Here is a 57,004-nt window from a genome sequence, read left to right as displayed (position 1 = left end):
GATGTGTCACTGGTGACAAACCGGGGGCAAGGCACTTTCTCGCAGGTTTTCGATTTTGTCGAAATAGACGGCTTCATGGAGTCCACGAAGGCTATCCTGGAACCGCACAGCTTTGATGTTCGTCTGACGCTGGGCCATCGCGGCCATGTTCATGACTACGACCTGACATTCCATGAGCACCATCACGATCGTTCGGCGCTGGCAGGAGCAGATGCATCATCAAAGGAGTACCAGGATGCGCATGAAAAAGCGCACGCCAACGACATTGCAAAACATTTTGCCAACCGGAATGTGACCACGGGTCAGATAATCCTCTTTGGTCTGACGGGCGGACTCATCCCGTGCCCCGCGGCCATCACCGTGCTTCTGCTTTGCATCCAGGTGAAAGAATTTTCGCTCGGTGCGGCGCTGGTTTTATGCTTCAGCGTCGGTCTGGCGATCACCCTGGTCACGGTCGGCGCTGCTGCGGCATACAGCGTGCGGCAGGCGACCAAACGCTGGGGTGGCCTTGATACGCTGGCGCGACGTGCTCCCTATTTTTCCTGCGTGTTGATTGCTCTGGTGGGGATTTATATGGGTTATCACGGCTGGACCGGCATCATGCAGTAACTCGCTGAAGACTCTCTCCAGACCCGCTTTGCAATTTGACCTGAGCATGTGCGTGCTGAGGTCGAATATTTCGTCTAACTTCCATTGAGCGCTAAAGCTTCACCTTCAGGCATGAAGTTGCCGTCTGAACAGCTACCATCAACATCCAGCTTAAATTAGGGATAAGCATAAATGCGGATGAGTTTTACAATGGTGTATTTTCAACTGTATGATGTTAATCGGAAAAAGAATTCAACCGTAAGGAAACAATATGCCAGATTTTTCTTTGATATTTTTTGGTGCAATAATATTAAGCCTGCTGATTTACGTGATCATAAACTTAATAAAATCGCCGAATAAAAAAGACTCCATTTTAAATATTTTAATCTGGTTGGCTCTTGCTTTCTCTATTGCCTATATCTCTTACTCAGAGAATGCCATCCAGGCTTTCGTGTATTTATTATCAATCTCATTCATTGTCTTGTTCTCTATAGCATTTTTAAATATAGCGATAGACTCTGTGTTAGTTAGCACATGCATATCAAGAGCTTTAAAAAAATTACACGCTCAGGAGGAACTTGATCTTACTGATATATTCAAGCTAAAACGATCCATCCTCTATTCAAATAAAACATGGTACATCGTTTATTCAACAGCTAATGGATTTACTCTCATCGGCATAAATAAACTCAAAGAAAAGCCGCATGCGGATAAGAAATTTAACTTAAAAGCTTTAAGCGGTGAAAATTATTGCGCTGACTCAATAAACCCTTTCCGGGAGGAAGATATAGGGAAAGTCGCTATCATTTGTCCTCTGAAAGAATTTTATGATTCCGGCGAGGAAAACAGAAAAATAGTTTATGCCTATTTATTAAAACTAAAAAATGAAAAGTTTTAGTTATTTTTCTTCTGTAGTCACTATTGATAATGTCTCGATTAGAAATGTAGGCAATCAGACACCGGTGTGAACCAGAAAGCCCTGGTCCGCCGCCGGGATTCGACCTTCAACAACCTGAATTATTGTGCCTGAATAACTTCTGTCTCAGCCGGCGGTTTCGCTGTCGAAACCTTATCGCCGGGCAGGAGCTGAAGGTTATGGCGGGGTTTTGACAGCCCGTCTTGATAAAGCTTAGATATCCATGCGAAAGCTAATCATAAAAAAACGGGAGCTCAATGGCTCCCGTTTTTGTCTAACCCAGAGACTGGATTACATGTTCGCGATAATCGCGTCGCCAAACTCGCTACATTTCAGCAGCTTAGCGCCTTCCATCAGACGTTCAAAGTCATAGGTCACGGTCTTAGCGGCGATAGCGCCTTCGGTGCCTTTAACGATCAGGTCTGCGGCTTCGAACCACTGCAGGTGGCGCAGCATCATCTCAGCGGACAGGATAATGGAACCTGGGTTCACTTTGTCCTGACCTGCGTATTTCGGTGCAGTACCGTGGGTCGCTTCGAACAGCGCACACTCGTCACCGATGTTCGCGCCCGGTGCAATACCGATACCGCCAACCTGCGCCGCCAGGGCGTCAGAGATGTAGTCGCCGTTCAGGTTCATACAGGCAATAACGTCATACTCGGCCGGACGCAGCAGGATCTGCTGCAGGAAGGCGTCAGCGATAACGTCTTTGATGATGATCTCTTTACCGGTGTTCGGGTTTTTGACCTTCTGCCACGGGCCGCCGTCAATCAGTTCGCCGCCGAATTCTTCGCGAATCAGCTCGTAGCCCCAGTCTTTAAAGGCGCCTTCGGTGAACTTCATGATGTTGCCTTTGTGTACCAGCGTCAGCGAATCACGGTCGTTGGTGATGACATATTCGATAGCAGCACGAACCAGGCGTTTGGTGCCTTCTTCAGAGCACGGTTTGATGCCGATGCCGCAATGTTCCGGGAAGCGAATTTTCTTCACGCCCATCTCATCACGCAGGAATTTGATGACCTTTTCGGCTTCAGCGGAGTCCGCTTTCCATTCGATGCCCGCATAGATATCTTCTGAGTTTTCACGGAAGATAACCATATCGGTCAGTTCAGGATGTTTAACCGGGCTCGGCGTACCCTGGTAGTAGCGTACCGGGCGCAGGCAGACGTACAGGTCCAGCTCCTGGCGCAGGGCAACGTTCAGAGAACGAATACCGCCGCCAACTGGCGTCGTCAGAGGGCCTTTGATAGCAACACGATAGTCACGAATCAGATCAAGAGTTTCGGCAGGCAGCCAGACGTCCTGGCCATAAACCTGGGTCGATTTTTCGCCGGTGTAAACTTCCATCCAGGAAATTTTACGCTCGCCTTTATAGGCTTTCTCAACGGCGGCATCCACCACTTTCAGCATCGCTGGGGTCACATCAACACCGATACCATCACCCTCGATAAACGGGATAATCGGGTTATTAGGGACGTTCAGTTTGCCATCTTTCAGGGTGATTTTTTGACCTTCCGCCGGAACTACTACTTTGCTTTCCATTAACCTCTCCTTCGAGCGCTTCTGGTTCTGCTCTTCCTTTTCACACTAACCGAGCGTTGGCTTTATCCGCCCACTCCGCTACCGGGTGATCCCGCTAACCGGAGATTCGCGTCCGTGCCGCCTTCTAGTAGCGCGAATCAGTTTGAGCAATATTTTTGTTAAAAAATTGTGATGAGCATGTCAATACTACCTGAATGTTTGCGTCCATGAAAGGCATTCGTAATTAGGCTATAATGCGGCAATTGACGGGGCCTGAAAATACCATGCAGAAAACTTCATTTAGAAAACATCGCGTTGAGCGATTCAGCTCACAACAAGTCACCAGACAACGTAAAGAACGCCAACCAACCAGCGTGATCTTGTTCAATAAACCCTATGATGTGTTGCCGCAGTTTACCGACGAAGCCGGGCGCAGCACGCTAAAAGATTTTATTCCGCACGCTGGCGTCTACGCCGCGGGCCGTCTTGACCGCGATAGCGAAGGGCTGCTGGTGTTAACCAACGACGGCGCGCTGCAGGCGCGGCTCACCCAGCCGGGCAAGCGCACCGGTAAAATTTACTACGTCCAGGTGGAAGGCGAACCGACGCCAGAGGCGCTGGCCGCGCTGCGTGACGGTGTCACTCTAAACGACGGCCCCACCCTGCCCGCAGAAATTGAGCGCGTCCCGGAGCCCGAGTGGCTGTGGCCGCGCACTCCCCCCATCCGTGAACGTAAGGCGATCCCCACCAGCTGGCTGAAAATCACCCTCTACGAAGGCCGCAACCGTCAGGTACGCCGCATGACCGCGCACGTGGGCTACCCTACGCTGCGCCTGATTCGCTACGCGATGGGCGGCTATACTCTCGACGGTCTGGACAACGGCCAGTGGCGGGAAATCCCCGAGGAGAACAAACAGTGAAACGACTGATCCTTACCCTCGCCCTGCTTAGCCCCCTTGCCGCCAGCGCGGCGAGCTTTGATTGTCAAAAGGCCAGGGCGGAGGATGAAAAGGCCATTTGCGCCCATCTTTCGCTAAACGATAAAGATGTCGAAATGGCCACTAAGTACCAGTTTCTGAAAGGGCTGTTCTCCATGGGCGGACGCGGCGCCATCCAGGACGCGCAGCAGAGCTGGCTTAAAACACGCCGGCAGTGCGGCGGGAATCTCTCCTGCCTGACGCAGGCCTATGACCAGCGCCTGAAGCAGCTGGATGAAATGTACGCCAACATTAATAAGCCGCTTTAATAAGGATGCCTATGTTCAAGCCGCACGTCACCGTAGCCTGCATCGTGCACGCTAAAGATAAATTTCTGATCGTAGAAGAGACCATCAACGGCAAAGCGCTGTGGAACCAGCCGGCCGGTCATCTCGAGGCGGATGAAACCCTGGTGCAGGCGGCCGAACGCGAGCTGTGGGAAGAGACCGGGATCCGCGCCACCCCGCAGCACTTTATCCGCCTGCATCAGTGGATCGCCCCGGACCGCACGCCGTTTCTGCGCTTTCTGTTCGCCATCGAGCTTGACGAACCCTGCGCTACCGAACCGCACGACAGCGATATCGACCGCTGCCTGTGGCTAAGCGCCGAGGAGATACTCAACGCGCCCAACCTGCGCTCTCAGCTGGTGGCGGAAAGTATCCGCAGCTATCAGGGCGATCCGCGCCACCCGCTGTCGCTGATCGGCGCCTTTAACTGGCCGTTTTAACACGCAAAACCGGAGCCGGCGCTGGCGGGACGCGGCGGCACTTTTGGCGCGCACGCGCGCTATCCCCGCAGAGATAAGGCCGGTCAGCGCAGCGGCACGCAAAGTATGCCCCCTTGAGGGGGTGCCTGAGCCGCGACTGCGTGCTAGAATATGCCGCCTTGAAGTTCAATGTGGTGAGTATTCCAATGTCAGAAAATCCAAAAAAAGTGATCGTCGGCATGTCCGGCGGCGTCGACTCCTCGGTTTCCGCCTGGCTGCTGATCCAGCAAGGCTACAAGGTCGAAGGCCTGTTCATGAAGAACTGGGAAGAAGACGATGGTGAGGAATACTGCACGGCCGCCGCCGATCTCGCTGACGCGCAGGCGGTCTGCGATAAGCTCGGCATTGAGCTTCATACCGTAAACTTTGCCGCCGAATACTGGGACAACGTGTTTGAACTGTTCCTGGCTGAATATAAAGCCGGACGCACGCCGAACCCGGATATTCTGTGCAACAAAGAGATCAAATTTAAAGCCTTCCTCGAGTTCGCGGCAGAAGACCTTGGCGCCGACTATATCGCCACCGGCCACTACGTGCGCCGCGCCGACGTTAACGGCAAAAGCCAGCTGCTGCGCGGGCTCGACGGTAACAAAGACCAGAGCTACTTCCTCTACACCCTCGGCCACGAACAGATCGCCCAGAGCCTGTTCCCGGTGGGCGAACTGGAAAAGCCGCAGGTACGCAAAATCGCCGAAGAGCTGGACCTCATCACCGCGAAGAAAAAAGACTCGACCGGCATCTGCTTTATCGGCGAACGCAAGTTCCGCGAATTCCTTGGCCGCTACCTGCCCGCCCAGCCGGGTAAAATCCTCACCGTGGACGGCGAGGAGATCGGCGAGCATCAGGGTCTGATGTACCATACCCTTGGTCAGCGCAAGGGCCTCGGCATCGGCGGGACCAAAGAGGGCAGCGAAGATCCGTGGTACGTCGTCGATAAAGACGTCGAGAATAATATTCTGGTCGTCGCTCAGGGTCACGATCACCCGCGCCTGATGTCGGTAGGGCTGATTGCCCAGCAGCTGCACTGGGTCGATCGCCAGCCGGTGCAAGGCACCCTGCGCTGCACGGTGAAAACCCGCTACCGCCAGACCGATATCCCCTGCACCGTGAAGGCGCTGGACGACGAGCGCATCGAAGTCATCTTTGATGAGCCGGTTGCGGCGGTGACGCCGGGCCAGTCGGCGGTCTTCTACAGCGGTGAAGTGTGCCTCGGCGGCGGCGTAATCGAACAGCGCCTGCCGCTGCAGGCCTGACAGACAGTTTTTACCGCCGATAGCTGAATCCGCTACCGGCGGCTTACAAGGAGCACGTGTGGCGAAGAATTACTATGACATCACGCTGGCGCTGGCTGGCGTTTGCCAGGCAGCCCGTCTGGTTCAGCAGCTGGCGCACCAGGGGCATTGCGATAGCGACGCCCTGCACGTCTCGCTGAACAGCATCATCGACCTCAACCCGGATTCAACCCTGGCGGTGTTCGGTGGCAGTGAAGCCAATCTTCGCCTCGGGCTTGAAACCCTGCTCGCCGTCCTCAACACCGGCAGCCGTCAGGGGCTGAACGCCGAACTGACCCGCTACACCTTAAGCATGATGGTGCTTGAACGTAAGCTTGCGGCAGGCAAAGGCGCCATGGATACCCTTGGCAACCGCATCGCCGGCCTGCACCGCCAGCTGGAACATTTCGATCTGCAGTCTGAAACCCTGCTCAGCGCCATGGCGGGCATCTACGTAGACGTTATCAGCCCGCTGGGGCCGCGCATCCAGGTCACCGGTTCTCCCGCCGTGCTGCAAAGCCCGCAGGTGCAGGCGAAGGTTCGCGCCTCGCTGCTGGCCGGCATCCGCGCGGCGGTGCTGTGGAACCAGGTTGGCGGCGGACGTCTGCAGCTCATGTTTTCTCGTAATCGTCTGGTTAACCAGGCAAAACAAATTCTTGCTCATTTAACCCCGGAGTTATGATCTATGGAATTATCCTCACTGACCGCCGTTTCCCCTGTCGATGGACGCTACGGCGATAAAGTCAGCGCGCTGCGCGGTATCTTCAGCGAATTCGGTTTGCTGAAGTTCCGTGTTCAGGTAGAAGTACGCTGGCTGCAAAAACTAGCCGCGCACGCAGCGATCAAGGAAGTTCCTGCTTTTGCTGCTGACGCAATCGGTTTCCTTGATAAAATCGTTGCTGATTTCAGCGTAGAAGATGCGCAGCGTATCAAAACCATCGAGCGCACCACTAACCACGACGTGAAGGCGGTAGAGTATTTCCTCAAGGAAAAAGTGGCCGACGTTGCCGAGCTGCACGCGGTTTCCGAATTTATTCACTTCGCCTGCACCTCCGAGGACATCAACAACCTGTCCCACGCGCTGATGCTGAAAACCGCCCGCGACGAAGTGATCCTGCCCTACTGGCGCCAGATGATTGACGCGGTAAAAAATCTCGCAACGCAGTACCGCGACGTGCCGCTGCTCTCCCGTACTCACGGCCAGCCGGCGACGCCGTCCACCATGGGTAAAGAGATGGCTAACGTCGCTTACCGCATGGAGCGTCAGTACCGTCAGCTGAACCAGGTCGAAATCCTCGGCAAAATTAACGGCGCGGTCGGCAACTATAACGCCCACATTGTCGCCTATCCGGAAGTTGACTGGCACCAGTTCAGCGAAGAGTTTGTCACCTCCCTGGGTATTCAGTGGAACCCGTACACCACGCAGATCGAGCCGCACGACTATATCGCCGAGCTGTTCGACTGCATGGCGCGCTTCAACACCATCCTGATCGATTTCGATCGCGACGTGTGGGGCTACATCGCGCTCAACCACTTCAAGCAGAAAACCATCGCCGGTGAAATCGGCTCTTCCACCATGCCGCACAAGGTCAACCCAATCGACTTCGAAAACTCCGAAGGCAACCTCGGCCTGGCTAACGCCATGATGCAGCACCTGGCAAGCAAGCTGCCGGTCTCCCGCTGGCAGCGCGACCTGACCGACTCCACCGTCCTGCGTAACCTCGGCGTCGGTATCGGCTACTCCCTGATCGCCTATCAGTCCACTCTGAAAGGCATCAGCAAGCTGGAGCTCAACGGCGATCGCCTGCTCGACGAGCTGGATCACAACTGGGAAGTGCTGGCCGAGCCGATTCAGACCGTGATGCGCCGCTACGGGATCGAGAAGCCGTACGAAAAGCTGAAAGAGCTGACCCGCGGCAAGCGCGTGGACGCCGAAGGCATGCAGCAGTTCATCGACAGCCTGCCGCTGCCGGAAGACGAAAAAGTGCGCCTCAAGGCCATGACGCCGGCCAACTATATCGGCCGCGCGACCACCATGGTTGACGAGCTGAAGTAAGCCCCGCTACCCTCTTCCCGCTGGGGAAGAGGGTTTTGCCACCTCGCGCGCCAGCGCCAGAAAAGCGGCCAGTCCGGCAGACGGATTGCGCCTTCCCGGATAGTAAAGACAGAGCCCCGGAAACGGCGGCGTCCAGTCCGACAGCAGCCGAACCAGCCGCCCGGCGGCAATGTCATCCATCACGTTTTGCTCCAGAAAAAAGCCGATCCCGACGTTTTCAAGCACCGCAGCGCGGGCCAGCGAGGCCTCGTCCAGCGTCAGCGGGCCATCGATCTGCGGATGGACCACCTCCCCCTGCTTTTCCAGATGCCAGCGATAGAGAGAGCCGTCCGGCAGCCGCACGCGAATGCACGGATGATTTTGTAGATCCGCCGGCTCGCGCGGCGCCTCGCGGTTGGCCAGATAGCCCGGGGAGGCGACCACCGCATAGCGCTGCGGCTGACCGAGGGAGAGCGCGATCATGTCATTGGGGATCAAATGCGCGACGCGGACCCCGATATCAAAACCCTCGGCGACGATATCTATCAGCCGCCCCTCCGTCACCAGATCGACGTGCATCTCCGGGTAGCGCCGCAGAAACTCCAGCACCAGCGGCGTCAGAATCGCGCGCCCGGCAAACGGCGGCGCGTTTATCCGCAGTACGCCCGACGGGGTCTCCCGCCGCGAACGCACCTCCGTCAGCGCGTCATGAACGCCCTGCAGCGAAGGGCCCATGCGCGCGATGAACAGCTGCCCGGCATCGGTCAACGCCACGCTGCGCGAGGTGCGATTAAATAGCCGCACGCCGAGGCTGGCCTCAAATTTGGCAACGGCATGGCTCAGCGCGGTCGTGGAGACCCCTAGCTCAACGGCCGCCGCCCGAAACGTCCCCCGGCGAGCAATCGCCATCACAGCATCTAAATCAGTGAGCGCAATACGCGACATTATCCCGATTCCTTCATTGTGGCATCCCGGCTGGGCCCAATTGTTTAAATTATAAAGAGTTCTTACAGTAAGTGGGTCATTTAATTACCGGAGTTTACCGATGAATATACCCGCAGCCGTCCAGCTTTTTTTCACCGCCCACGATGAAGATTCGATTGCCGAAGCGTTCACCGCCGACGCCGTGGTCCGCGATGAGGGTCATACCTACAGCGGACGTCAGGCCATTCAGGCGTGGCGGATCGCGGCAAGAGCGCAATATCAGTTCGTTGCCGAGCCCTTCGAAGCCCAGAGCCAGGACGATATCGTTACGGTACGCGCCAGGGTGAGCGGTAATTTCCCCGGCAGCCCGGTGGTGCTCGACTACCGCTTTCAGCTGGCGGATGCGCGCATCGCCCGCCTGGAGATTAAATAATGGCTGACTTTCTGACCTTCAGCGGCAAACGCGTTCTGATCACCTCCGGAACCAAAGGCGCCGGCGCCGCCACCGTCGCGCTGTTCAGCCAGCTCGGCGCGCGGGTGCTCACCTGCGCCCGCCATCCGCCCGCCGTCCCCTCAGAGGCGCTCTTTGTCAAAGCCGATCTGAGCGAGGAGGCGGGCTGCGCCCTGCTGGCAAAGCGCGTACAGGAGCAGCTGGGAGGCGTCGATATTATCGTGCATATGCTGGGGGGATCTTCCGCGCCGGCGGGCGGGTTTGCCGCCCTCGACGACGCGCAGTGGCAGCGGGAGCTGGCGCTTAATCTGTTTCCGGCCGTGCGCCTCGATCGGCTCCTGCTGCCTGAGATGCTCGAAAAGCGGTCCGGGGTGATTATTCACGTCTCCTCTATCCAGCGGACCCTGCCGCTGCCGGAAGCGACCACCGCCTACGCCGCCGCCAAGGCCGCGCTATCGGTGTACAGCAAAAGCCTGTCCAAAGAGGTTTCGCCGGCAGGCGTGCGCGTGCTTAGCGTATCCCCCGGCTGGATTGAAACCGAAGCCGCCGTCGGCTTAGCCAACCGGCTGGCGGCGCAGGCGGGTACTGACTACGCCGGCGGACAAAAGATCATCATGGACGCCCTCGGCGGCATTCCTCTCGGCCGGCCGTGCCGGCCAGATGAGATAGCCAATCTGATCGCCTTCCTGGCCTCCGAGCGCGCCAGCGCCATCACCGGCGCCGAGTACGTTATTGACGGCGGCACCATCCCAACCGTCTAAGCGCGGCGGGTCGCAAACCAGAACATGAGCGCCAGCAGGCTGACGGCAGACCCCAGCAGGCACACCCCCTGCCATCCGGCGGCGGCGTATACCGCCGTCGTAGCGGCGGCGCCCAGGCCGCTGCCGGCGGCATAAAACAGCATATAGAGGCCCACCAGCCGGGAGTGGGCTTCTGGCCGAGTGCGAAAAATCATACTCTGATTGGTCACGTGCAGCGCCTGGCCGCCCAGATCCAGCAGCACGATCCCGAGAAGCAGCGCCACCGGCGACCACGCCATCAGCGACAGCGGCCACCAGGCGAGCAGCAGGATCGCCAGCGCCGCGGCGCTGGTGCGCTGTCCGTAGCCCCTGTCGGCCCATTTCCCCGCACGTCCGGCGGCCAGCGCCCCGATAACCCCCACCAGCCCCAGGGCACCGATAGCGGTATGGGAGTAGCTATAGGGCGGCGAGCTCAGCGGCAGCACCAGCGCGCACCAGAAGATATTGAAGGCGGCAAACATCAGCAGCGCCAGCACGCCGCGAACCTGGAGTATCTTCTCCTGACGCAGCAGCGTTAGCATCGATGCCAGCAGCTGGGGATAGCTCAGCGGACTCCTTGCCGCCGCCAGCGCCGGCAGCCGTCGCCAGAGCGGCAGGGCAATACCCAGCATCAGCAGCGCGGCGAAGAGATAGACCCCGCGCCAGCCGACGAGGTCGCTGATGCCGCCGGAGAATACCCGCGCCAGCAGCAGGCCGATAAACACCCCGCTCTGGGCGGCACCGACCACCCGCCCCTGCTCGTGCGTCCCGGCGGCGCTGGCGGCATAGGCTATCAGCCCCTGCGTCATCGCGGTGCCCAGCAGGCCCACCGCCAGCATGCTGACCAGCAGCATAAGCGCCGACGTTGCGGCGCTGACCGCCGCCAGCGCGGCGATCAGCAGGATCAGCTGCGCGCCCATCAGCCGACGGCGATTGAGCCGATCGCCAAGCGGCACCAGCAGCAATAGCGCCAGCGCGCAGCCGATCTGGGTCGCCGTTACCACGCCGCCGACGGAGGCGTCGCTGATAGCAAACTCCCGCCCCAGGGCATCGAGCAGCGGCTGGGCATAATAGACGTTTGCGACGCTCAGGCCGCTGGCGATAGCGAACAGCCAGACCAGGCCTGCGGGCATAGCCGCGGCCGGGTCGGCGGGTGTCAGGGATGCAATAGATGCCTTCATGATTCTCTGCCTCAGTAGTCTGGTTTCAAAATAAAACCACTTGAAGGCTAGAGCATGTAGTTTTAAAATGCAACCACACTGCACCACGCCGAGGAGCGCGCTTCGCGCCGCACAACATGATGAAAAACGAAACCTGCCCCGTTGCCCGCAGCGTGGATATTATCGGCGACCGCTGGTCGCTGCTGATCGTGCGCGACGCCTTTGATGGCATGAGCCGGTTTAGCGACTTTCAGCGCAGCCTGGGAATGGCGCGCAATATTCTCTCCGACCGCCTGCAAAAGCTGGTTGCCGCCGGCATCCTCAGAACCCAGCCTGCCTCGGACGGCACCGCTTATCAGGAGTATGTCCTGACGGAAAAGGGAGAGCGCCTGTTTCCCCTCGTGGTCGCGCTGCGTCAGTGGGGGGAGCGCTATCTTTTCGCCAGCGGCGAGCCACATTCCGTCCTGATCGATAAACGCACGCTGCAGGCGGTTCCGCCCATGGCGCCGACGGCCGAAGACGGCGCCCCGCTGTTGCCTTCGGCGACCGAGGTCCGCAAGGTGCAGGCGGACGGATAGCGGCCGGCGCCGCGCGTTTAAATATTCCGCCCGCTTATCAATGACCTGCTGCGAAAATAGCGGCCCAGCGAGAAAGCACGCGGAAAAGCAATTGAAATTCGTTATTTAACAGCCGTTTATATTCAACGTGTATAATTAGCGCTAAACTATTCAAATCAAATAATGAATATGGAGAAGCGGCATGCGCGTACTCGTGGTTGAAGATAACGCTTTACTGCGCCATCACCTGAAAGTTCAGCTTCAGGAGTTAGGCCACCAGGTCGATGCGGCGGAAGATGCAAAAGAGGCCGACTACTATCTCGGCGAACACGTGCCGGATATCGCCCTTGTCGACCTCGGCCTGCCGGATGAAGACGGCCTGTCGCTGATCCGCCGCTGGCGCAGCCACGAGGTGTCGGTGCCGGTGCTGGTGCTCACCGCCCGCGAAGGCTGGCAGGATAAGGTCGAGGTGCTGAGCGCCGGCGCGGACGACTACGTCACCAAGCCCTTTCATATCGAAGAGGTCGCCGCCCGCATGCAGGCCCTGCTGCGCCGCAACAGCGGCCTGGCGTCGCAGGTTATTTCCCTGCCGCCTTTCCAGGTCGACCTGTCGCGGCGCGAGCTGTCGGTCAACGAGCAGCCGATTAAGCTGACGGCGTTTGAGTACACCATTATGGAAACGCTGATCCGCAACCGCGGCAAAGTGGTCAGCAAAGATTCGCTGATGCTGCAGCTCTATCCTGACGCCGAGCTGCGCGAAAGCCACACCATCGACGTGCTGATGGGGCGTCTGCGCAAAAAAATCCAGGCTCAGCATCCGCATGACGTGATTACCACGGTGCGCGGCCAGGGCTATCTGTTCGAACTGCGCGGATGAAGGGTCCGCTGCGGCATATCTTGCCGCTTTCCCTGCGCGTCCGCTTTCTGCTGGCGACGGCGGCCGTGGTGCTGGTGCTCTCGCTGGCCTACGGCATGGTCGCGCTGGTCGGCTACAGCGTCAGCTTCGATAAAACCACCTTCCGCCTGCTGCGCGGCGAAAGCAATTTGTTCTATATGCTGGCGAAGTGGGAAAACAACCGCATCGAGGTTGATATCCCCGAAAATCTCAATATGCAGAGCCCGACGGTCACCCTTATCTACGACGCTAACGGCAAGCTGCTGTGGACCCAGCACGACGTCCCGTGGCTGACCAAACGCATTCAGCCGGAGTGGCTGAAGAGCAACGGCTTCCACGAAATTGAATCCGACGTCGACAGCACCAGCAAGCTGCTGAGTAATAATCATGAGGTGCAGGAGGAGCTGGACGCGCTGCGCCAGCAGGACGATGGCTCCGAGATGACCCACTCGGTGGCTATCAATCTATATCCGGCGACCGACAAGATGCCGCAGCTGAGCATCGTGGTGGTCGACACCATCCCGGTGGAGCTCAAACGCTCCTATATGGTGTGGAGCTGGTTTATCTATGTCCTGGCCGCCAACCTGCTGCTGGTCATCCCGCTGCTGTGGGTCGCCGCGTGGTGGAGCCTGCGGCCCATCGAATCGCTGGCGAAAGAGGTCCGCGAGCTGGAAGAGCACCACCGCGAAATGCTCAACCCGAATACCACCCGGGAGCTGACGCGGCTGGTCAGCAACCTGAACCGCCTGCTGAAAAGCGAGCGCGAGCGCTACGACAAGTACCGCACGACGCTGACCGATCTGACCCACAGCCTGAAAACGCCGCTGGCGGTGATGCAGAGCACCCTGCGCTCGCTGCGCAGCGAAAAGATCGACGTCAACGCCGCGGAGCCGGTGATGCTGGAACAGATCAGCCGCATCTCGCAGCAGATTGGCTACTACCTGCACCGCGCCAGCATGCGCAGCGGCGGAACTCTGCTCAGCCGCGAGCTGCATCCCATTGCCCCGCTGCTCGATAGCCTTACCTCGGCGCTGAATAAGGTCTATCAGCGTAAAGGGGTCAACATCACCCTCGATATCTCGCCCGAAATTAGCTTCGTCGGCGAACAGAACGACTTTATGGAGGTGATGGGCAACGTGCTGGATAACGCCTGTAAATACTGCCTGGAGTTTGTTGAAGTCTCCGTCCGCCAGGCGAACGATAACTACCTGCATATTCTGGTCGAAGACGACGGCCCGGGGATCCCGCACGGCCAGCGGAGCGTGGTGTTCGATCGCGGACAGCGCGCCGATACGCTGCGTCCCGGCCAGGGCGTAGGCCTCGCCGTCGCCCGCGATATCGTCGAGCAGTACGATGGCGATATTCTTACCGGCGACAGCCTGCTCGGCGGCGCCTGTATGGAGGTGATTTTCGGCCGCCAGCTGCCCGACGAGAGCGAAAGCTAACCGCCCTTCCCCCCCAATGACGCCTGCGTCCTGCGGGCGTCGCGGATCTCTGTGACCAGACGAACAAACGCTGCCAACAAAGAGGCAGTTTGAGGGATGGCGTGTATAATCCCAAACAGACACCTGCTGTGGAATATAAAAATGGATTATCAATTAACGCTTAACTGGCCTGACTTTATCGAACGCTACTGGCAAAAACGCCCGGTGGTACTAAAGCGGGGCTTTGCCAATTTCGTCGATCCCATTAGCCCGGATGAGCTGGCCGGACTGGCGATGGAAAACGAAGTCGATAGCCGCCTGGTTAGCCATCAGGACGGAAAATGGCAGGTCAGCCACGGCCCGTTCGAAAGCTACGATCACCTGAGCGAGAACAACTGGTCGCTGCTGGTGCAGGCGGTCAACAACTGGCACGAGCCGACGGCAGCGCTGATGCACCCGTTCCGCGCCCTGCCGGACTGGCGTATCGACGATCTGATGATCTCCTTCTCGGTGCCCGGCGGCGGCGTAGGCCCGCATCTCGATCAGTACGACGTGTTTATTATTCAGGGGACCGGACGCCGGCGCTGGCGCGTGGGCGACAAGGTGCCGATGAAGCAGCACTGCCCGCATCCGGATCTGCTGCAGGTTGACCCGTTCGAGGCGATCATCGATGAAGAGATGGAGCCGGGCGATATCCTTTATATTCCGCCGGGATTCCCGCACGAAGGCTATTCGCTGGAAAACTCGCTGAACTATTCCGTGGGCTACCGCGCGCCGAACGCCCGCGAGCTGTTCAGCGGCTTTGCCGACTATATTCTGCAGCGCGAGCTCGGCAGCCAGCGCTACGCCGATCCTGACGTGCCGGCGCGCGACCATCCGGCGGATATTTTACCCGTCGAGCTGGATCGCCTGCGCGAGATGATGCTGGAGCTGATTAACCAGCCCGAGCATTTCAAACAGTGGTATGGCGAGTTTATTACCCAGTCCCGTCACGAGCTGGACGTGGCCCCTGCGGAGCCGCCGTATCAGCCGGATGAAATTTACGACGCGCTGCAGCAGGGCGACAGGCTGGTGAGGCTCGGCGGGCTGCGCGTGGTGCGCATTGACGGCGAAGTGTTCGTCAACGGCGAGAGGATTAACTCCCCGCATCGTCCGGCGCTGGACGCGCTGGCCATGCACCTGGCGCTCAACGCGGAGCACTTCGGCGATGCGCTGGAAGATCCGTCGTTCCTCGCGATGCTGGCGGCGCTGGTCAACAGCGGCTACTGGTTCTTCGAAGACTAAGCTATCTTTCCCGGCCTGCGGGCCGGGCTACGGGCCCCGAGCGCGCTGCCGGCAGCCCGGTTTAGCCGGGCGCTACTGCGCGCCCCGCTTTGCCGTCAGTTCGGCTATCCGCACGATAACCTGTACCGCCTTCTCCATCCCTTCCAGCGTCACGAACTCGTGCTTGCCGTGGTAGTTATAGCCGCCGGTAAACAGGTTCGGGCAGGGTAATCCCATAAAAGAGAGCTGCGCCCCGTCGGTGCCGCCGCGAATGGGCTTCATTTCCGGTTCGATGTGGCAATCGACCATCGCCTGGCGGGCAATCTCCACGACGTGCGGATGCGCCATCACCTTTTCATGCATGTTGTAGTAGCTGTCTTCAATCACCAGCTCGATATAGCAGTCCGGATGCAGCCCTTTGCCGACCTTTTTGGCGATCTCCATCATCCTGCGCTTGCGGGCTTCAAACTGCTTGCGGTCAAAATCGCGGATAATGTAGTGCATCTCGGCGCGGTCAACGCTGCCCTTGATAGTCGACAGGTGGTAAAAGCCTTCATAGCCTTCGGTGGTTTCCGGCGCCTCATCGGCCGGGACTTCAGCATGAATTCTTGCCGCCAGCGACAGGGCGTTAACCATCACCCCTTTGGCGGTGCCGGGGTGAACGTTATTGCCGACGATTTTAATGGTCACCGAGGCGGCGTTGAAGTTTTCAAACTCCAGCTCGCCGACGCCGCCGCCGTCAACGGTGTAGGCCCAGCGCGCGTCGAAGGCGGCAACGTCGAAGTGCTTCGCCCCTTTCCCCACCTCTTCGTCGGGGGTAAACGCCACGCGGATATCGCCGTGGGGAATATTTTTCGCCTTCAGCGTCGCCAGCGCGGTCATAATCTCGGCAATGCCGGCCTTATCGTCCGCCCCGAGCAGCGTTTTGCCATCGGTGGTGATCAGCGTTTGCCCCAGCAGCTGATGCAGCACCGGGAACATCACCGGCGAGAGCACCTCGTCGCCGATGCCGAGGGCGATATCGCCGCCGCGGTAGTTTTCGACAATTTGCGGGCTGACGTGCTTGCCGCTGAAGTCAGGCGCGGTATCGACGTGGGAGATAAAGCCGATGGGCGGAATATCCCCCGCCACGTTCGCAGCCAGGGTCCCCATCACCGTCCCTTTCTCGCTTAGCGTCACGTTAACCAGCCCCATTTCTTCCAGCTGCGCCTGCAGCAGGCGCAACAACTTCCACTGCCCTTCCGTGCTCGGAACCTGACGCACGCCGGCCTTCGACTGCGTGTCTAAAGAAACGTACTGTAAAAAACGCTCAAGCAATTTATCCATGTGGCCACCCTCATCTTTTGTGACAACATTATTGATAAGCCCGAAAAGACAAATATTGCGTCAGGTCATTTTTAACCCGGCAAACAGGAATTTAATACATTAACTCGCGTAATGTTGTAAAGGTAAGCTATCTGCAGGCGACAAGGATTGGCGATCGGTAACCTTTGCCGTAGAATGCTTGCCCTTATTAATTATGTGCAGCCCCAAAGGTGGTTAACCACAAACCCCGCATCGGTAAGCCTTCCGCTGCGTCTACACGGGACAGAGTCAAAAATTGAATATACAACCGCGTTCACGTTCTCCGCTGGTTCAGCTGGCGGGAATTGGTAAAAGCTTTGATGGCAAAACGGTTATCGCCGATCTGAATCTGACCATCAATAACGGTGAGTTTCTCACTCTGCTTGGCCCTTCTGGCTGCGGTAAAACAACCGTTCTCCGCCTTATTGCCGGGCTGGAAAATGTCGATAGCGGACACATTCATCTCGAAGACCACGATATCACCCACGTTCCGGCGGAAAACCGTCACGTCAATACCGTCTTTCAAAGCTACGCCCTGTTCCCGCATATGACGGTGTTCGAAAACGTCGCCTTCGGCCTGCGGATGCAAAAAACGCCGGCGGCGCAGATAGCGCCCCGCGTCGTCGACGCCCTGCGCATGGTGCAGCTGGAGGAGTTTGCCCAGCGCAAGCCGCACCAGCTCTCCGGCGGCCAGCAGCAGCGCGTAGCTATTGCCAGAGCGGTGGTCAACAAGCCGCGCCTGCTGCTGCTCGATGAATCCCTCTCGGCGCTGGACTACAAGCTGCGCAAGCAGATGCAAAACGAGCTCAAAGCCCTCCAGCGCAAGCTCGGCATCACCTTCGTCTTCGTCACCCACGATCAGGAAGAGGCGCTGACGATGTCCGATCGCATCGTTGTGATGCGCGATGGCAAAATTGAGCAGGACGGCACCCCGCGCGAAATTTACGAAGAGCCGAAGAACCTGTTCGTGGCCAGCTTTATCGGCGAGATCAATATCTTTAGCGCAACGGTGATTGAGCGCCTCGACGAGCAGCGCGTCCGCGCCTGCGTTGAGGGCCGCGAATGCAATATCTACGTTAACTTTGCCGTTGAGCAGGGGCAGTCGCTGAACGTCATGCTGCGCCCTGAGGATCTGCGCGTCGATGAGGTTCACGACGCCAGCGAAGCCGATGGCCTGATAGGCTACATCCGCGAGCGCAATTACAAAGGCATGACCCTCGAATCGGTGGTCGAACTGGAAAACGGCAAAATGGTGCTGGTCAGCGAATTCTTTAACGAGGACGATCCCGACTTTGACCACCCGCTTGACCAGAAAATGGCCATCAACTGGGTCGAGAGCTGGGAGGTTGTACTGGCTAATGAAGAACACCAGTAAATTCCAAAGCGTGGTGATTGCCACCATCGTCGGCTGGCTGGTGCTGTTTGTTTTCCTGCCCAACCTGATGATTATCGGCACCAGCTTTTTGACCCGCGACGACGCTAACTTCGTCAAATTGGTCTTTACGCTGGATAACTATGCGCGCCTGCTGGATCCGCTCTATTACGCCGTGCTGCTGCACTCGCTGAATATGGCGCTGATGGCGACGCTCGCCTGCCTGCTGCTCGGCTACCCCTTTGCCTGGTTTCTCGCCAGGCTGCCGGAAAAGGTCCGTCCGCTGCTGCTGTTTCTGCTGATCGTCCCGTTCTGGACCAACTCGCTGATCCGTATCTACGGGCTGAAAATCTTTCTCAGCACCAAGGGCTACCTCAACGAGTTTCTGCTGTGGCTGGGGGTTATTGAAACGCCTCTGCGCATCATGTACACCCCGTCGGCGGTGATCATCGGCCTGGTCTACATTCTGCTGCCGTTTATGGTGATGCCGCTCTACTCCAGCATTGAGAAGCTGGATCGCCCGCTGCTGGAAGCGGCGAAGGACCTCGGCGCCAGCAGGCTGCAAACCTTTATCCGCATTATCATCCCGCTGACCATGCCGGGGATTATCGCCGGCTGTCTGCTGGTGATGCTGCCGGCGATGGGGCTGTTCTACGTCTCCGACCTGATGGGCGGCGCGAAAAACCTGCTGATCGGCAACGTCATTAAGAGCCAGTTCCTCAATATTCGCGACTGGCCGTTTGGCGCGGCCACCAGCATTACGTTAACCCTCGTGATGGGCCTGATGCTGCTGATTTACTGGCGCGCGGCAAGGCTGCTTAACAACAAGGTGGAGCTGGAATGATCGGTCGACTGCTGCGCGGCGGTTTTATGACCGCCATTTACGCGTACCTCTACATTCCCATTATTATTCTGATCGTTAACTCGTTTAACAGTTCGCGCTTCGGCATCAGCTGGCAGGGGTTTACCACCAATTGGTATAGCCTGCTGATGAACAACGACAGCCTGCTGCAGGCCGCACAGCACTCGCTCACCATGGCGGTGCTGTCGGCGACCTTTGCCACCCTGATCGGTTCGCTGACCGCCGTCGCGCTCTACCGCTACCGCTTTCGCGGTAAGCCGTTCGTCAGCGGAATGCTGTTTGTGGTGATGATGTCGCCGGATATCGTGATGGCGATCTCCCTGCTGGTGCTGTTTATGCTGATTGGCATCCAGCTGGGCTTCTGGTCGCTGCTGTTCTCGCATATCACCTTCTGCCTGCCCTTCGTGGTGGTGACGGTGTTTTCGCGGCTCAAGGGTTTCGACGTGCGGATGCTGGAAGCCGCGAAGGATCTCGGCGCCAGCGAGCTGACCATTTTGCGTAAGATTATCCTGCCGCTGGCGCTGCCGGCGGTGGCAGCGGGATGGCTGCTGAGCTTTACGCTTTCGATGGATGACGTCGTGGTGTCATCGTTCGTCACCGGACCGGGCTACGAAATACTGCCGCTGAAGATCTACTCGATGGTCAAAGTGGGCGTATCGCCGGAGGTGAACGCGCTGGCAACCATCCTGCTGGTTCTGTCGCTGGTGATGGTTGTCGCCAGCCAGCTCATTGCCCGCGACGGCACCAAAGGCTCGCCCAAACGGGCCTGATTACTGCAGCCGGTTCGGGCCTTTTCCCGGACCGGCAACTACCATAGCCTGCTGAACAGGCTTAAACCAGGGGACGTTAAATGAAAAAATGGTCACGCCACCTGCTCGCGGCGGGTGCTCTGGCAGTCGGGATGAGCGCCGCGCACGCGGACGATAGCAAAACGCTCTATTTCTATAACTGGACCGAATACGTGCCGCCGGGGCTGCTGGAACAGTTCACCAAAGAGACCGGGATCAAGGTTATCTATTCGACCTACGAGTCGAATGAAACCATGTACGCCAAGCTCAAAACCTATAAAGATGGCGCCTACGACCTGGTGGTGCCGTCGACCTATTTCGTCGATAAGATGCGCAAAGAGGGCATGCTGCAGAAGATCGATAAGAGCAAGCTGACCAATTTCAGCAACCTCGATCCGCAGATGCTGAATAAGCCGTTCGACCCGAATAACGACTACTCCATTCCCTATATCTGGGGCGCAACGGCGATCGGCGTCAACAGCGACGCCATCGACCCTAAAACCGTGACCAGCTGGGCCGACCTGTGGAAGCCCGAGTACAAAAGCAGCCTGCTGCTGACCGATGACGCCCGGGAAGTGTTCCAGATTGCGCTGCGCAAGCTGGGCTACTCCGGCAACACCACCGATCCCAAAGAGATTGCCGCCGCGTATAGCGAACTGCAAAAGCTGATGCCAAACGTCGCGGCGTTCAATTCCGATAACCCGGCGAACCCGTATATGGAAGGGGAGGTGAATCTCGGTATGGTATGGAACGGCTCGGCGTTCGTCGCTCGCCAGGCCGGGACGCCGCTGGAGGTGGTGTGGCCGAAAGAAGGCGGTATCTTCTGGATGGATAGCCTGTCGATTCCGGCCAACGCCAAAAACGTCGACGGCGCGCTGAAGCTTATCAACTTCCTGCTGCGCCCGGACGTCGCCAAACAGGTTGCCGAGACCATCGGCTATCCGACGCCGAACCTCGCCGCGCGCCGGATGCTCAGCCCGAGCGTTGCCAACGATAAGTCGCTCTACCCGGATGCGGAAACGATCCAGAAAGGCGAATGGCAGAACGACGTCGGCAGCGCCAGCACCCTGTACGAAGAGTATTATCAAAAGCTTAAGGCCGGTCGTTAGTCCCGCGGCTCGCGCATCAGTATCTGGCCGAATTCGGCCCGCAGCTGATTCTTCAGGACCTTGCCGGTGGCGCTCACCGGCAGGGCATCAATGAAAACGATGCGGTCCGGTACCTGCCATTTCGGCACCCGCTGCTGGTACCACGCCAGCAGCGCCTGCTCCTCGACCTCTCCCCCTTCCGCCCTGACGCACAGCAGTACCGGACGCTCGTCCCAGCGCGGATGCTGCGCGGCAATTGCCGCCGCGCTGCGGATAGCCGGGTGCGCAAGGGCAATATTTTCCAACTCCACCGTTGAGATCCACTCCCCGCCGGATTTGATGATATCTTTGGCCCGATCCTGAATCGTCAGATAGCCGTTCGCATCGACGGTGCCGATATCGCCGGTATCAAACCAGCCGTCGTCGGTGAGCGCCGTTTCGCTGCGGCCAAAGTAGCTGGCCACCACCCAGTGCCCGCGGACCTGCAGATATCCGCGGCTTTCGCCATCAGCGGGCAGCGGCTCTCCGTCGACGTCCACCACCCGCAGATCGATGCCAAAGATGGCCCTTCCCTGCCCCTCGGCCACCCGCTGACGCTGCGCCTCCGTCAGCGCCTGATGCTTACCCAGCGGCGTATTGATGGTGCCGATGGGCGACGTTTCGGTCATCCCCCAGGCGTGGATCAGCTCGATACCGTAGTCGCGGCGAAACGCCTCCGCCATCGAGGGAGGCAGCGCGGAACCGCCGACGAACGAGCGTTTAAAACAGGGCAAGCGGATATCCGATTTACGCAGCGCCGCCAGCAGTCCGGCCCAAATCACCGGCACGCCAAAGGCCACGCTGACCCGCTCGGCGCTCAGCAGCCGCAGCAGGCTCTCGCCGTCAAGATGCGGCCCCGGCAGCACCAGACGCGCCCCGACCATTGCGGCGATAAACGGCGTACCCCAGGCGTTGACGTGAAACATCGGCACCACCGGCAGCAGGGAGTCGCAGGCGGAGATCCCGGCGGCATCGGGCTGATTGCCGCTCAGCGCGTGCAGCACCAGCGAACGATGGGTATTGAGCACCCCTTTGGGTTTCCCGGTGGTGCCCGAGGTGTAGCACAGCGACGCGGGGGTGGTTTCGCTCAGCCCCGGCCAGTCGTAGCCGGGATCCCCTGAGGCCAGCAGCTCATCGTAAAACAGCAGCGAATCGAGCTCGCTGAGCGCCTCTTCGCTGCGGGCTTCCATCAGGACAAAGTAGCGCACGGTGGGCAGATGGGGGCGCAGCTGGCGCAGCAGCGGCAGGAAGGTGGCGTCAAAAAACAGCACCTGGTCCTCGGCGTCGTTGATGATAAACGTCAGGTGCTCAATCGACAGCCGCGGGTTGAGGGTATGGGTAACCCGGCCTCCCGAGCCGATGGCGAAATAGACTTCCAGATGACGGCGATTATTCCACGCGAGGGTAGCGCAGCGGGCGCCGGCGGGGATGCCCAGCCGATCGACGGCGGACGCCAGGCGGCGCGCGTTATCCGCCACCGCTCCCCAGCTGCTGTACTCCGTCTCCCCGCGCGTGGACACGGAGACGATTTCGCTATCGGCATGGTAGCGCGCCGCGTGATTGATTAACGTTCCGGTGGTTAAATCCTGATACATCATCGATGGGTGCATGGCAGGTTCTCCGCGGCGTCGGCGCGCTTTTTGGGCAAAAAAAAGCGCCGATACGGGCGCCTTAGGGGTTATGCAAATTTTCTGGATTCGGTTTCGCGGCCAGAGATCAGGCGCGCACGGGATGCGCTCGCGATTTAATCAGCGCATCTTCCACGTCAAAATCGCTCAGCGGATAGTTCGTCGCCACCATATAGAAGCGGCCATCCTGGGCTGGATATTCGTGGACGTTGTAATTCACCGTTCGCGGCTGAGTGCCGGGGGCTTCTTCGGCAGGGGAATGGGCATGATTCGCCAGCGGGTATTTCGAACGAACTTCAAGACGGTGGGTTTTAACGCCGCTGTAGATCTCGCCGTGATGTTCATCCCCGAGGATCAGGTAGTCAAAATACTCTGTGCGCATGCTTACACTCCCTTTCTGTTGCAAGAATGTAAGAAGATGTCATAAAAGAGCACGCAATACTGCTTTCTCTGTCACATCATCGCATCAATTCCACAACCTCAGACGATAATGCCGGGAGCGCCGACCGGCAATACGCCGGAGGGCGCTACCCGCTAACGCCCTCCGGCCCCGAGATCAGAGATCTTTGAGCAGCTGGTCGATAAACTCCGGCACCACCTGGCTTGCGAGACCATAGCGTTTTTCGGCAAACTCGCTGCCCACCTGGCTCGGCTCCAGGTTGAGCTCAACCGTATGCGCCCCCTGCAGGCGAGCCTCGTGAACGAAGCCCGCCGCCGGATAGACGTGCCCGGAAGTGCCGATGGCGATGAAAATATCGGCATCGCCCAGCGCGCTGTAAATGTCGTCCATTCCCAGCGGCATCTCGCCAAACCAAACCACGTGCGGACGCAGCGGCGCCGGGAACTGACAGCAGTGACATTTGTCGTCCACGGTGACGTCCCCGGTCCACTCCAGTACCTGTCCGCTCCACGAACAGCGCACCTTCAGCAGCTCGCCGTGCATGTGGATAACCCGGCGGTTGCCGGCGCGCTCGTGCAGGTTATCGATATTCTGCGTCACCAGCACAAAACGATCCCCCAGCGCCTCTTCCAGCCGCGCCAGCGCCAGATGCGCGGCGTTAGGGGCGATATCCTGCCCCTGCAGCTGACGACGGCGGGCGTTGTAAAACGCCTGCACCAGCGCGGGATCGCGGGCAAAGCCTTCCGGCGTCGCCACGTCTTCCACCCGATGTTCTTCCCACAGGCCGTCGGCCGCGCGGAAGGTTTTAATCCCCGACTCGGCGGAAATGCCTGCGCCGGTGAGCACCACTACCCTGGGTTTTTCCATCGTTTCCGGAGCCACCTTATCCTCTTTAAAGAAAATTCGCTGACGCAGTCGCTCGCGCAGGCGTCGTTTATTGCGGCGAAAACGGCTCAATCGATGTAAGCGGCGCGACAACATAGCTACCTCTGTGATTAATCAGTCAAATGAAGGAAGGCCGCACCGCGCATTCCTCCCGCATCGCCGTGGCGCGCCCGCTCAATCCGAGGCACCCGGGCAACGGGAAGTAAGTGACGCGGCAGGCGCTGCGCCAGCCCTTCGCTTATTGCAGTAAAGTTAGACAATCCTCCGCCAACTACCAGCAGATCCGGGTCAACGATGGTTAAAATATTACCCAGACACACCGCCAGCAGGTCAAGATAGCGCTCGACGTGGGCGCGCGCTTTTTCATCGCCCTGCTGCCACTGCGCGACGATTTCTGGTGAGGTGAGGGATTGTTGGTAAAAGTGTTCGTACAGCCAGGCAAAGCCGCGACCGGAAAGATAGTTTTCGATGCAGCCCAGCTGGCCGCAGCCGCAGCGAGTCAGCGGAAAGTCACGCCCCACCACCTCCAGCGCATCCACCGGCAGGCGGATATGGCCAAATTCGCCGGTGATATAGCTATGCCCGGTAATCGATTTGCCATTAAGGATCAGGCCGCCGCCTACGCCGGTGCCGAGGATCAGCCCCATCACCAGCGGATAGCGGGTAAACTCGTCGTCCCAGGCTTCCGAGAGCGCAAAGCAGTTGGCGTCGTTATCGAGACGCACTTCACGCCCCAGCCGGGCGCTGAGGTCGGCGCGCAGCGGTTTACCGCTGGCGGCAGGCACGTTGGCGGCGTACAGCGTGCCGTCCGCGGTTTCCGGCATTCCCGGGATACCTATCCCTACCGAACCCTGGCAATCAAAGCGGGCGTCCGCCTCAAGCACCAGCGCTTCTACCGCCTGGAGAAAATCTTCATAACTCTCTTGCGGAGTGGCGACGCGCTTTTCCCACTGCAGCCGCCGCTCCTTGTTAAATACGCCTAACGCAATCTTGCTGCCGCCAATGTCAAATCCGTAATACATTTCAGCAATTCCTCTTTCTAACCCTGCGCTTCACTTTGTAAAATGAAGCACATTAGCGGGTCATGACGATAAATTACTGGCCACTCAGCACCCTCGCCGGGTCAATGCGGCTGGCGCGGCGGGCGGGATACCAGCTGGCCAGCAAACTCAGCAACAGTGCCGTCACCAGCACGTAAATGACGTCCAGCCAGTGCAGTTCAGACGGCAGGAAGTCGATAAAATAGATGTCGCCGGAGAGGAATTTATGCCCAATCAGGGATTCAAGGCCGTTAATAATCGACGTCAGCTTCAGCGCGCAAACCACGCCAATGGCGACCCCGATCAGGCTTCCGACCGAACCGGCAAGTAAACCATACCATACGAAAATCGCGCGGATCAGGCCGTCTTTCGCGCCGAGCGTGCGCAGCACCGCAATATCGCTGCTTTTATCTTTCACCGCCATCACCAGGGTGGAGACGATGTTAAAGCAGGCAACGCCGATAACCAGCACCATCGCGAGATACATAATGGCGCGGATCATCTGGATGTCGCGATACATATAGCCGTAGGTGCCGATCCAGCTCTTGATATAGACGTAGCTGTTGGTGACTTCACCGGCGTCGCGCACCAGGGTGTTGGCGTGGAAGACGTCGGTGACTTTAATCGCGATCCCGGTGACGCTGCTGCCCATATCCAGATACTGCTGAGCATCCGGCATCGGGATCATCGCGAAGCTGTGATCGAGCTGGCCGCTCAGCTGCAGGATCCCGGTGACGTGGAGCCTGACGCGTTTCGGCTGCAGCAGCTGGTGCTCGGCGTCGGAGTTGGGGATCATTATCGATACCCAGTCGCCCTGCTTAACGTGCAGCGCATCGGCGACGCCCTTGCCTAAAATAATCTGCTGCTCGCCGGGCTTAAAACCGGCCCAGGCGTTGTTCTGCACGAAGGTCGGCAGCGAGCTCAGGCGGCTCTCCTGCTGAGGATCGACGCCCTTGACCTGAATGGCGCGCATGTTGCTGCCGCTCTCCACCAGCCCGGTAAAGTTGATATAGGGCGCAGCCGCAACGATGCCCTTGACCTTCTCAACCTTCGCCAGCGCCTCGTTCCAGTTGCTCCAGGGCTGCTTAACCGGCTCGATTTCCCCGTGGGGAACCACCGCCAGAATGCGGTTATTGAGCTCGCGCTCGAAGCCGTTCATGGCGCTCAGGCCGACGATCAGCACCGCCACGCCCAGCGCAATGCCGACGGTCGAAATCACCGAAATAAGCGATACCATGCCGCCGCGTCGACGGCCCCGGCTAAAGCGCAGGGCGATCAATAAGGATAACGGAGAGGCCATTACTCGGCCCCCATCAGGGTCAGTTCCGCGTTCAGGTGGCCATCACGCATCTCCAGCTGACGGTTCATCCGTTTGGCCAGCTGCAGATCGTGGGTCACCACCAGGAACGCGGTGCGCTGCGCGATATTGAGCTCGCCCAGCAGCTGGAAGATGCTGTCGGCGTTGCGGGCGTCAAGGTTACCGGTCGGCTCATCCGCCAGCACCAGCCGCGGCTTGTTGACCAGCGCGCGGGCAATCGCCACCCGCTGGCGTTCGCCGCCGGAGAGCTCGGACGGACGGTGGCTGCTGCGGTGCTCAAGGCCGACCGCGCGCAGCATCTCTTTGGCCTGGCGTTCGATATCGGCCGCCTTCTGCTTGCCGATCAGCAGCGGCATCGCCACGTTTTCGAGGGCGGTAAAATCCGGCAGCAGGTGGTGGAACTGATAGATAAAGCCCAGCTCGCGGTTGCGCAGGTCGGCGCGGGCCGCGGCGGAGAGCTGGCTCATCGGCTGGCCGGAGAAAATAACGTCGCCCGAGGTCGGCGTATCGAGGCCGCCGAGCAGATGCAGGAGCGTACTTTTGCCGGAACCGGAGGTGCCGACAATCGCCATCATCTCGCCCTCTTCAATGCTGAAGCTGACATCGTGTAGCACGTCCGTTTGCACGTTGCCTTCCTGATAGCGTTTGCACAGGTTGTCGCATTGCAGCAGGATCTTATTCATAACGTAAAGCCTCAGCGGGTTGGGTGGCGGCAGCGCGCCAGGAAGGGTACAACGTTGACAACAGTGCCAGCACCATCGCCACCAGCGCAATGATCGTCACCTGCAGCGGTTCGATGGCAACCGGCAGCGCGGCGCCGTCAAGAAACGCGCCGATAATCGGCATCAAATTGTTCAGCTGGCTGGCGAGCAGCACGCCGAGCAGCGCGCCGAGCAGCGCGCCGACGATACCGGCGCTGGCGCCCTGCACCATAAAGACCAGCATAATCTGCCGCGGCGTCAGGCCGAGGGTTTGCAGAATCGCCACCTCGCCCTGCTTTTCCATCACCATCATCCCAAGCGAGGTGATGATATTAAAGGCCGCCACCGCCACAATCAGGCTCAGCAGCAGGCCCATCATATTTTTTTCCATCCGCACGGCCTGGAACAGCTCGCCCTTGCGCTCGCGCCAGTCCTGCCACTTCGTGCCTTCAGGCAGGGTTTGCTGGCTGAGCGTATCCACCTGCAGCGGCTGGTTGAGCCACAGGCGCCAGCCGGTAATATTCCCCAGCGGGTAGCGCATCAGGCGCGACGCGTCGTCAATATTGGTCAGCATCTGGTAGCCGTCGACTTCGCTACTGGCGGCGAAGGTGCCGATGACGTTAAACAGGCGCTGGCTCGGCACCCGGCCCATCGGCGTAAACTGGCTGGCGGACGGCACCATCACGCGGATCTGGTCGCCGCGATTAACCCCGAGCTGGCCGGCCAGCTGCTCGCCGAGAATAACGTTATATTTCCCGGCCTGCAGATCGCTCTGCTTGACGTTAACGAGGTACGGCGTCAGCGGATCTTTTTGCGCCGGGTCGATGCCGAGCATTACCCCAACCGCGACGCTGCGCGCGCTTTGCAGCACCACGTCGCCGGTGGTCAGCGGCGCGACCCGGCTGACGCCCTGCAGCTTCACGGCGCTTTCCGGCAGCGTTTGCGGATTGATTGAGCCCTGCTGGGCGCTAAGAATGGCCTGCGGCATCAGCCCCAGGATGTTGTTCTGCAGCTCGCGTTCAAAGCCGTTCATCACCGACAGGACGGTCACCAGCGCCATCACGCCGAGCGTAATGCCAATGGTTGAAAGCCAGGAGACGAAACGACCGAAGCGGTCAGCTGCGCGCCCGCGCATGTAGCGAAGGCCGATAAAGAGTGCGGCAGGTTGGTACATGTATTCCATCTGGTTGCTGATAGCCGATGCACGAGTATATATGTCATAGCACAACGCGTAAATCACTGAAACGGTAAGTTTTTGTCGCCAGACGGAGAAAAAGTAAAGATAAATCAATCGGATATTTGATATGTCAGTTCTTATCTATCAGAATCTTTCCCCGCAAACGAACATCCTTTTGTCATTCGGGTTGGCGAATTAAGGCCAATCGCGGATAATCAGAGGCATTGAATATCAGCGATTTGCCCCTACATCGTAGAGCGAATCACTCAGAGCCTATTGCGGTAGGCGTACTTTGCTGGCAAATAAAAAAGCCTAATGGGATAGGCTCTAAGGGATCCTGACAACCGCTATGTCTCAACAATATCGATACTCACTGCCGGTCAAACCCGGCGATCAGCGGCAGCTCGGCGAACTCACCGGCGCGGCCTGCGCGACCCTGGTCGCAGAAATGACCGAGCGTCACGACGGCCCGGTGATCCTCGTCGCCCCCGATATGCAAAACGCCCTGCGCCTGAATGATGAAATTCGGCAGTTTACCGACAGCATGGTCATCGCCCTGGCGGACTGGGAAACCCTGCCCTACGATAGCTTCTCGCCGCATCAGGATATTATCTCCTCCCGTCTGGCGACCCTTTACCAGCTGCCGACCATGCAGCGCGGCGTGCTGATCGTACCGGTCAGCACCTTGATGCAGCGCGTTTGTCCGCATAACTACCTGCACGGCCACGCGCTGGTGATGAAAAAAGGCCAGCGCCTGTCGCGGGATACTCTGCGCGAGCAGCTCGATAGCGCCGGCTATCGCCATGTCGATCAGGTTATGGAGCACGGCGAATACGCGACCCGCGGCGCCCTACTCGACCTCTACCCGATGGGCAGCGAACAGCCCTATCGCCTCGATTTCTTCGATGATGAAATCGACAGCCTGCGCCTGTTTGACGTTGACAGCCAGCGCACGCTCGAAGAGGTGGCGGCGATCAATCTGCTGCCGGCCCACGAATTCCCGACCGATCAGACCGCCATCGAGCTGTTCCGCAGCCAGTGGCGCGATCGCTTCGAGGTCAAGCGCGATGCCGAGCATATCTATCAGCAGGTCAGCAAAGGCACCCTGCCCACCGGCATCGAATACTGGCAGCCGCTGTTTTTCAACGAGCCGCTGCCGCCGCTGTTTAGCTACTTCCCGGCGAACACGCTGATCGTCAATACCGGCGAGCTGGAAGCCAGCGCCGAACGTTTCCAGAGCGAAACTCACGCCCGCTTTGAGAGCCGCGGCGTTGACCCAATGCGCCCGCTGCTGCCGCCGGAGCTGCTCTGGCTGCGTAGCGATGAGCTGTTCAGCGAGCTGAAAAAATGGCCACGCGTGCAGTTAAAAACCGACCGCCTGGCGGAGAAAGCGGCTCATACCAACCTCGGCTACCAGAAGCTGCCGGAGCTGGCGATTCAGGCGCAGAACAAAGCGCCGCTGGATAACCTGCGCCGCTTCCTCGAATCCTTCAGCGGGCCGGTTATCTTCTCGGTCGAGAGCGAGGGCCGTCGCGAAGCGCTGGGCGAAATGCTGGCGCGCATTAAGGTTGCGCCAAAGCATATCCTGCGTCTCGAAGAGGCGACCGGCAGCGGCCGCTATCTGATGATTGGCGCCGCCGAGCACGGCTTTATCGATAGCCCGCGCGGCCTGGCGCTGATTTGTGAAAGCGATCTGCTGGGCGAGCGCGTGGCGCGCCGACGCCAGGACTCGCGGCGCACCATCAACCCCGATACCCTGATTCGCAACCTCGCAGAGCTGCATATCGGCCAGCCGGTGGTGCATCTTGAGCACGGCGTCGGCCGCTATGCGGGAATGACCACTCTCGAGGCCGGCGGCATCAAGGGTGAATACCTGATGCTCACCTACGCCAATGACGCCAAACTGTACGTCCCGGTCTCCTCGCTCCATCTGATTAGCCGCTATGCCGGCGGCGCGGAGGAGAGCGCCCCGCTGCACAAGCTCGGCGGCGACGCCTGGGCGCGAGCGCGGCAAAAAGCGGCGGAGAAGGTGCGCGACGTGGCGGCGGAGCTGCTGGATATTTATGCCCAGCGCGCGGTCAAATCCGGCTTTGCCTTTAAGCACGATCGCGAACAGTATCAGCTCTTTTGCGACGGCTTCCCGTTTGAAACCACCCCCGATCAGGCCCAGGCCATCAACGCGGTGCTGAGCGATATGTGCCAGCCGCTGGCGATGGACCGTCTGGTCTGCGGCGACGTGGGCTTTGGTAAAACCGAAGTTGCCATGCGCGCCGCCTTCCTGGCGGTAGAAAACCATAAGCAGGTGGCGGTGCTGGTGCCGACGACCCTGCTCGCCCAGCAGCACTTCGACAACTTCCGCGACCGCTTCGCCAACTGGCCGGTGCGTATCGAAATGTTGTCTCGCTTCCGCAGCGCCAAAGAACAGGCGCAGATTCTGGAACAGGCGGCCGAGGGCAAAATCGATATTCTGATCGGCACCCACAAGCTGCTGCAGAGCGAAGTGAAGCTGCGCGATCTTGGGCTGCTGATCGTCGATGAGGAGCACCGCTTCGGCGTGCGGCATAAGGAGCGCATCAAGGCCATGCGCGCCGATGTCGATATTCTGACGCTCACCGCGACGCCGATCCCGCGTACCCTGAATATGGCCATGAGCGGCATGCGCGATCTGTCGATTATCGCCACCCCGCCGGCGCGCCGCCTGGCGGTGAAAACCTTCGTGCGCGAGTACGATGCGCTGGTGGTACGCGAGGCCATGCTGCGTGAAATACTGCGCGGCGGCCAGGTCTACTATCTCTACAATGACGTGGAAAACATCCAGAAAGCCGCCGACCGTCTGGCCGCGCTGGTGCCCGAGGCGCGCATCGCCATCGGTCACGGGCAGATGCGCGAACGCGAGCTTGAGCGGGTGATGAACGATTTCCACCACCAGCGCTTTAACGTGCTGGTCTGCACCACCATTATTGAAACCGGGATCGATATTCCGACCGCCAATACGATCATCATCGAGCGCGCCGATCATTTCGGCCTTGCTCAGCTGCACCAGCTGCGCGGGCGCGTCGGGCGTTCACACCATCAGGCCTATGCCTGGCTGCTGACCCCGCATCCGAAGGCGATGTCCACCGATGCGCAAAAGCGTCTGGAAGCGATCGCCTCGCTGGAGGATCTCGGCGCCGGGTTCGCCCTGGCCACCCACGATCTGGAAATTCGCGGTGCCGGCGAGCTGCTGGGCGAAGACCAGAGCGGGCAGATGACCACCATCGGCTTCTCGCTGTATATGGAGCTGCTGGAGAACGCCGTTGATGCCCTGAAGGCCGGGCGCGAGCCGTCGCTGGAGGACCTGACCAGCCAGCAAACGGAGGTCGAACTGCGGATGCCTTCCCTGCTGCCGGACGACTTTATCCCGGATGTGAACACCCGACTCTCGTTCTACAAGCGCATCGCCAGCGCCAAAAGCGAGCACGAGCTGGAGGAGATCAAGGTTGAGCTTATCGACCGCTTCGGCCTGCTGCCGGACGCGGCCAGAAATCTGCTGGATATCGCCCGTCTGCGCCAGCAGGCGCAGAAGCTTGGCATTCGCAAGCTGGAGGGGAACGAAAAAGGCGGCATGATCGAGTTTAGCGAAAAGAACCACGTCAACCCGGTGTGGCTGATTGGCCTGCTGCAGAAACAGCCGCAGCACTTCCGCCTCGACGGGCCGACGCGGCTGAAGTTTATGCAGGATCTCGCCGAGCGGAAAACGCGCATGGAGTGGGTTCGCCAGTTTATGCGCCAGCTGGAAGAGAACGCCGTCGCCTGACCGTGACGGAGAAAATGGATACGGTGACATTCATCGTATCCATTTTTTCATCCGACACATTCAGCAAACTTTACAAATGTTTTGCAATCCACCAGGGTTTCCCCACACTCTCCCGCGCCATAATTTGTTTCTGTTTTCGTAGAAAAATAACCACTTATTTATTATGGTCATACACTCTTCGCGTTTCTCTCTGTGGCTGGCGCTGGTTGCCGTTGTCGCCGCGCTGGCGCTTCCGGCCCATGCTAACACCTGGCCTTTACCGCCGCCGGGAAGCCGTCTGGTGGGGCAAAATCAGTTCCACGTAGTGCAGGATAACGGCGGCTCGCTGGAAGCCATTGCCAAAAAGTATAACGTTGGTTTTCTGGCACTCCTGCAGGCCAATCCCGGCGTCGATCCCTACGTTCCCCGCGCCGGCAGCGTGTTGACCATTCCGCTGCAGACGCTGCTTCCGGACGCGCCGCGCGAAGGGCTGGTGATTAATCTCGCCGAACTTCGTCTGTACTACTATCCGCCGGGCAAGAATGAGGTGACCGTCTACCCTATCGGTATCGGCCAGCTCGGGGGCGATACCCTCACGCCAACGATGGTCACGACCGTGTCGGATAAGCGCGCCAACCCAACCTGGACGCCGACGGCCAATATCCGCGCCCGCTACAAGGCGATGGGCATCGAGCTGCCTGCCGTGGTTCCCGCCGGGCCGGATAACCCGATGGGGCACCACGCGATCCGCCTGGCGGCCTACGGCGGCGTCTATCTGCTGCACGGCACCAACGCCGATTTCGGCATCGGTATGCGCGTAAGCTCGGGCTGCATTCGCCTGCGCGATAACGATATTAAGACCCTGTTCAATAAAATTACCCCCGGAACCCGGGTGAATATTATCAACACGCCGATTAAGGCTTCCGTTGAACCAAACGGCAGCCGGCTGGTCGAGATTCATCAGCCGCTGTCGAAGCACCTTGATGACGATCCGCAGACGCTGCCCATCGTGCTTAACGCCGAAATGCTGGCCTTTAAGCAGGCTCAGCTGACCGATCGGCCGGTTATGGAGCGCGCTATCGAACTGCGTTCGGGCATGCCGATTGACGTGACCCGCCATCAACCGGACGCCGGTCAGGCGCTGTAGTCGCCCTATTCTGCCTGGCGGTGACGCGGTATTCATTCGCCCTGCGTCAGGCAGAACGTCCTTCCCCGGCACCGGGTGGGCGGATTTGGGGGAAGAGAAGCCTCTTTCCCTTTAACCTCGCGTAACCATCCCCGCTGTCCCGCACCGAAATCACCGCTGCGCGCTGCGCCCGGCTCAATTCGACCGACTCGCTCCTGTCTCAATTTACCTCTTGCGGCCTTCGGTTTGCCTTTTCCTCTGCATACGTTCATCAGCGCGAAAGCGTCGGTCGAAACAACCGATACTATCAGCCTCAAGGGGGCGACGGGACTGCCTGCAACCTCACGCGAGGAAACGGTGGGAGCGCAGTTATGCACGGCGTCCGCTGAGCGGAAACCGCTTAACTGAGGGGTTCTGTATGGCGTTTTATTGGGGGAGAAACCGGGGATTCAGACAGCGAGTCGCGGTCCATAAGGGTGTGGACCGCTTCGCAATCTTGGCATAACAGGGGAACAACTTACTGCTTACTACCGCGGCCTGATAAAGGGGTCAGAACCGCGTTTGTCAGTGGCATGACAGAGGGAACAGCTTATTTGTAGATAACCGCAGTCCCGTGCAGGGTGTTAGGACCGGTTACCGACGTAATGCGGAATGAAGTTGCGCCCATTTCTTCAGCTTTCTGCGCCAACTGGTCTTCCAGAGAGCCCAGGTTGGTGCCGGCGGAAGCGGAAACGGTGCCGATTTTTTGCTGGCCAGCAGGAGTGGATTGCACTTCAACGGCAGCAAAGCTTGCGAAAGAGAGTGAGCTTAGTACAGCAGCGAGGGTCAGAGTTTTGATGGTTTTCATGATTATTATACCTATGCAGATGATTTTTTTATTAGGGTCGTAAGAATTAACTTAACGATCGATAGGTAAATAATAATGTGACCTGCATCACACGTCAACGCATTTTTATAACGATCGTTTAATTATTTATAAAAAACTTAAAATTCATATATATATGAATTATTTATTTTTGGACTGACTCTGCTGGCAGGTTATGCCGTTTATTTTTATAATGGCCCTTCAACAAACCAACATAGGTACAGGCGGCATCATGACAACTGACGTTCAAAGTTGCACAAAAAAAAGCCGTGGCCGACCTAAAGTGTTCGACAAGGAAGCGGCGCTGGATAAGGCCATGGCACTGTTCTGGCAGCATGGGTATGAGGCAACCTCCCTTGCCGATCTGGTGGAAGCCACCGGGGCGAAGGCCCCTACGCTCTACGCCGAATTCGTCAATAAAGAGGGGCTGTTTCGCGCGGTGCTCGATCGCTATATCTCGCGCTTTGCCGCCAGACACGAAGCGCAGCTGTTTGACGAAGAGAAGTCGGTCGACCAGGCCCTGCGGGACTATTTCACCGCTATCGCCACCTGCTTTACCAGTAAAGATACCCCGGCGGGCTGCTTTATGATCAACACCTCCGCAGCGCTGGCGGCCTCCTCTACCGATATCGCCAACACCATTAAGTCGCGGCACGCTATGCAGGAGCAGACGCTGACCCAGTTCCTGCAGCAGCGCCAGCTGCGCGGCGAGCTCCCGGAAAACGGTGACGTTCGCCAGCTCGCGCAGTTCTTAAACTGCGTCCTGCAGGGGATGTCGATCAGCGCTCGCGAAGGCGCCGATTTCACTAAATTGATGCAAATTGCCGACACTACCCTGCGCCTGTGGCCGCAAATCCTCCAGCACTAACCCGCTCCTCCGCAGCCCGGTGACCTACGTCACCGGGCCTGCCTCTCCTCCGCGACATTCCGCTGTCTTAACCCCATTTTTATTAATGTTTTCACATCCTTAAGCGTTAATTTGTTGTAAATGATATTGATAACAATAATCACTGCGTGCAGAATTCGCATTTGAGTTTTTCAATGTGTTTCACCTTGTAACAGTCGGTGCGCCCGCGCCGAAAAAATAGAACAACAATGCTTAACAACAAAGCAATTAACTCATAAAAGGAATGCGAATGAACACGCGTCTCTGGGTGCTTAACCCACTGCTGCTGGCTACCACCCTCCCCGTCTTTAGCACCCAGGCGGCCGAAGAAAACCTGATCGTTAGCGCCAACCGTACGCACCGTACCGTTGCCGAAATGGCGCAGACCACCTGGGTTATTGAAGGTCACGAAATTGAACAGCAGGTTCAGGGCGGCAAGGAGTTCAAAGATGTGCTGGCGCAGCTTATTCCAGGCATCGACGTCAGCAGCCAGGGACGGACAAACTACGGGATGAATATGCGCGGTCGCGCGATCGTGGTGCTGATCGACGGCGTGCGGCTAAACTCCTCCCGCACCGACAGCCGTCAGCTCGACTCCATCGATCCGTTCAACATCGAGCACATCGAGGTCATCTCCGGCGCCACCTCGCTGTACGGCGGCGGCAGTACCGGCGGGCTTATCAATATTGTGACAAAAAAAGGCCAGCAGGATCGCCAGGTCGATCTCGAGTTGGGCGGCAAAACGGGTTTTGCTAACAGCAACGATCATGACGAGCGGGTGGCAGCGGCGGTGAGCGGCGGTACCGACCACGCCTCCGGCAGATTATCGGTGGCTTATCAGCGCTTCGGCGGCTGGTATGACGGCAATAACGATGCGCTGATCCTCGATAATACCCAGACCGGCTTACAGCACTCCGATCGCCTCGACGTGATGGGCACCGGCACCATCAACATCGACGATAATCGTCAGCTTCAGCTGGTCACGCAGTACTATAAAAGCCAGGGCGACGACTACGGCCTGTACCTGGGGAAAAACATGTCGGCGGTGACCGGCGACGGCAAGGCCTACACCACCGACGGGCTGGACTCCGACCGCGTACCCGGCACCGAGCGCCACCTGATAAGCCTCCAGTATTCCGACGCCGACTTCTACGGTCAGAATCTGGTCAGCCAGATCTACTATCGCGACGAATCCCTGACCTTCTACCCCTTCCCGACCCTCGCTAAGGGCCAGGTCAGCAGCTTCTCCTCCTCGAAGCAGGATACCGATCAGTACGGAGCCAAAATTACCCTCAACAGCCAGCCGCTGGAGGGCTGGGACCTGACCTGGGGACTCGACGCCGATCATGAAACCTTCAACGCCAACCAGATGTTCTTCGACCTCAACGAATCGATGGCCTCCGGCGGGCTGAATAATCAGGCCATCTACACCACCGGCCGCTACCCGGGCTACAGCATCACCAACCTTGCCCCGTTCCTGCAGAGCAGCTACGACCTGAACGATATCTTCACCGTCAGCGGCGGCGTGCGCTACCAGTGGACGGAAAACCGGGTGAATGATTTTGTCGGCTATGCGCAGCAGCAGGACGTCGCCAACGGGAAAGCCCGCTCGGCGGACGCCATTCCCGGCGGGAAAACCGATTACGATAACTTCCTGTTTAATGCCGGGATTGTCGCCCACATTACCGACCGCCAGCAGACCTGGTTTAACTTCTCCCAGGGCGTCGAGCTGCCGGATCCGGGTAAATACTACGGCATCGGTAAATACGGCGCCGCCGTTAACGGCAACCTTCCGCTGCTGTCGAGCGTCAACGTCGGCGATTCGCCGCTGCAGGGGATAAAAGTTAACTCTTACGAGCTGGGCTGGCGCTACACCGGCGACAACCTGCGCACGCAGCTGGCGGCCTACTACTCTACGTCGGATAAAACCATCGTCGTCAACCGCACCGATATGACGATTGACGTTGAGTCCGATAAGCGGCGTATTTACGGCGTTGAAGGGGCGGTGGATTACGCCTTCCCGCAGAGCGACTGGAGCACAGGAGCTAACTTCAACGTCCTGAAATCGCAGGTGAAGAGCGACGGCAGTTGGCAGAAATGGGATGTGACCCTCGCCTCACCGTCGAAAGCCACCGCCTGGGTCGGCTGGGCGCCGGACCCGTGGTCGCTGCGCGTGCAAACCCAGCAGGTGTTCGATCTTAGCGACGCCAGCGGCAACAAGCTTGATGGCTACAATACCGTCGACTTTATCGGCAGCTACGCGCTGCCGCTGGGTAAGCTGACCTTCAGCATCGAAAACCTGCTGAACGAAGACTACGTCACCATCTGGGGCCAGCGCGCGCCGCTGCTCTACAGCCCAACCTACGGCAGCCGTTCGCTGTATGAGTACAAAGGCCGCGGCCGCACCTTTGGTCTGAACTACGCCCTGAGCTTCTGATAAAAAAAGCCCCTCACCCTGAGCGTGAGGGGCAAATATCAATAAACGTCTTTTTTACGCTTTGTTATTCAGGATCAGCTGACCGTTACTATCCAGCGGAATTTGCGTGCCGGGGTCATGTTCCATGCGAATCTTGCCCTGCTGTCCGCCAATTTTGTACGTGACGTCATAGCCCAGCATTTTATCCGATTTGTCATACACCGTTTTGCAGCGCTGCTGCGTGGTGGTGTAGGTATCGCCTTCCTGCATCGATCCCTGAATCTGGTTACCGGCATAGCCGCCGCCCAGCGCGCCCACGACGGTGGCAACGCTGCGTCCACGGCCGCCGCCAAACTGGTGGCCGATAACCCCGCCGGCGACCGCGCCGAGCACCGAACCGGCAATCCGGTTTTCATCCTGTACCGGACGACGGTGGGTCACGGTGACGTTGCGGCACTCCTGACGCGGCGTTTTAACACTTTCTTTGATCGGCGTACTGGAGACCACCTGCGCATACTGCGGTCCGCGATCCAGTACGTTCAGACCGGCGACAGCTGCCACACCCAGCGCGGCGGCCACGCCAATCCCTATACCCGCCAACATTGATTTATTCACGGGGCATCCTCCGTTGTTGCTGATAGCGATAATTTTGCTATCTACCCGGGGAGCTTGCAAATGAGAAAGCGGATGAAAAATGCGAGGATCTGCAGCAAACGGCGGGGATTCAGAGGAATCCGAGAGGATATAGCGAATATTACAGGACGATATTCCGGATAATCGCCCGGCAGCGCGTTATCTGACCGGGCGACGGCTCGCCGCGCTCCGCGAACCCGGAGAAGGCGTTAACGCCGTCATCCGGGAGCGGAGCGCCCGAGGATTAGTGCAGCTTCAGGCGCGGACGAATGATGCGGTTGATGCGCCCTACCAGCATCATCAGGCCGGTTTTAAAGTAGCCGTGCAGCGCAATCTGGTGCATGCGGTACAGGGAGATGTAAACGAAGCGCGCAATGCGGCCTTCGATCATCATTGAGCCACGCATCAGGTTACCCATCAGGCTGCCGACGGTCGAGTAGTTGGAGAGCGAAACCAGCGAGCCGTGATCCTTATAAGCGTAAGGTTTCAACGGCTTGTTTTTCATCTGCGCGAGGATGTTATGCAGCGCGCAGGTTGCCATCTGGTGAGCGGCCTGCGCGCGCGGCGGCACGAATCCGCCTTCCGGACGGGCGCAGGAAGCGCAGTCGCCGATGGCGTAGATATCCGCATCGCGGGTCGTTTGCAGCGTCGGCTCAACCACCAGCTGGTTGATGCGGTTGGTTTCCAGACCGCCGATCTCTTTCATAAAGTCCGGCGCCTTAATCCCGGCAGCCCAGACCATCAGATCGGCATTAATAAACTCGCCGTCTTTGGTGTGCAGGCCGTTAGCATCGGCGCTGGTGACCATAGTTTTCGTCAGCACCCGTACGCCAAGCTTGGTCAGCTCGCTGTGCGCGGCGCCGGAAATACGCGGCGGCAGCGCCGGCAGAATACGCTCACCGGCCTCAACCAGCGTGACGTTCAGCGCTTCGTTAGTCAGCCCTTTGTAGCCGTAGCTATGCAGCTGCTTAACCGCATTGTGCAGCTCGGCAGAGAGCTCTACGCCGGTGGCCCCGCCGCCGACGATAGCAATATTCACTTTGCCGTTGGCACCGAGATCCGCGGAGTATTTCAGGAACAGGTTCAGCATTTCCTGATGGAAACGTCGTGCCTGGTGCGGGTTATCGAGGAAAATGCAGTTCTCTTTAACGCCCGGCGTATTAAAGTCGTTAGAGGTACTGCCCAGCGCCATCACCAGGGTGTCGTAAGGCAGCTTGCGCTCGGCCACCAGCAGCTCGCCCTTTTCATCACGCAGTTCACTGAGCGTGATGGTTTTGGTTTCGCGATTGATATCCGCGACTGACCCGAGCTGGAACTGGAAGCCGTGATTGCGGGCATGAGCCAGGTAGCTCAGCGCATCTACACCTTCGTCGAGCGAACCCGTTGCCACTTCATGCAGCAGCGGTTTCCACAGGTGGCTATGGTTGCGATCCACCAGAGTGATTTTCGCTTTTTTGCTGCGGCCCAGCTTTTTACCCAGCTGAGTAGCCAGTTCCAGTCCGCCGGCGCCGCCACCAACGATTACTATTCTTTTCAATGGTGTAGTCACGTGACCCCCTAAAATTATTAACCAATTGTTAATTAAAAGTTATATAAATAGCCTTTAATTAACAACAAGTTACAGCATTGAAACCATTCAGCGAAATCGAGAATAACATGAACGGTTCATTGGTCATACCAAAATTGATATGCATCAAGTTTTACCGCATATTTTTTGCACAGGCAATCACGGAATGGATAAAAAAAAGCCCGCGGTGCGTTCACACAGCGGGCTGGAGGGGGGCTATCAGCCGAGGGTTTTAAAGGCCTTTATCCGCTGCAAATGCGGGGAGATACTCTTGAATTTATGGCCCTGCTCGTTATCCCAGATGATTTCATAGTAGTGATGCAGCAGCTCAGCCGAACGCTGGCTGTCGAGGGCTTCATCCTTGCGGGAAAGCATCACCAAGCAACGGTCGCGATTTTTTTCACGGAAGTTATTCACGCACTTCGTGCCGATATCCGCGTACTCTTCCGGGCGATCGATCTTCCCTTCCATGTTCTCATCGGGAAACAGATTCGGGTTAAAAATAGCCTGGCGGATATCGCAGAGGAAACCAATCCGTTCCGCCCAGTAGCCGCCCAGACCGACGCCGCAAATCAGCGGCCGATCGTCGGCGTTGAGCTGCAGCATCTTATCGACCTCTTTTAACAAGTGCTGCATGTCGTGTTTCGGATGCCGCGTACTGTAGCTAATCAACCGCACGTCGGGATCGATAAACTGCAGCTGCAGCACCTTTTCATGGTTACCGGGGCTGTTAGAGTCAAAACCGTGTAAATAGATAATCATCGCATCCTCACCAGACAACAACGCCCTTCAGGTTTGCTACGCGGACTTCGCCTCCTGCCAGCGCGCGTGGAGCTGCTCCAGCTGCGCGTTGACCCTCTTCCAACGGGCGGAATCCCTTAGCTCCTGACGGGTAAAGGAACCTTTATGATACAATTTCGTAACACGCTCTGCTTTGATCGGCGACAGGTTATCCAGCACGCTGACCGCCCCCTTACGATTATTGCAGACCAGGATCATATCGCAACCTGCATCCAGGGAAGCCTGTCCGCGTTCGGCGTAGCTGCCCATAATCGCCGCGCCTTCCATCGACAGGTCGTCGGAGAAAATCACGCCATCAAAGCCTAACTCTCCGCGCAGTACCGTCTTCAGCCAGTGCGGCGAGCCGCTGGCCGGACGCGAGTCAACGTCGGTATAAATAACGTGGGCAGGCATAATCGCATCAAGGCGCTGCTCCGCAACCAGGGTGCGGAAAACGGCCATATCCCGGGCGCGAATTTCCGCCTCAGCGCGCGGGTCACGCGGCGTCTCTTTATGCGAATCCGCGGTTACCGCGCCGTGGCCTGGGAAATGCTTCCCGGTCGCCTTCATGCCCGCTTCATGCATACCGTCAATAAAACAGCGCGCGATGGCCAGCGCCTTCTCGGGATCCTCATGATAAGAGCGCTCGCCGATGGCGGCGCTGATGTGGCCGACGTCGAGCACAGGTGCAAAGCTGATATCAATGTCCATAGCGATCATTTCGCTGGCCATCAGCCAGCCGGCCTGCGCCGCCAGCCTGCCGCCCTCTTCCATTCCCAGCAGTGCGGCAAAGGACTGCGCGGCCGGCAGGTGGGTAAAGCCCTCGCGAAAACGCTGGACGCGCCCGCCTTCCTGATCGACCGCGATCGCCAGATGATTGCGCGAAGCTTCGCGGATCTGACGCACCAGCTCGCGCAGCTGCGCCGGATCGTGATAGTTGCGGGTGAAGAGAATCAGCCCGCCAACCAAAGGGTGCGCAAGGATCTCCCGCTCTTCCGCATCCAGTTCAAAACCTTCGACATCCAACATTACCGGACCCACACTGACCTCTCTTATATTATGTGTCTAACTGACGCCAGGCCGCATCTGCCAGGGCGATAAACTGCCGGTCGCCGGTTTGCTGCCAGCGACGCTCGTACCAGCCTGCCATGAGCATCAATACCCACGGGCGCCAGCGCTGGATTTGTCGCCACAGCTGGCGCTCATTAATGTTCGCCTGTCGGGCGTACTCCGCTGCCAGCTGCCGATGCTGCGCGGAATCAATCCACACGGCGGCAAGCTCCAGCGCAATATCGCCGTCGCCGGCATATTCCCAGTCGATCAGCCGCAGCCCGCCCTCGGTATGAACCAGATTGCCCGCATGTACGTCCATATGCAGCGGCGCCAGGCGCAGCGGCCGGGGCTCTCCGCGCCGTAGCAGACGCTTATACCAGCGCAGCCATAGCGGGGTTCGTCGCGAGCCATCGCTCTGCTGCCAGTAGCGTTCCAGCAGCGGCGCCAGCGCGATACGCCAGCCCAGACGCGGCTGCTGGTGCAGATGATACAGCACCCCGGCCAGCTGCGGGCACGGCGGCAGCGCGCTTTTCATTTCACCGATGCAGTACTCCACCACCATCCAGCGCGGGGAGTAAAAAATCGGCGACGGCGCAAGCGTATCCGGCATCCGGGATAAGGCGCGATATTGACGAAGGAAATCGCTGGCGGGCGCGGCAGGATCGTGCGGCTGGCGTAATACCAGGCGCCGGGTGCCGTCGCTGACGATGCAGCTACCGCCGCTCAGACCGGCAAAGGCCGGATCGTCGAGCGGCGAATAGCGGGGGAAAAAGCGCGACAATAGCTCATCGCGCGTTAGCTTACTGTTGCTGAACTGCACCTTTACCTGACCAAATAATCTCGCCGGTTTGTACCAGCATCAGCTGCATCTTCAGCTCAGGTGAATTGACGTTGCCGGTGGCATTAGAGTAGAGCACGTACTGGGCGCCAACGGTGCGCGCAATGCCCATCGCTTTGCTGCGGCTGCCGAGGCTATCCTGCGGCGACAGGCCAAGCTGCTGTTTCGCCACGCCGAGCTGCTGCTGCGAGACCAGCGTAAACTTGCCGTTTCCCGTCAGCGCATTGCGCAGGGCCTCGGTCGCCTCACCCGCGTTTAGCGTACCGTTCGTGCGGTTATTGACGCTATCGACCAGCAGAATGCTGCCCGCGTTCACGCCGCCCGCCTGCAGCATCTGCCCGACCATCGGCTGTACCGCACCGCTCCAGTCATAGTGGCGAACGCGCGGGGTTGGCTGAGTCGGCTGCTGTTCATGCTCAATCGGACCCGGCTGCGCCGGCACTGCCGGAATGCCCGGCACCGTAGGTACCGTAGGCTGAGCCGGCTGCTCCGGTTTCGGCTGCGCCTCCCCTACCGGCGCGGGCTCCTGACGCTGCCCAACGCACCCGGCAAGGAATATCGCCAGTGCTGTGATCAACGCATAGCGACACATTTTAATCATCACAATTACCTCTTACAGATAAAGATAGAGTCGGGCCTTATGCGCCCCCAAAATATTTGCGCTACCGTAAAGCGTCACGGATGAGCGTGCGGGCACCGTTATGCTCCGTGCCGGCTCCAGCGGGTGCATCTCCAGCCCTCTGGCGTCATACCAGAAAAAGCGGTAATGCACGACGATCGGCTCCTGGCGTTCGTTAAACAGCCTTGAGGTCGCGGTGGCCTGAATCTGTGAGGCGGTGACCTCAGGCGCATCGGCGCTGATACCTGCGGCTAAGACGTTAGATTCCATCACCAGCGTCTGCTGCTCTCCCACCGGAATTTCCGCGTGAGAACCGCAGCCGGCCAGCAGCGCCGCCGCCAGAAGAGTGCCGAAATGAGCTGCGCGCATTGATTAGCCTTTGTGAGCCAGCATGGGACCCAGCGGGCGACCGCCCAGCAGGTGCATATGAATATGGTAGACTTCCTGGCCGCCGTGGCGGTTACAGTTGACGATCAGGCGATAGCCGTCGTCGGCAAGACCTTCATCACGCGCAATTTTCGCCGCGACGGTCATCATGCGACCCAGCGCCAGCTCGTGCTCCGTGGTGACGTCGTTGACGGTAGGAATCAGGATATTGGGGATAATCAGAATATGGGTCGGCGCCTGCGGAGAGATATCGCGAAAGGCGGTAACAAGCTCATCCTGATAAACAATATCCGACGGGATCTCCCGGCGAATGATTTTGCTAAAAATCGTTTCTTCTGCCATGACTGATTCCTTATTAATTTTTATACCGTGCTCTGGCCTGCCCCTGCAGATAAACGCGGATGCACAGGATTCGTCTAAGAGTATGAGCGAGTTACTCCCCCTCTTTCAACCCGAATGCACTTTTTCTTACGCGGCGGCGGACTTAGCTGATGACGGATTAAGCATATCCCTGATTATGTCCCGGCACCGCCGTCGATAGAGCGCCTTTTTGACTACCTCTCTTACGTCTGTTTACACATTAAATATAAATGCGTATATTTCTCATTTGTATTCACCACATGGACGCACCGCACTTCGGGAATGATTCGACCGCGGCCACAGAGCCCCGGCGTATAACGACAGTCTCCTCATTAAGGGTTAATCATGTCTTTCACTACCAGCTCACGGGACGGCCAGCGCGCGCAGTCTCTCCTCGCCGTCGGCATTGCGTTAGCGCTCTACCCCGCCCTCGGCCTTGCCGCCGACGCGACCGACGACACCATCATTGTAGAAGGAACAACGCCAGCCGGCACCGACGAACAGCGGCAGGATTACAGCGTTAAAACCACGTCAGCCGGAACAAAAATGCTGATGACCCAGCGCGATATTCCGCAGTCGGTGAGTATCATCAGCGAGCAGCGGATGCAGGATCAGCAGCTGCAAACGCTTGGCGACGTGATGGACAACACGCTCGGCATCAGCCGCAGCCAGGCGGACTCCGATCGCAGCAGCTATTACTCCCGCGGTTTTCAAATAGACAACTATATGGTCGACGGTATCCCGACCTATTTTGAGTCCCGCTGGAACCTCGGCGACGCGCTCTCCGATACCGCGCTCTTTGAGCGGGTCGAGGTCGTACGCGGCGCCAACGGCCTGCTGACCGGGACGGGCAACCCCTCCGCATCGATCAACATGATCCGCAAGCATGCCACCAGCCGCGAGTTTACCGGTAATGTCTCCGCCGAATACGGCAGCTGGAACAAGCAGCGCTACGTCGCCGATATGCAAAGCCCGCTGACCGAAGATGGTAACGTTCGGGGGCGTATTGTCGCCGGCTATCAGAATAATGACTCCTGGCTCGATCGCTACAACAGCGAAAAAACGTTCTTCTCCGGCATTCTCGACGCCGACCTCGGCACCTCTACCAGCCTCTCCGCCGGCTACGAATATCAGCGTATCAACGTCGACAGCCCAACCTGGGGCGGCCTGCCGCGCTGGAATACCGACGGCAGCAAGAACCACTACGATCGCGCCCACAGCACCTCTCCGGACTGGGCCTATAACGATAAAGAGTTCAACAAAGTCTTCGTCACGCTGAAGCAGCGCTTTGCCGATACCTGGCAGGCGACCATGACCGCAACCCACTCCGAGGTCAAATTCGACAGCAAAATGATGTACGTCGATGCGTACGTTAACAAAGAGACGGGAATGCTGGTCGGCCCCTACGGCAGCTATGGCCCGGGCTATGACTACGTTGGCGGAACGGGCTGGAACAGCGGCAAACGTAAAATCGATGCCGTAGATCTGTTTACCGATGGCGGCTTCGATCTGTTCGGTCGCCAGCATAACCTGATCGTCGGCGGCAGCTACAGCAAACAAAATAATCGCTATTTCAGCTCCTGGGCCAACGTGTTCCCGGATGAAATCGGCAGCTTTAATAACTTCAATGCGGGTAATTTCCCTGAAACGGACTGGAACCCGCAAAGCCTTGCCCAGGACGACACCACCCGGATGAAGTCCCTGTACGCCGCGACGCGCTTCTCGCTGGCCGATCCGCTGCACTTAATTCTCGGCGCGCGCTATACCAACTGGCGTATCGACACCCTCTCCTACAGCATGGAGAAAAACCACACCACGCCGTACGCCGGCCTGGTGTACGACATCGATGATAACTGGTCGACCTACGCCAGCTACACCTCCATCTTCCAGCCGCAGAACGTCCGCGACAGCTCGGGTAAATATCTGACGCCGATCACCGGCAATAACTATGAGCTTGGCCTGAAATCAGACTGGATGGACAGCCGTCTGACCACCACGCTGGCCGTTTTCCGTATCGAGCAGGATAATCTGGGCCAGTCTACCGGGACGCCGATTGCCGGCAGCAACGGCGAGACGGCCTACAAAACCGCCAACGGTACGGTGAGTAAAGGCGTCGAGTTCGAAGTTAACGGGGCGATTACCGATAACTGGCAGATGACCTTCGGGGCCACGCGCTTTGTTGCGGAAGATAATGAAGGCAATGCGGTGAACCCTAACCTGCCGCGCACCAGCGTCAAGCTGTTCACCCGCTACCGTCTGCCGGCGATACCCGAGCTGACCGTTGGCGGCGGCGTGAACTGGCAGAACCGGGTCTATAAAGATACCGTCACGCCGTACGGTACCTTCCGCGCAGAACAAGGCAGCTACGCGCTGGTTGATTTATTCAGCCGCTACCAGGTCACCAAAAACTTCGCCTTGCAGGGTAATATCAACAACCTGTTCGATAAAACCTACGATACCAACATTGACGGCTCGATTGTTTACGGCGAGCCGCGCAACTTCAGCATCACCGCCAGCTACCAGTTCTGATTTATCCTCAGCGCTGACCAGCTGAACCCAGGGAGCCAGCCGGCTCCCTTTTTACTCGCTTAAGCCAATAAAAAAGGCAGCCATTCGGCTGCCTTAGTCTCCCCACATCACAACTTAGTTGGCGCGGATGTACTCGTCCATTTCAGTTTTCAGGTTATCGGATTTAGTCCCGAAGATCGCCTGAACGCCTGAACCTGCAACGACCACACCGGCAGCGCCCAGTTTTTTCAGGCCAGCCTGATCAACTTTCGCTACGTCAGCAACGCTAACGCGCAGACGGGTGATGCACGCATCAAGGTTAGTGATGTTTTCTTTACCGCCGAACGCCGCGATCAGGGCCGGAGCCATTTCGCTGGTTGCGCCCACTTTGCTGTCTTCGGTTGAATCTTCACGACCCGGAGTTTTCAGGTCCAGTGCTTTAATCAGCACGCGGAAGACAACGTAATACACGATCGCATAGCAGATACCGACAATCGGGAACAGCCACAGCTTGCTGCTGTTACCGGACAGGACGATAAAGTCGATCAGGCCGTGAGAGAACGATGTACCGTCACGCATACCCAGCAGGATACAGATCGGGAATGCCAGACCTGCAAGAATTGCGTGGATAACGTAGAGGATCGGCGCAACGAACATGAAGGAGAACTCGATCGGCTCGGTAATACCGGTCAGGAACGAGGTCAGCGCTGCGGAGATCATGATACCGCCCACTTTCGCGCGGTTTTCCGGTTTAGCGGAGTGCCAGATAGCGATAGCCGCAGCCGGCAGACCGTACATTTTGAACAGGAAGCCGCCGGACAGTTTGCCCGCAGTTGGGTCGCCTGCCATGTAGCGCGGGATATCGCCGTGGAAGACCTGACCCGCCGCGTTGGTGTATTCGCCAATCTGCATCTGGAAAGGAACGTTCCAGATGTGGTGCAGGCCAAACGGTACCAGGCAGCGTTCAATGAAGCCGTAGATACCGAACGCCACAACCGGGTTCTGGTACGCAGCCCACTGAGAGAAGGTCTGGATAGCAGTACCGATCGGAGGCCAGATGAAGGAGAGGATCACGCCGGTGAAAATAGCGGCCAGACCGGAGATAATCGGCACAAAACGCTTGCCCGCAAAGAAGCCCAGATACTCTGGCAGCTTGATGCGATAGAAGCGGTTGAACATGTACGCTGCGATTGCACCGGAAATAATACCGCCAAGTACGCCGGTATCAGCCAGGTGTTTAGCCGCAATCTCTTCAGCAGGTAAATGCAGAACCAGAGGGGCAACAACCGCCATGGTTTTCACCATGATGCCGTAAGCAACAACCGAAGCCAGCGCGGATACGCCGTCGTTATTGGTGAAGCCAAGCGCCACACCGATAGCGAAGATCAGCGGCATATTAGCGAATACCGAACCGCCTGCTTCTGCCATGACGTGGGAAACGACTTCTGGCAGCCAGCTGAAGTTTGCGGAACCGACGCCCAGCAGGATACCTGCGATAGGCAGCACGGAGACCGGCAGCATCAGCGATTTACCGACCTTCTGCAGGTTAGCAAATGCATTCTTAAACATAATTGAGAGTGCTCCTGAGTATTTGGTACTTTTTTACGTTTTCACGCATTGGCACGGGGGGAGAACCGTGCCGTGGACAGGACATCTAAGCGCCCTTTATTTATTACACAGAGTAAAATAATTGGCGGAATGATTGTTTGACGGCTATCACGTTTCAATCAGTCGGCGTGGGAAAGTTTACATCAACTTACATAAGCTGTATCTAAATGTAACCAAAAGCACGTCACCGCCCCTTTTGTGGCGGTGAACTTTACTCGCTTTAAGTATTAATTACGAGCCTTAAAATAATAGGAAGATCGGCGGGTTACAGGCGGGAGGGGGCGATATGGAACAATCTGGCGAAATTATCGGTGGTCTGCTGCGCCAGCTGCTCCAGCGAAACGCCCTTCAGAACCGCCATGTATTCGGCAACGTCACGGACCATCGCCGGCTGGTTCTCTTTACCGCGATGGGGAACCGGCGCGAGGTACGGCGAATCGGTCTCCACCAGCAGGCGATCGAGGGGAACGTAGCGCGCGGCGTCGCGCAGCTGTTCGGCGTTGCGGAACGTGACAATACCGGAAAACGAGATATAGAACCCCATGTCCAGCAATTTACCCGCTGTCTCTCTATCCTCTGTGAAACAGTGTAGTACGCCGCCGCAATCCGTCACTTTTTCTTCCTGCAAAATTGTCAGCGTATCGGCCCGTGCGTCCCGGGTGTGCACAATCACCGGCTTGTTGAGCTCGCGGCCGATGCGGATATGATCGCGGAAGGACTCCTGCTGGCGAGGCCTGGTTTCCGGGGTGTAAAAATAGTCCAGCCCGGTCTCCCCCATCGCCACCACGCCCTCTTCCGCGGCCAGCTTGCGCAGCTCGTCAACGTCGTACGCTTCATCCTGGTTGAGCGGATGCACGCCGCAGGAGAAAACCACGTTGTCACGCTGTCCGACCAGCTCGCGCATCCCGCGATATCCCGGCAGCGTAGTCGCAACGGCAAGGAAGAACTTCACGTCACGCGCGGCGGCTTTTGCCAGCACATCGTCCACGTCTTTATGCAGGGTTTCATAATCCAGGCCATCAAGATGGCAGTGGGAGTCGACTAAAAACATAATGTCTCGCTCAGAGATGGGAAACGGGCAGAACCGCCCCAGGTTGCAGGTAATGTTCCCAGCGCAGAAGGCGCTCGGTTAGCAGCAGTTCGCGGTTGACGCCGACCACGTTCAGCAGCTGCTCTCGGCAGGCGCTGACGTCCCGCGCAATAGCCTGCAGGCGGCTGGCGGGCAGCGCCTGCGCCAGCTGGCTTATCAGCGTCCAGGCATCGGGGTTGCTCACCAGGGAGATTCCCTGCTGCCTTTTTTGTGCATCCAGCAGCAGCGATGCCAGCCAGTGCAGGCGAACGGCGGCCTGTTCATGATTCAGAATCGGCAGCAGCGTTAGCCAGTCACCGCCGGTTAGTACGTTTGCCAGAGTCTGGATGAGCTGCTGCCGGGCGGCCCAGCGGCTCTCTTCGAGCAGCTCCAGCGCCGCCGCTGGCGCGTTGGCGCTCAGGCGCAGCGCGGCCAGCAGCGCGTTTTGCTCAAGCGTTACTTCGCGTTCCAGCCACGCCAGGCCATAGGACTCCGCCGGCGGAGCAAGATGATACAGGCGGCAGCGGCTGCGCAGCGTGGCCAGCAGCCGCGCCGGCTCCTGACAGGCGAGGAAGAACCAGGTATTTTCCGGCGGCTCTTCCAGCGTTTTCAGCAGGGCATTGGCCGCCGCATCGGTCAGCAGCGCCGCGTCGCTAATCCACACCACTTTGGCGCCGCCGAGGCGCGAGCGTTCATAGAGCTTTTCATTCACGTCGCGAACGGCATCAATGCCGAGGGCGCTTTTGCCCTTCTCCGGCACCAGCGTGTAGTAGTCGGGGTGGGTACCGGCCTGCATCAGCTGGCAGCTATGGCAGTGACCGCAGCTTTTGTGTCCTTCCGGCTGTCGGCACATCAGGTAGCGGCACAGCGCGTAGAGCAGCGCATCACCGCCCATTCCCGGCAGCGCCTGCAGCAGTAGCGCATGGTGACCCCGCCCGGCCTGATAGCTGGTGACTAACTGCTCGAACGGCGGGCGTAACCACGGATACCATTTCATGCGCTCTGCTCCGCCACCCACTGGCTGATAACCGCGCGGATATCGCGCGCGACCGCTTCCAGCGGCTGGGTGGCGTCGATGGTGCGGATCGTCGGGTCCTGCGCCGCCAGCTCAAGATAGCGCGCGCGGGTCCGGTTAAAGAAGTCCAGCGACTCCTGCTCAATGCGATCGAGCTCGCCGCGGGCGCGGGCGCGCTTGAGGCCCACCGCAGGCGTGACGTCGAGATAGAGCGTCAGGTTCGGACGAAAATCGCCAAGCACCGCGTCGCGCAGCGTCGCCAGCATCGTCTGGTCAATGCCGCGGCCGCCGCCCTGGTACGCCTGGGTTGAGAGATCGTGACGATCGCCAATCACCCACTGCCCGCGGGCCAGGGCCGGCTTAATCACCGTTTCCACCAGCTGAACGCGGGCGGCATAAAACATCAGCACTTCGGCTTTATCATTAATCACTTCATCGCCGGTGGACTGGATATCGAGAACCAGGCTGCGCAGTTTCTCGGCAAGGATGGTACCGCCCGGCTCGCGGGTAAACAGCAGATCGCTGACGCCGGATTGCTCCAGCGCCTCTACCACCAGGTTACGCGCGGTGGTTTTCCCTGCGCCCTCCAGGCCTTCGATAACGATGTAATTACTGCGCATTTTTTTCCTTAAGAACTTTTAGATAATCCTGAACCGAGCGGTTGTGGCTGGACAGATTGGTATTAAACGTATGTCCGCCCTTGCCGTCAGCGACAAAATAGAGGTACGGCGTTTTCGCCGGATGCGCGGCGGCGGTCAGCGAAGCCTCTCCGGGCGCGGCGATCGGCCCCGGCGGCATACCGCTAATCACATAGGTATTATAGGCCGTCGGGGTTTCGAGATCCTTGCGCGTCAGCCTGCCATTATAGCTCTCACCCATGCCGTAAATCACCGTCGGGTCGGTCTGCAAACGCATGCCGATACGCAGGCGGTTGATAAATACCGACGCCACGCGATCGCGCTCTTCCGCTACCGCCGTCTCTTTTTCGATAATTGACGCCATGGTCAGCAGCTGGTTTTGATCCTCGTACGGCAGGTTATCCATCCGCCCTTCCCACGCTTTGTCCACCTCGGCGACCATCTTCTGATGCGCCCGCTTGAGGATCGCTACATCGCTGGTATTGGCGGTATACATCCAGGTATCCGGCCAGAACCAGCCTTCCACCCACTCCGGGTGTTCAAGATCGAGCGTTTTCGCTACCGTTTCATAGCTGTCGTCGGCCAGCGTATGCTTCACATACGGCGCGTCGCGCAGCTGGCGCAGATAGTCGCTCACCCGCATTCCCTCAACGAAACGCAGCGGGAACTGGGCCTCTTTGCCGCTGCCCAGCAGCTGGAGCATTTCGCGCACCGTCATTTTCGGCGTGAAGCGGTAGGTACCGGCTTTGAAGTGCGACAGCTCCGGCTCAATGCGCAGCAGCCACTGGAAGACGCGAGGCCGGTTGATGACCTTGTCACCGTACAGCTGCTGGCCCAGCGCGAGGCGCCCGGTGCCGGCGTCAAGGGTGAAGATGGTCTCTTCTTTGATAAGCAGCTTGCTGTCAGCGAGCTGGCGGACTTTCCACATGCCCACGCCTGCGGCAATGCCGAACACCACTAACAACAGCAGGATAAAACGTAACATTTTCTTCATGACTAACCAGACAGCTCACACAGTGGGGCTAAAAAATGATAAAGCTCGCGCGAGGACCAACGGCTCTCGTCCCAGCGGCGAACCGGCACCAGCGGCATCAGGGCATTGCAAATCAGCACTTCATCGGCATCGCGCAACGCATCAGGGCCCGTGGTGACTTCGACAACGCGAAACGGCGATTGTGCCAGCCTCGCGATACAATACTGGCGCATAATCCCGTTCACGCCCGCCTGGTCAAGGCGCGGCGTAAATACCTCCACTCCCTTGCGCCAGAACAGATTCGCGGCACAGCATTCCGTAAGCCACCCTTCGCTGTCAAGAACCAGCGCCTCGTCGGCGTCCGTCTGCTCAAGATGAGAGCGGATCAGCACCTGCTCCAGGCGGTTAAGGTGCTTAAGGCCGGCAAGCGACGGGTTACGCCCCAGCCGTATCGGGCTCAGATTCAGGGTGATGCCCTCTTCACGCCAGCGGGAGTAGTGCGCCGGCAGCGGGGATACGCTGAGGATACGGGTCGGCTGCTGGCACAGCGTACCGCTATAGCCGCGGCCGCCGGAACCGCGCGTCAGGATAACCTTGAGGACGCCGCTTTTCTGAACCTGCGCCAGGCGCAGCATTTCCTGTTCCAGCGTTTGCCAGTGGGTATAGGGGATCATCAGCTTTTCGCAGGCCTGCTGCAAACGCCGCAGATGGGCAGGCAGCATCTGCACGTGACTTTGCACAATCCGCGCGGTGGTAAAGCATCCGTCGCCAAACTGTATCGCCCGGTCGTTAGCGGCCAGGACGTCCTGTTCAAGGCCATTAATCAAGAACATAGTGGCTCCTTATCGGTAGCCCGCTAGTGTCGCAGGATGAATTACGCAGGACAAGCAGAGAAAGCTGAAGAAAAAAGAAGGCCCGCATAAATGCAGGCCTGAGTCATGGCTGGATGAGGCGACTAACGCGCTTAGACCTTTTTAAAGATCAGCGAACCGTTGGTGCCACCAAAGCCGAAGGAGTTACACAGCGTGTACTCCATACCGGAAACCTGGCGGGCTTCGCGCGGAACGAAGTCCAGGTCGCAGCCATCGTCCGGGTTATCCAGGTTGATGGTCGGCGGAACCACGCTATCGCGCAGCGCAAGGATTGAGTAGATAGATTCTACCGCTCCCGCGGCGCCCAGCAGGTGCCCGGTCATCGATTTGGTCGAGCTGACCATGACGCTGCGAGCCGCATCGCCAAAGACCGACTTAACGGCCTGAGCTTCCGCTTTATCGCCCGCTGGCGTCGAGGTACCGTGCGCATTGACGTAGGCGATTTGGCCCGGTTCAATGCCCGCATCGCGAATGGCGTTAACCATTGCCAGCGCGGCACCGGCACCGTTCTCCGGAGGAGAAGTCATATGGTAGGCATCGCTGCTCATACCAAAACCGACGATTTCCGCGTAGATTTTCGCGCCGCGTTTTTTAGCGTGCTCGTACTCTTCCAGCACCACCATGCCCGCACCGTCGCCAAGCACGAAGCCGTCGCGATCTTTATCCCACGGACGGCTTGCCGCCTGCGGATTGTCGTTGCGGGTAGAGAGCGCACGCGCTGCGCCAAAGCCGCCCACGCCAAGCGGGGTACTGGCTTTTTCCGCACCGCCGGCAACCATAGCGTCAGCATCGCCGTAGGCAATGATACGCGCGGCCTGACCGATATTATGCACACCGGAAGTACAGGCGGTCGCGATAGAGATGCTCGGCCCACGCAGACCAAACATGATGGTCAGATGTCCGGCCACCATGTTAACAATTGTAGACGGTACAAAGAACGGGCTGATTTTACGAGGTCCGCCGTTGGTCAGCGAGCTGTGGTTTTCCTCAATCAGGCCGAGGCCGCCGATGCCGGAGCCAATAGCTGCGCCGATGCGGTCCGCGTTCTCTTCCGTTATTTCAAGACCAGAATCCTGCATGGCCTGAACGCCAGCGACAATTCCATATTGAATGAAGGCATCCATCTTGCGCTGTTCTTTGCGCGAGATGATGTCATCACAGTTAAAATCCTTTACTAAGCCAGCAAATTTTGTTGCATAGGCGCTAGTATCGAAATGGTCGATCAGGCTGATGCCACTCTGACCGGCAAGGAGAGCTTTCCAGGTAGACTCTACGGTATTGCCGACAGGAGACAACATGCCCAGTCCGGTCACAACTACACGACGCTTAGACACGGTTGTCCTCCAGGGAGGGAAAATAAATTCTTGTGGGACAAACTAAAGATAAAACTCAGGCGGTCGAATGACCGCCTGGAGATGTTCACTTACGCCTGGTGACCGTTGATGTAATCAATGGCAGCCTGAACAGTGGTGATTTTCTCAGCTTCTTCGTCCGGAATCTCAGTATCAAACTCTTCTTCCAGAGCCATTACCAGCTCAACGGTGTCAAGAGAATCAGCGCCCAGATCTTCAACGAAGGAAGCATTGTTGGTAACTTCTTCCTGCTTAACGCCCAGCTGTTCGCCGATGATTTTCTTAACGCGTTCTTCGATAGTGCTCATACTCTTAAATTTCCTATCAAAACTCGCTTTCGCGATGGTTTTCGTAGTGTATAAAATGTTGAAAAATTTGCAACTAAATCCCGGCAGGTCGTACCACGATTTTACGCTATTTTGCGGCTGTTTGCCCTCATAACGCAAATCATTTTGCACAAAACCGTACCCGGAACCGCACAGACTGCGCGGTTCCTGAACGTTTTGCGCAAAACTCGGTCAGACCATATACATTCCGCCGTTGACGTGCAGGGTTTCACCAGAGATGTAACCCGCTTCGTCAGAAGCTAAAAACGCAACCGCACTGGCGATTTCTTTTGCATCGCCGAGGCGACCCGCCGGAACTTGCGCCAGAATACCCGCACGCTGATCGTCAGATAGCGCACGCGTCATGTCCGTTTCAATAAAGCCCGGAGCAACAACGTTAACAGTAATACCGCGGGACGCGACTTCACGTGCCAGCGACTTACTAAAACCGATCAGACCCGCTTTCGCCGCAGCGTAGTTAGCCTGACCAGCATTTCCCATGGTACCGACCACAGAACCGATAGTAATAATGCGGCCATGACGCTTTTTCATCATAGCGCGCATTACTGCTTTTGACAGACGGAAAACTGATGACAGATTGGTTTCGATAATATCGTTCCACTCGTCATCTTTCATCCGCATTAACAGGTTATCACGAGTAATACCGGCATTATTAACCAGGATATCAACTTCACCAAATTCTGCGCGAATATTTCCCAGAACAGATTCGATAGATGCCGGGTCGGTCACATTCAGCAGCAGACCTTTACCGTTAGCACCTAAATAGTCGCTGATCGCCTGCGCACCGCTCTCGCTGGTGGCAGTACCGATAACCTTCGCGCCACGGGCGACGAGCGTTTCAGCGATTGCACGGCCGATCCCGCGACTTGCACCGGTAACCAGCGCGATTTTTCCTTCAAAACTCATGATATTCCTCTTTTATTGCTCAAGCGCCGCAGACAGCGCTGCAGGCTCGTTAAGCGCGGAAGCGGTCAGGGTGTCAACAATACGTTTAGTCAGGCCGGTGAGGACTTTACCCGGGCCCACCTCATACAGATGTTCTACGCCCTGAGAGGCCATAAACTCGACGCTTTTGGTCCACTGAACCGGGCTGTAAAGCTGGCGGATCAGCGCGTCGCGAATGGCGTCAGGCGCGGTTTCGCACTTCACATCAACGTTGTTCACCACCGCAATAGTCGGGGTGTTAAAGGTGATTTTTTGCAGCTCAACCGCCAGTTTTTCCGCCGCAGGCTTCATCAGCGCGCAGTGGGACGGGACGCTCACCGGCAGCGGCAGCGCGCGTTTGGCGCCGGCAGCTTTGCAGGCGGCGCCAGCGCGTTCTACGGCTTCTTTGTTGCCCGCGATAACCACCTGACCCGGGGAGTTGAAGTTGACCGGTGAAACCACCTGGCCTTCGGCAGACTCTTCGCAGGCTTTAGCAATTGACGCATCGTCGAGGCCAATGATGGCCGACATGGCGCCGGTACCTTCCGGTACCGCTTCCTGCATGAATTTGCCACGCATCTCAACCAGACGCACGGCGTCGGTGAAGTCGATCACCCCGCTGCAAACCAGCGCGGAGTATTCGCCAAGGCTATGGCCTGCCAGCAGAGTCGGCGCGTGGCCGCCCTGCTGCTGCCACGCGCGATACAGCGCCACGGAGGCGGTCAGCAGCGCGGGCTGGGTCTGCCAGGTTTTATTCAGTTCTTCTGCCGGGCCCTGCTGGGCAAGGGCCCACAGATCGTAACCCAACGCCGCGGAGGCTTCACGGAAAGTCTCTTCAATCACCGGATAAGCGGCTGCCATCTCTGACAACATGCCGACCGCCTGCGAGCCCTGTCCCGGGAACACAAAAGCAAATTGCGTCATCTCTAAATCCTTATACTAAAAACGAACCAGCGCGGAACCCCAGGTGAAACCGCCACCAAAGGCTTCCAGCAGAATCAGCTGACCGCGCTGAATGCGGCCATCGCGCACCGCTTCGTCCAGCGCGCAGGGAACGGAGGCGGCGGAGGTATTGCCGTGACGATCGAGCGTCACCACCACGTTGTCCATCGACATCCCAAGCTTTCTCGCCGTCGCGCTGATAATACGCAGGTTGGCCTGGTGCGGTACCAGCCAATCCAGGGCGGTACGCTCCAGATTGTTCGCCGCTAACGTCTCATCAACAATGTGCGCCAGCTCGGTCACGGCCACTTTAAAGACTTCGTTACCCGCCATCGTCAGATAGATCGGATTTTCCGGATCGACGCGATCGGCGTTAGGCAGCGTTAACAGCTCACCGTAGCGGCCGTCGGCGTGCAGATGGGTCGAGATAATGCCCGGCTCGCTGGACGCGCCCAGTACAACGGCGCCCGCGCCGTCGCCAAAAATAATGATCGTCCCGCGATCGGTTGGATCGCAGGTGCGCGCCAGAACGTCAGCGCCAATAACCAGCGCGTAGTCTACCGCACCGTTTTTGACATACTGGTCGGCGATGCTCAGGGCGTAGGTGAAGCCGGCACAGGCCGCGGCAACGTCAAACGCCGGGCAGCCGTTAATGCCCAACATAGACTGAATCTGACAGGCCGAACTCGGGAACGCGTGGGTGCCGGAGGTGGTCGCAACAATAATCAGACCAATTTGCTCCGGCTTAACGCCCGCCATATCCAGCGCATTTTTTGCAGCTTCAAAACCCAGCGTAGCAACGGTTTCATTCGGTGCGGCAATACGACGTTCACGGATACCCGTACGGGTGACAATCCACTCGTCAGACGTATCTACCATTTTTTCCAGGTCGGCGTTAGTACGCACTTGCTCAGGCAGATAACTGCCGGTACCAATAATCTTCGTATACATGTACGCTCAGTCACTCTTGGGTAACATACCCGCCTTGTTCAAGCCGCCGGGGCGTCAGTCCTGCTCGTTCGTCCCGCTTTGCTGTCGGGAGTTCCCGTTTCTGCCGCCCCCCGGCAGTTCAAAGCCTGCTGGGTATAAAGATTCCAGGCGAGCGGCGATCCGCTGAGGTATCTGCCGCTGCACCGCCTGCACTGCCTGCTCTATTGCAACGCTAAAGGCGCGCTGATTGGCAGCACCATGACTCTTAATCACGGAACCGCGCAATCCTAACAGACAGGCGCCATTATACTGGTCGGGGTTGAGGTGACTGAATCGCCTTGCGAGGCTTTTT

At 58.3% G+C, this 57,004-nt stretch carries 55 protein-coding genes (2 of these 55 cut by a window edge); 23 read left to right on the top strand and 32 right to left on the bottom strand.

Features of this window, described 5'->3' with window-relative positions; translation table 11 throughout:
* Positions 1–609 carry the 3' portion of a nickel/cobalt efflux protein RcnA gene (locus tag EDF75_RS05215; RefSeq protein WP_133598005.1) on the top strand. 507 nt of this gene lie to the left of the window's left edge, so the window shows 609 of its 1,116 coding nt (coding positions 508–1,116); the start codon falls outside the window, past its left edge; the stop codon is at positions 607–609.
* 250 nt (positions 610–859) lie between these two features.
* Positions 860–1,486 carry a hypothetical protein gene (locus tag EDF75_RS05210; RefSeq protein WP_133597540.1) on the top strand — a complete coding sequence of 209 codons (627 nt, stop codon included), beginning with the start codon at positions 860–862 and terminating at the stop codon, positions 1,484–1,486.
* Between the two features lie 309 nt (positions 1,487–1,795).
* Here the strand turns inward: EDF75_RS05210 and icd are convergent, their stop codons facing one another.
* Positions 1,796–3,046 (bottom strand): NADP-dependent isocitrate dehydrogenase, encoded by a 1,251-nt coding sequence (gene icd, locus EDF75_RS05205; protein ID WP_045854884.1) that lies wholly within the window; start codon positions 3,044–3,046, stop codon positions 1,796–1,798.
* A 233-nt stretch (positions 3,047–3,279) separates the two neighbouring features.
* On the opposite strand from icd, the gene rluE reads away from it, so the two are divergent.
* From rluE to purB, 6 genes are all read left to right on the top strand, one after another.
* Positions 3,280–3,945 (top strand): 23S rRNA pseudouridine(2457) synthase RluE, encoded by a 666-nt coding sequence (gene rluE, locus EDF75_RS05200; protein WP_133597538.1) that lies wholly within the window; start codon positions 3,280–3,282, stop codon positions 3,943–3,945.
* Positions 3,942–4,271: a lysozyme inhibitor LprI family protein gene (locus EDF75_RS05195; RefSeq protein ID WP_133597536.1), complete on the top strand. Its 330-nt coding sequence runs from the start codon at positions 3,942–3,944 to the stop codon at positions 4,269–4,271. Before rluE ends, EDF75_RS05195 begins: the two co-directional genes overlap by 4 nt.
* Before the next feature lie 11 nt (positions 4,272–4,282).
* On the top strand, positions 4,283–4,729 hold the full coding sequence (locus EDF75_RS05190) for an NUDIX hydrolase (protein ID WP_133597534.1): 447 nt from the start codon (positions 4,283–4,285) through the stop codon (positions 4,727–4,729).
* A gap of 185 nt (positions 4,730–4,914) precedes the next feature.
* The gene (gene mnmA / locus EDF75_RS05185; RefSeq protein ID WP_139339378.1) at positions 4,915–6,021 is read left to right on the top strand and encodes a tRNA 2-thiouridine(34) synthase MnmA; all 1,107 of its coding nucleotides are present in this window, start codon (positions 4,915–4,917) and stop codon (positions 6,019–6,021) included.
* Between the two features lie 58 nt (positions 6,022–6,079).
* Positions 6,080–6,721, top strand: coding sequence for a high frequency lysogenization protein HflD (gene hflD / locus EDF75_RS05180; protein WP_133597533.1), 642 nt, complete (start codon positions 6,080–6,082; stop codon positions 6,719–6,721).
* 3 nt (positions 6,722–6,724) lie between these two features.
* Positions 6,725–8,095, top strand: coding sequence for an adenylosuccinate lyase (gene purB / locus EDF75_RS05175; protein ID WP_041145012.1), 1,371 nt, complete (start codon positions 6,725–6,727; stop codon positions 8,093–8,095).
* A gap of 6 nt (positions 8,096–8,101) precedes the next feature.
* Here the strand turns inward: purB and EDF75_RS05170 are convergent, their stop codons facing one another.
* Positions 8,102–9,019 (bottom strand): LysR family transcriptional regulator, encoded by a 918-nt coding sequence (locus EDF75_RS05170; RefSeq protein ID WP_045854877.1) that lies wholly within the window; start codon positions 9,017–9,019, stop codon positions 8,102–8,104.
* A gap of 100 nt (positions 9,020–9,119) precedes the next feature.
* Here EDF75_RS05170 and EDF75_RS05165 point away from each other — a divergent pair, with 100 nt between their 5' ends.
* Both EDF75_RS05165 and EDF75_RS05160 read left to right on the top strand, forming a co-directional pair.
* Complete coding sequence (locus EDF75_RS05165) at positions 9,120–9,431, top strand: nuclear transport factor 2 family protein (protein ID WP_133597531.1); 312 nt, start codon at positions 9,120–9,122, stop codon at positions 9,429–9,431.
* Positions 9,431–10,210 carry an SDR family oxidoreductase gene (locus EDF75_RS05160; RefSeq protein ID WP_133597530.1) on the top strand — a complete coding sequence of 260 codons (780 nt, stop codon included), beginning with the start codon at positions 9,431–9,433 and terminating at the stop codon, positions 10,208–10,210. The genes EDF75_RS05165 and EDF75_RS05160 overlap by 1 nt, the downstream gene beginning before the upstream one ends.
* On the opposite strand, the gene EDF75_RS05155 is transcribed toward EDF75_RS05160, so the two are convergent.
* A complete protein-coding gene (locus EDF75_RS05155) occupies positions 10,207–11,409 on the bottom strand; it encodes an MFS transporter (protein WP_133597528.1) in 1,203 nt (400 codons plus the stop codon). The two genes, EDF75_RS05160 and EDF75_RS05155, sit on opposite strands and share 4 nt — an antisense overlap.
* Before the next feature lie 116 nt (positions 11,410–11,525).
* Between EDF75_RS05155 and EDF75_RS05150 the strand changes: the two genes are divergently transcribed.
* From EDF75_RS05150 to EDF75_RS05135, 4 genes are all read left to right on the top strand, one after another.
* A complete protein-coding gene (locus EDF75_RS05150) occupies positions 11,526–11,966 on the top strand; it encodes a winged helix-turn-helix transcriptional regulator (protein ID WP_133597526.1) in 441 nt (146 codons plus the stop codon).
* 181 nt (positions 11,967–12,147) lie between these two features.
* Positions 12,148–12,822: a two-component system response regulator PhoP gene (gene phoP, locus EDF75_RS05145; protein WP_132510955.1), complete on the top strand. Its 675-nt coding sequence runs from the start codon at positions 12,148–12,150 to the stop codon at positions 12,820–12,822.
* Positions 12,819–14,285, top strand: a complete 1,467-nt coding sequence (phoQ, locus tag EDF75_RS05140; RefSeq protein ID WP_133597524.1) for a two-component system sensor histidine kinase PhoQ — start codon at positions 12,819–12,821, stop codon at positions 14,283–14,285. Before phoP ends, phoQ begins: the two co-directional genes overlap by 4 nt.
* Positions 14,286–14,426: 141 nt before the next feature.
* Positions 14,427–15,548: a ribosomal protein uL16 3-hydroxylase gene (locus EDF75_RS05135; protein WP_133597522.1), complete on the top strand. Its 1,122-nt coding sequence runs from the start codon at positions 14,427–14,429 to the stop codon at positions 15,546–15,548.
* Positions 15,549–15,620: 72 nt separating this feature from the next.
* Here the strand turns inward: EDF75_RS05135 and pepT are convergent, their stop codons facing one another.
* Positions 15,621–16,853: a peptidase T gene (gene pepT / locus EDF75_RS05130; protein ID WP_133597520.1), complete on the bottom strand. Its 1,233-nt coding sequence runs from the start codon at positions 16,851–16,853 to the stop codon at positions 15,621–15,623.
* A gap of 274 nt (positions 16,854–17,127) precedes the next feature.
* Between pepT and potA the strand changes: the two genes are divergently transcribed.
* From potA to potD, 4 genes are all read left to right on the top strand, one after another.
* Complete coding sequence (gene potA / locus EDF75_RS05125; RefSeq protein WP_133597518.1) at positions 17,128–18,246, top strand: spermidine/putrescine ABC transporter ATP-binding protein PotA; 1,119 nt, start codon at positions 17,128–17,130, stop codon at positions 18,244–18,246.
* Positions 18,230–19,087, top strand: coding sequence for a spermidine/putrescine ABC transporter permease PotB (gene potB, locus EDF75_RS05120; RefSeq protein ID WP_133597516.1), 858 nt, complete (start codon positions 18,230–18,232; stop codon positions 19,085–19,087). The genes potA and potB overlap by 17 nt, the downstream gene beginning before the upstream one ends.
* Positions 19,084–19,875 (top strand): spermidine/putrescine ABC transporter permease PotC, encoded by a 792-nt coding sequence (potC, locus tag EDF75_RS05115; protein ID WP_133597514.1) that lies wholly within the window; start codon positions 19,084–19,086, stop codon positions 19,873–19,875. The genes potB and potC overlap by 4 nt, the downstream gene beginning before the upstream one ends.
* An 80-nt stretch (positions 19,876–19,955) precedes the next feature.
* A complete protein-coding gene (gene potD, locus EDF75_RS05110; RefSeq protein WP_133597512.1) occupies positions 19,956–21,002 on the top strand; it encodes a spermidine/putrescine ABC transporter substrate-binding protein PotD in 1,047 nt (348 codons plus the stop codon).
* Here the strand turns inward: potD and EDF75_RS05105 are convergent.
* The 7 genes from EDF75_RS05105 to lolC form a co-directional block, all read right to left on the bottom strand.
* Positions 20,999–22,630, bottom strand: coding sequence for a long-chain fatty acid--CoA ligase (locus tag EDF75_RS05105; RefSeq protein WP_133597509.1), 1,632 nt, complete (start codon positions 22,628–22,630; stop codon positions 20,999–21,001). The genes potD and EDF75_RS05105 overlap by 4 nt on opposite strands.
* 106 nt (positions 22,631–22,736) lie before the next feature.
* Positions 22,737–23,030, bottom strand: a complete 294-nt coding sequence (locus tag EDF75_RS05100) for a hypothetical protein (protein ID WP_045854863.1) — start codon at positions 23,028–23,030, stop codon at positions 22,737–22,739.
* Positions 23,031–23,204: 174 nt separating this feature from the next.
* A complete protein-coding gene (gene cobB, locus EDF75_RS05095) occupies positions 23,205–24,029 on the bottom strand; it encodes a Sir2 family NAD+-dependent deacetylase (protein WP_133597507.1) in 825 nt (274 codons plus the stop codon).
* Positions 24,030–24,043: 14 nt separating this feature from the next.
* Positions 24,044–24,955, bottom strand: a complete 912-nt coding sequence (gene nagK, locus EDF75_RS05090) for an N-acetylglucosamine kinase (RefSeq protein WP_133597505.1) — start codon at positions 24,953–24,955, stop codon at positions 24,044–24,046.
* A 73-nt stretch (positions 24,956–25,028) separates the two neighbouring features.
* Positions 25,029–26,273, bottom strand: a complete 1,245-nt coding sequence (gene lolE, locus EDF75_RS05085) for a lipoprotein-releasing ABC transporter permease subunit LolE (RefSeq protein WP_076945223.1) — start codon at positions 26,271–26,273, stop codon at positions 25,029–25,031.
* Positions 26,273–26,974 (bottom strand): lipoprotein-releasing ABC transporter ATP-binding protein LolD, encoded by a 702-nt coding sequence (gene lolD / locus EDF75_RS05080; protein WP_041144989.1) that lies wholly within the window; start codon positions 26,972–26,974, stop codon positions 26,273–26,275. The genes lolE and lolD overlap by 1 nt, the downstream gene beginning before the upstream one ends.
* Positions 26,967–28,166, bottom strand: a complete 1,200-nt coding sequence (gene lolC, locus EDF75_RS05075) for a lipoprotein-releasing ABC transporter permease subunit LolC (protein ID WP_123708391.1) — start codon at positions 28,164–28,166, stop codon at positions 26,967–26,969. Before lolC ends, lolD begins: the two co-directional genes overlap by 8 nt.
* A gap of 352 nt (positions 28,167–28,518) precedes the next feature.
* Here lolC and mfd point away from each other — a divergent pair, with 352 nt between their 5' ends.
* Positions 28,519–31,965: a transcription-repair coupling factor gene (mfd, locus tag EDF75_RS05070; RefSeq protein WP_133597503.1), complete on the top strand. Its 3,447-nt coding sequence runs from the start codon at positions 28,519–28,521 to the stop codon at positions 31,963–31,965.
* Between the two features lie 163 nt (positions 31,966–32,128).
* Positions 32,129–33,091, top strand: a complete 963-nt coding sequence (gene ldtC, locus EDF75_RS05065) for a L,D-transpeptidase LdtC (protein ID WP_133597501.1) — start codon at positions 32,129–32,131, stop codon at positions 33,089–33,091.
* Positions 33,092–33,659: 568 nt separating this feature from the next.
* Here ldtC and bhsA read toward each other — a convergent pair.
* Positions 33,660–33,917, bottom strand: a complete 258-nt coding sequence (gene bhsA, locus EDF75_RS05060) for a multiple stress resistance protein BhsA (protein WP_041144985.1) — start codon at positions 33,915–33,917, stop codon at positions 33,660–33,662.
* Positions 33,918–34,167: 250 nt separating this feature from the next.
* Between bhsA and EDF75_RS05055 the strand changes: the two genes are divergently transcribed.
* Both EDF75_RS05055 and EDF75_RS05050 read left to right on the top strand, forming a co-directional pair.
* On the top strand, positions 34,168–34,803 hold the full coding sequence (locus EDF75_RS05055; RefSeq protein ID WP_133597499.1) for a TetR/AcrR family transcriptional regulator: 636 nt from the start codon (positions 34,168–34,170) through the stop codon (positions 34,801–34,803).
* A 268-nt stretch (positions 34,804–35,071) separates the two neighbouring features.
* Positions 35,072–37,258, top strand: coding sequence for a TonB-dependent siderophore receptor (locus EDF75_RS05050; protein ID WP_133597497.1), 2,187 nt, complete (start codon positions 35,072–35,074; stop codon positions 37,256–37,258).
* Positions 37,259–37,312: 54 nt separating this feature from the next.
* Here EDF75_RS05050 and EDF75_RS05045 read toward each other — a convergent pair whose 3' ends face one another.
* From EDF75_RS05045 to hinT, 8 genes are all read right to left on the bottom strand, one after another.
* Complete coding sequence (locus tag EDF75_RS05045) at positions 37,313–37,852, bottom strand: glycine zipper 2TM domain-containing protein (protein WP_052698707.1); 540 nt, start codon at positions 37,850–37,852, stop codon at positions 37,313–37,315.
* 262 nt (positions 37,853–38,114) lie between these two features.
* Positions 38,115–39,419: an NAD(P)/FAD-dependent oxidoreductase gene (locus EDF75_RS05040; protein WP_133597495.1), complete on the bottom strand. Its 1,305-nt coding sequence runs from the start codon at positions 39,417–39,419 to the stop codon at positions 38,115–38,117.
* 237 nt (positions 39,420–39,656) lie between these two features.
* Positions 39,657–40,199, bottom strand: coding sequence for an alpha/beta hydrolase YcfP (ycfP, locus tag EDF75_RS05035; RefSeq protein ID WP_041144980.1), 543 nt, complete (start codon positions 40,197–40,199; stop codon positions 39,657–39,659).
* A 36-nt stretch (positions 40,200–40,235) separates the two neighbouring features.
* Positions 40,236–41,246: a beta-N-acetylhexosaminidase gene (nagZ, locus tag EDF75_RS05030; protein ID WP_166646122.1), complete on the bottom strand. Its 1,011-nt coding sequence runs from the start codon at positions 41,244–41,246 to the stop codon at positions 40,236–40,238.
* A gap of 28 nt (positions 41,247–41,274) precedes the next feature.
* Positions 41,275–42,090 (bottom strand): thiamine kinase, encoded by an 816-nt coding sequence (gene thiK, locus EDF75_RS05025; RefSeq protein ID WP_133597491.1) that lies wholly within the window; start codon positions 42,088–42,090, stop codon positions 41,275–41,277.
* Positions 42,071–42,700, bottom strand: coding sequence for a penicillin-binding protein activator LpoB (lpoB, locus tag EDF75_RS05020; protein WP_161795674.1), 630 nt, complete (start codon positions 42,698–42,700; stop codon positions 42,071–42,073). Before lpoB ends, thiK begins: the two co-directional genes overlap by 20 nt.
* 21 nt (positions 42,701–42,721) lie before the next feature.
* Complete coding sequence (locus EDF75_RS05015) at positions 42,722–43,096, bottom strand: YcfL family putative periplasmic lipoprotein (RefSeq protein WP_045854851.1); 375 nt, start codon at positions 43,094–43,096, stop codon at positions 42,722–42,724.
* Positions 43,097–43,099: 3 nt separating this feature from the next.
* Positions 43,100–43,456 carry a purine nucleoside phosphoramidase gene (gene hinT, locus EDF75_RS05010; protein ID WP_041144975.1) on the bottom strand — a complete coding sequence of 119 codons (357 nt, stop codon included), beginning with the start codon at positions 43,454–43,456 and terminating at the stop codon, positions 43,100–43,102.
* Between the two features lie 363 nt (positions 43,457–43,819).
* On the opposite strand from hinT, the gene fhuE reads away from it, so the two are divergent.
* Positions 43,820–46,003 carry a ferric-rhodotorulic acid/ferric-coprogen receptor FhuE gene (gene fhuE / locus EDF75_RS05000; protein ID WP_133597489.1) on the top strand — a complete coding sequence of 728 codons (2,184 nt, stop codon included), beginning with the start codon at positions 43,820–43,822 and terminating at the stop codon, positions 46,001–46,003.
* Between the two features lie 114 nt (positions 46,004–46,117).
* On the opposite strand, the gene ptsG is transcribed toward fhuE, so the two are convergent.
* The 12 genes from ptsG to plsX form a co-directional block, all read right to left on the bottom strand.
* Positions 46,118–47,551, bottom strand: coding sequence for a PTS glucose transporter subunit IIBC (ptsG, locus tag EDF75_RS04995; protein WP_095096426.1), 1,434 nt, complete (start codon positions 47,549–47,551; stop codon positions 46,118–46,120).
* 304 nt (positions 47,552–47,855) lie between these two features.
* On the bottom strand, positions 47,856–48,641 hold the full coding sequence (locus EDF75_RS04990; RefSeq protein WP_045854847.1) for a metal-dependent hydrolase: 786 nt from the start codon (positions 48,639–48,641) through the stop codon (positions 47,856–47,858).
* A gap of 10 nt (positions 48,642–48,651) precedes the next feature.
* Complete coding sequence (holB, locus tag EDF75_RS04985) at positions 48,652–49,656, bottom strand: DNA polymerase III subunit delta' (protein WP_133597487.1); 1,005 nt, start codon at positions 49,654–49,656, stop codon at positions 48,652–48,654.
* Positions 49,653–50,294, bottom strand: a complete 642-nt coding sequence (tmk, locus tag EDF75_RS04980) for a dTMP kinase (RefSeq protein WP_133597485.1) — start codon at positions 50,292–50,294, stop codon at positions 49,653–49,655. The genes holB and tmk overlap by 4 nt, the downstream gene beginning before the upstream one ends.
* Positions 50,284–51,306, bottom strand: a complete 1,023-nt coding sequence (gene yceG, locus EDF75_RS04975) for a cell division protein YceG (protein WP_133597483.1) — start codon at positions 51,304–51,306, stop codon at positions 50,284–50,286. The genes tmk and yceG overlap by 11 nt, the downstream gene beginning before the upstream one ends.
* A 2-nt stretch (positions 51,307–51,308) precedes the next feature.
* Positions 51,309–52,118, bottom strand: coding sequence for an aminodeoxychorismate lyase (gene pabC, locus EDF75_RS04970; RefSeq protein ID WP_133597481.1), 810 nt, complete (start codon positions 52,116–52,118; stop codon positions 51,309–51,311).
* Positions 52,119–52,249: 131 nt separating this feature from the next.
* A complete protein-coding gene (gene fabF, locus EDF75_RS04965; protein WP_133597479.1) occupies positions 52,250–53,491 on the bottom strand; it encodes a beta-ketoacyl-ACP synthase II in 1,242 nt (413 codons plus the stop codon).
* Positions 53,492–53,580: 89 nt separating this feature from the next.
* Positions 53,581–53,817: an acyl carrier protein gene (acpP, locus tag EDF75_RS04960; protein WP_000103754.1), complete on the bottom strand. Its 237-nt coding sequence runs from the start codon at positions 53,815–53,817 to the stop codon at positions 53,581–53,583.
* A gap of 210 nt (positions 53,818–54,027) precedes the next feature.
* The gene (fabG, locus tag EDF75_RS04955) at positions 54,028–54,762 is read right to left on the bottom strand and encodes a 3-oxoacyl-ACP reductase FabG (RefSeq protein WP_041144966.1); all 735 of its coding nucleotides are present in this window, start codon (positions 54,760–54,762) and stop codon (positions 54,028–54,030) included.
* A gap of 12 nt (positions 54,763–54,774) precedes the next feature.
* Positions 54,775–55,704 (bottom strand): ACP S-malonyltransferase, encoded by a 930-nt coding sequence (gene fabD, locus EDF75_RS04950; protein WP_133597477.1) that lies wholly within the window; start codon positions 55,702–55,704, stop codon positions 54,775–54,777.
* 15 nt (positions 55,705–55,719) lie between these two features.
* Positions 55,720–56,673 carry a beta-ketoacyl-ACP synthase III gene (locus EDF75_RS04945; RefSeq protein ID WP_133597475.1) on the bottom strand — a complete coding sequence of 318 codons (954 nt, stop codon included), beginning with the start codon at positions 56,671–56,673 and terminating at the stop codon, positions 55,720–55,722.
* Positions 56,674–56,727: 54 nt separating this feature from the next.
* Positions 56,728–57,004, bottom strand: partial view of a phosphate acyltransferase PlsX gene (gene plsX, locus EDF75_RS04940; RefSeq protein WP_206110955.1) — the end only. Its footprint extends 821 nt past the window's final position; 277 of the gene's 1,098 nt are visible here — the last part of the coding sequence; its start codon lies beyond the right edge, outside the window; it ends in the stop codon at positions 56,728–56,730.

This window comes from Klebsiella sp. BIGb0149 (genome assembly GCF_004362605.1).
Classification (GTDB): domain Bacteria; phylum Pseudomonadota; class Gammaproteobacteria; order Enterobacterales; family Enterobacteriaceae; genus Klebsiella; species Klebsiella terrigena.
This window is presented reverse-complemented; position numbering and strand designations above follow the sequence as displayed.

Excerpts from the sequence above, each read along its gene's own strand:
- EDF75_RS05150 (WP_133597526.1), top strand. The coding sequence starts at position 11,526 with ATGATGAAAAACGAAACCTGCCCCGTTGCCCGCAGCGTGGATATTATC.
- EDF75_RS05015 (WP_045854851.1), bottom strand. The coding sequence starts at position 43,096 with ATGCGCGCAGCTCATTTCGGCACTCTTCTGGCGGCGGCGCTGCTGGCC.
- EDF75_RS05160 (WP_133597530.1), top strand. The coding sequence starts at position 9,431 with ATGGCTGACTTTCTGACCTTCAGCGGCAAACGCGTTCTGATCACCTCC.
- EDF75_RS05055 (WP_133597499.1), top strand. The coding sequence starts at position 34,168 with ATGACAACTGACGTTCAAAGTTGCACAAAAAAAAGCCGTGGCCGACCT.
- lolD (WP_041144989.1), bottom strand. The coding sequence starts at position 26,974 with ATGAATAAGATCCTGCTGCAATGCGACAACCTGTGCAAACGCTATCAG.
- potB (WP_133597516.1), top strand. The coding sequence starts at position 18,230 with ATGAAGAACACCAGTAAATTCCAAAGCGTGGTGATTGCCACCATCGTC.
- lpoB (WP_161795674.1), bottom strand. The coding sequence starts at position 42,700 with ATGTGTCGCTATGCGTTGATCACAGCACTGGCGATATTCCTTGCCGGG.
- pabC (WP_133597481.1), bottom strand. The coding sequence starts at position 52,118 with ATGTTCTTGATTAATGGCCTTGAACAGGACGTCCTGGCCGCTAACGAC.
- EDF75_RS05190 (WP_133597534.1), top strand. The coding sequence starts at position 4,283 with ATGTTCAAGCCGCACGTCACCGTAGCCTGCATCGTGCACGCTAAAGAT.
- lolE (WP_076945223.1), bottom strand. The coding sequence starts at position 26,273 with ATGGCCTCTCCGTTATCCTTATTGATCGCCCTGCGCTTTAGCCGGGGC.
- EDF75_RS05210 (WP_133597540.1), top strand. The coding sequence starts at position 860 with ATGCCAGATTTTTCTTTGATATTTTTTGGTGCAATAATATTAAGCCTG.
- fabG (WP_041144966.1), bottom strand. The coding sequence starts at position 54,762 with ATGAGTTTTGAAGGAAAAATCGCGCTGGTTACCGGTGCAAGTCGCGGG.
- phoP (WP_132510955.1), top strand. The coding sequence starts at position 12,148 with ATGCGCGTACTCGTGGTTGAAGATAACGCTTTACTGCGCCATCACCTG.
- lolC (WP_123708391.1), bottom strand. The coding sequence starts at position 28,166 with ATGTACCAACCTGCCGCACTCTTTATCGGCCTTCGCTACATGCGCGGG.
- holB (WP_133597487.1), bottom strand. The coding sequence starts at position 49,656 with ATGAAATGGTATCCGTGGTTACGCCCGCCGTTCGAGCAGTTAGTCACC.
- EDF75_RS04945 (WP_133597475.1), bottom strand. The coding sequence starts at position 56,673 with ATGTATACGAAGATTATTGGTACCGGCAGTTATCTGCCTGAGCAAGTG.
- potD (WP_133597512.1), top strand. The coding sequence starts at position 19,956 with ATGAAAAAATGGTCACGCCACCTGCTCGCGGCGGGTGCTCTGGCAGTC.
- EDF75_RS04990 (WP_045854847.1), bottom strand. The coding sequence starts at position 48,641 with ATGTTTTTAGTCGACTCCCACTGCCATCTTGATGGCCTGGATTATGAA.
- mnmA (WP_139339378.1), top strand. The coding sequence starts at position 4,915 with ATGTCAGAAAATCCAAAAAAAGTGATCGTCGGCATGTCCGGCGGCGTC.
- ycfP (WP_041144980.1), bottom strand. The coding sequence starts at position 40,199 with ATGATTATCTATTTACACGGTTTTGACTCTAACAGCCCCGGTAACCAT.
- fhuE (WP_133597489.1), top strand. The coding sequence starts at position 43,820 with ATGTCTTTCACTACCAGCTCACGGGACGGCCAGCGCGCGCAGTCTCTC.
- nagZ (WP_166646122.1), bottom strand. The coding sequence starts at position 41,246 with ATGTTGGATGTCGAAGGTTTTGAACTGGATGCGGAAGAGCGGGAGATC.
- hinT (WP_041144975.1), bottom strand. The coding sequence starts at position 43,456 with ATGGCAGAAGAAACGATTTTTAGCAAAATCATTCGCCGGGAGATCCCG.
- purB (WP_041145012.1), top strand. The coding sequence starts at position 6,725 with ATGGAATTATCCTCACTGACCGCCGTTTCCCCTGTCGATGGACGCTAC.
- acpP (WP_000103754.1), bottom strand. The coding sequence starts at position 53,817 with ATGAGCACTATCGAAGAACGCGTTAAGAAAATCATCGGCGAACAGCTG.
- pepT (WP_133597520.1), bottom strand. The coding sequence starts at position 16,853 with ATGGATAAATTGCTTGAGCGTTTTTTACAGTACGTTTCTTTAGACACG.
- phoQ (WP_133597524.1), top strand. The coding sequence starts at position 12,819 with ATGAAGGGTCCGCTGCGGCATATCTTGCCGCTTTCCCTGCGCGTCCGC.
- cobB (WP_133597507.1), bottom strand. The coding sequence starts at position 24,029 with ATGTTGTCGCGCCGCTTACATCGATTGAGCCGTTTTCGCCGCAATAAA.
- fabD (WP_133597477.1), bottom strand. The coding sequence starts at position 55,704 with ATGACGCAATTTGCTTTTGTGTTCCCGGGACAGGGCTCGCAGGCGGTC.
- rluE (WP_133597538.1), top strand. The coding sequence starts at position 3,280 with ATGCGGCAATTGACGGGGCCTGAAAATACCATGCAGAAAACTTCATTT.
- EDF75_RS05105 (WP_133597509.1), bottom strand. The coding sequence starts at position 22,630 with ATGCACCCATCGATGATGTATCAGGATTTAACCACCGGAACGTTAATC.
- EDF75_RS05100 (WP_045854863.1), bottom strand. The coding sequence starts at position 23,030 with ATGCGCACAGAGTATTTTGACTACCTGATCCTCGGGGATGAACATCAC.
- nagK (WP_133597505.1), bottom strand. The coding sequence starts at position 24,955 with ATGTATTACGGATTTGACATTGGCGGCAGCAAGATTGCGTTAGGCGTA.
- EDF75_RS05135 (WP_133597522.1), top strand. The coding sequence starts at position 14,427 with ATGGATTATCAATTAACGCTTAACTGGCCTGACTTTATCGAACGCTAC.
- EDF75_RS05050 (WP_133597497.1), top strand. The coding sequence starts at position 35,072 with ATGAACACGCGTCTCTGGGTGCTTAACCCACTGCTGCTGGCTACCACC.
- EDF75_RS05165 (WP_133597531.1), top strand. The coding sequence starts at position 9,120 with ATGAATATACCCGCAGCCGTCCAGCTTTTTTTCACCGCCCACGATGAA.
- ldtC (WP_133597501.1), top strand. The coding sequence starts at position 32,129 with ATGGTCATACACTCTTCGCGTTTCTCTCTGTGGCTGGCGCTGGTTGCC.
- ptsG (WP_095096426.1), bottom strand. The coding sequence starts at position 47,551 with ATGTTTAAGAATGCATTTGCTAACCTGCAGAAGGTCGGTAAATCGCTG.
- tmk (WP_133597485.1), bottom strand. The coding sequence starts at position 50,294 with ATGCGCAGTAATTACATCGTTATCGAAGGCCTGGAGGGCGCAGGGAAA.
- potC (WP_133597514.1), top strand. The coding sequence starts at position 19,084 with ATGATCGGTCGACTGCTGCGCGGCGGTTTTATGACCGCCATTTACGCG.
- yceG (WP_133597483.1), bottom strand. The coding sequence starts at position 51,306 with ATGAAGAAAATGTTACGTTTTATCCTGCTGTTGTTAGTGGTGTTCGGC.
- mfd (WP_133597503.1), top strand. The coding sequence starts at position 28,519 with ATGTCTCAACAATATCGATACTCACTGCCGGTCAAACCCGGCGATCAG.
- icd (WP_045854884.1), bottom strand. The coding sequence starts at position 3,046 with ATGGAAAGCAAAGTAGTAGTTCCGGCGGAAGGTCAAAAAATCACCCTG.
- bhsA (WP_041144985.1), bottom strand. The coding sequence starts at position 33,917 with ATGAAAACCATCAAAACTCTGACCCTCGCTGCTGTACTAAGCTCACTC.
- EDF75_RS05155 (WP_133597528.1), bottom strand. The coding sequence starts at position 11,409 with ATGAAGGCATCTATTGCATCCCTGACACCCGCCGACCCGGCCGCGGCT.
- EDF75_RS05170 (WP_045854877.1), bottom strand. The coding sequence starts at position 9,019 with ATGTCGCGTATTGCGCTCACTGATTTAGATGCTGTGATGGCGATTGCT.